Source organism: Stenotrophomonas maltophilia (assembly GCF_023518235.1).
GTDB lineage: Bacteria > Pseudomonadota > Gammaproteobacteria > Xanthomonadales > Xanthomonadaceae > Stenotrophomonas.
This window is the reverse complement of record NZ_CP090423.1, coordinates 453,676-508,909: the sequence shown is the minus strand read 5'-3', so window position 1 is coordinate 508,909 and position 55,234 is coordinate 453,676. Positions and strand designations below refer to the sequence as shown.

Genomic DNA, 55,234 nt, shown 5'->3' with positions numbered 1-55,234 from the left:
CGAGTAGATGTACGGCAGCAGGGTCAGCACCACCGCTGCCGAGGTGATCACGTCGAACTGCGCCGACGCGGTTTCCGAGGTGGAGGTGACCAGCACGGCAAGGGTCATCAGCACCGCCACGATCAGCACGCCCTTGACCGGCACGTCGTCCTTGTTGGTCTTGCTGAAGATGCTCGGGAACAGGCCGTCGTCGGAGGCGGCCTTGGCGCTCTGTGCGGTCAGCAGGATCCAGCCACCCAGCGAGCCGGCCGCACCGATGAAGGCACACAGGCTGACCAGCGCCCCGCCCCAGCCACCCACCGCCTTGGCTGCGGCCAGCGCGAAAGGCGCATCAGAGGTCTGCAGTTCGCCGTTGGGTACCATGCCCATGATCACCGACGAGCTGGCGATGTAGGCCACCGCCGCCAGGAACACACCGGCCAGCGTCGCGCGGGCCACGTTCTTTTCCGGGTTCTCGACCACACCGGCGGTCACCGAGGCTGATTCAACGCCGATGAACGCCCACAGGGTCAGCGCCGCCGCGCTGGAAATCGCCCCGAAGTTGGACTCACCGGACACGTTGTAGGCGCCCTTGAAGATGTCGGCGTCGAAGAAGAACCAGCCGAAGATGGCGATGCCCAGGATCGGCACCAGCGCGAAACTGGTGGTGACCGTCTGCACGCGGCTGACGAAGGCTGGGCCGATCATGTTGGCAAAGCTCAGCGCCCACACCAGCACCAGCACCGCGATGCAGCGCACCAGCGGCTCGGACAGGATCGGGAAGAAGTAACTGAAGTAGCCCACCGCTGCGATCGGAATGGCAACGTTGCCGATCCAATTGGCGAACCAGTAGATGGTATTGGTCTGGAAGCCCATGTACGGCCCGAACCAGTCACGCGCATAGGCATAGGGGCCGCCTGCCTTGGGTGCCAGCTTGCCGAGCTTGGCAAACACGAAGGCCAGCAGCAGTGCTCCGGCGGTGGTGATCAGCCAGCCCCAGATCGAGGCGGTACCGATCTTGGCCAGGCTGGACGGCAACAGGAACACACCGGAACCCATCATGTTGCCGGCGACGAGGAAGGTGGCTCCGACCACCCCGATTTTCTTTGCTTCTGCCATGACAATCTCCTGTACTGGCATGAGCCCGGTACGGCCGGGCGTGGGGACGGGTTGCGCTGGCGTGCAGCCGCTGGCGCCTACTTGATGAAGTTGTATTGCAGGCTGCCCTGCACCCGGACGGTGTCGCCGCGCGCGCCGCCCTGCTGTTCCAGCCGCCCGTACAGCAGTTCCATGCCCATGGTCCACGAGGGGGCCGGGCTCCAGATCAGGTTGAACACCCCGTAGCGGCTCTGCCGGAAGGCGTCGGCGGCCAGCGCCGCGTTACGTTCCAGGGTCAGCTGGCCGACGATCAGGTTCGAGCGCCACAGTGGCGACCAGTAGTGGGTGTAGCCGACAAAGCCCCCGTGCAGGTCCAGGGCATCCAGACGGCCCTCGGCATCCACCACGGCATCCAGGCCCGACCCGGTGAGGTCGGCGGTGTATCGGCTGAGGCCGCGGCCACCCAGCGCACCGCACAGCAGCAGATCACGTTCGCCCACCGAGGCCGAGCCGCTCAGCTGCAGGCCTCCGGCCATGCGCCGGTCACGCTCGCCCTCACCGTCGTAGGCCAGGCTGCGCGCCACCGCGCCCAGCTGCAGGTGGCCCCAGTCGCGCTCCATGCGCGCGGTTACCGTGACATCGGGCAGGCGGTTCACCGCGGTGCGTTCATCACTGGCACCGGCCAGTTCGGTCTCCGGGTCTTCGGCGGCGATAGTCAGGGTGTTGCCCTTGCCCATCGTGAAACTGTGATGGATGCCGGCCACCAACAGGTAGCCAGCGCCACCGGGGCCGGCGAAGTCGAGGGTATCGGGCAGGCTGTCGGCATCCATGAAGCTGGAATAGCCATAGCCGGCATAGGTGTTGCCGAGCTGCCCATAGGCATGGCGCAGGCGGAACTGGTAGCCGTCACTGCTGCCGAAGAAGTCGTTCTCCAGGTAGAAGCGCAGGTTGCCATGTGTGGTCGGGCGCCGCGCCTCGAAGCTGAAGCGGGTCTGCTTGGCGTGGATGTTGAAGTTGGAGACATCGCGGTGGCTGCCACCCACCGGCATCGAAGAAGGAATGAACTGGTCTTCGTCACCAGCCGCGCGCGAATCGACAATCGCATCCAGCTTGGCGTAGCCGCCGATACGGATCACGGTATCGGTGCCCGGAATCGCGAAGAACCCCTTCAGGTCCGGATCGGTCGGACCAGCGGCGCTGTCCGGTCGCGATGCCGCGGTGGACGGATCGGCCACCGAGTCGCGTTGCGGCAGCACCGGCTGCGCCACGCCCGGCACCTGGGTGCGATGGATGGCATCGGAGGGGGCGGCAGTGGCCACGGGCGTCGCCGCCGGTGGCGCAGCCTGCGCTGGTGCAGCATCGCGCTGTTCAAGCCGGTCCAGTCGTTGCTGCATGCCTTCCAGCGCCTGCCGCATGGCAGCGATCTCACGGCGCAACGCCTGTGCATCTTCCGGTTCCCCCTGCTGTGCATACGCTGGCGTGATCGCCAGTGCCGTCAGGCAGGCCAGACTCAGTACCGCCAAGCGCATTGCTTCCTCCCCGGGCGAACAATTGAATCGCGCTGCCCGGCCGCACACAGGTGCCGCCCCGGCCACACGTTGCCGTTGCTGGAAATGCGGGTACTGCGTTGACGACACCGGCGAGCCTGCCCCTCGCAGGCAACAGGACGATGACACTGCCCCATCTCCACCCATGCCATCACCATCAAGGCCGCGCTGCCAGAGAGGTGGCGACCGCAGCGGTCTGGGTAACAAGCAGAGGGTGAGAGTGTCGTGAATGGCTGTACCGTTGCGCCCGGATGAGGGCGGCCGCGGCGCGGCATGCAGGGCGCGTTGACGCTGTATTCCATGCGTCAAAGGCTAGTGCAGTTGTCGTTTTTGGCCTTGATTGGAATCAAGGCGTAATGCTTGATCTCAGTCACGATTCAGACGTGACCCGCAACAGATTGTGCGCAGGCGGTTGCGTCCGTCAGCCGCACCAAACGCAACGGGCCCGCATGTCGCCATGCGGGCCCGCACTTCAGAGGAAAGCGATGGCGCTGCTCAGCGCGGTCCCAGCACCGTCTGCAGATCGCTCCCCTGTGGCAGGCCGGAGCGACGCTGCACCTGACCCTGGGCATCCTGGAACAGGATGCCAGGCGTTCCCTGGAAGCCCATCTCGATCATCAACACCTGGTTGGCATCGAGCTTGCCGGCGATCTCACGACTGATGCTCGGCAGCGCCTTGATGCCACCCCGGTCGAACTGGCGTTCGTTTTCCAGCAACGCCGCGCTCGGGTCGCGTGCGGCGAGGATGGCAGCCGCCTTGGCAGGGCTGTCTTCGCGGATCACCCCCACCATGATGTGGCGCAACTGCACCTTGCCGGCATCGACCCACGGTCGCGCTGCTTCCCAGAACTTGTGGCAGTACGGGCAGTTGGCATCACTGAAGGTATAGACCACACGCGGGGCGTCGGCCTTGCCGTCACGCACCCAGGCACTGGCTTCCAGCTTGGTCCAGATCTTGGCCGACATCGGCGCAGCGACCAGTTTCTCCACCGCCTCGGCCGCCACGTCATTGCCCTCGGCATCGAACAGGCTGCCGACCAGCACATTCTTGCCGTCGGCGGTGACATAGGCCGCAGCGGGCTGCTGCCCGCCCACCACGCCGGCGAAGCCGCGCAGCCCGCCCGGTGCATCGAACTCGGCAACGACTTCGAAACCGTGTTTCTCGATGCCCTTCAGCACCGCAGGGCGGTCGCCCTTGGCGGTGGTGGCCGGCGCACCCGCCGCCGGTGCCGCCGCCGTCTTGCCTGGCGGGGTCTGGGCCTGGCTGCAGGCGGCCAACGCCAGCAGAACCGGCAGCAACAGCACCGCCGGTGCGGTACGCAGGGAAGTGGACAACATGGGAACTCCGTAGTGAGATGCTCGCGCAGGCTACCGCAGCCGGCGCAGTTTGTGTTCAAGACCGGCCGCGGTCAGTTCGCCCAGGTGCAGCTCGCGCAGGCGCCCATCCTTGTCGAAGAACAGCGTGGAAGGATAAGCCTGCACCCCCAGCGCGGTGGATGCCGAAGCGGAGTCGTCCAGCAGCAGGTTGCCCAGCGCCAGCCGCTCTGCGGCGATGAATTCCCGGACCTCGTCCGCGGTTTCACCCTGGTTGAGAAACACGAACTGCACGCCTGTGTGAGCCTGCTGCGCTGCGGCCAGCACCGGCATCTCGCGCCTGCAGGGCCCGCACCAGCTGGCCCACAGATTGAGCACCACCGGTGCGCCCCGGAACTGCTGCAGATCGATCGACCGCCCCTGCAGGTCCACCACCTGCACCGCAGGGAGTGGCATCCGCTGTTGCTGCCAGACCGCCAACAGATGGCTGCCACCTGCCCAGAACGCCACCCCCAGCAACGCACCGGCCAGCACCGGAACACGCAGAACACGCCATGGACGCAGCCGCCAGAGGCCCCACAGAAGGCCCGCGGCCAATACCACGACAAGATGATAGCCACCGTCGGCGATCTGCAGGATGCTCCACGGCGCCTGGCGATAGAGCCCGAAATTCAGTACGACGAAACTGATCCGCCCGCACAGCAGGCCGATCAGCAGCATGTCCAGCACCATGCTTGCCGCCGAAGGCGGCGTCGCTTCGCCCTTGCGGCGCGGCCATAGATGCGCCACCACCATGGCCAGCAATGCACCCAGCAGTATCACCACCACCGGCATCGGTACCGGTCCAATACTCGACATCTGCCACCTGTTCACTCGTGTGCTGACTGCATCGTCGAAGCGCCGTGCCCAGGTTGCAAGTGCAGCGTCCGCTCCACGCCTTCCGCATCAGGCCGCACTGCGTCGCATCTGCGCGCCGGCCGCAGGTTGCAGTCCGCGCAGGCTGCCGGCCACCGAGGGCATCAGCGGACGCTCGCGCCGCTTGTGGTTGACCAGGCGGCGATAGTTGGCCGGTGTCATGCCTACGATGCGAAGGAACAGTCGTCGGAATGCACTCTGATCGGCATAGCCCACACCCCACGCCACTTCATCGATGCCCGCCCCCTGCTGCAGCAGCGTCTGCGCCTTGGCGATGCGGAGGCGTTGGCAGTACTCGATGGGGCGCAGACCGGTGGCCCTGAGGAAGCGCCGCTGCAACGTACGTGGCTCCAGCCCTGACACTTCGCAGATCGCACTCAACGTGGCCCCGCGCGCGGCGGTGGTATGCAGCCAACGCTGCGCCTTCAGCACATCGCGATCGCCATGGGCGAAATTGGCACTGAAGCGCTCCAGGTCCTGCTGGATCCCCGCCGGAACGGTAACCCCCAGCTGCTGGGCCACGGCATTGGCCACCCCCTGGCCGTGCAGACGATAGAGCAGGCGCAGGCCAAGGAACCGCCAGGCCTGACTGCCCGCGACGGTCAGCAGATCGCCATCGTCGACCAGTGCACGCTCGCTCGGCACCCAGCTGGCCGCCTGCCCCTGCAGACCGGCGTGACGGCCGCAATCCAGCGCACAGATGGTGCGGCCGGCCAGCAGCCCGGCGCGCGCCAGCACGCTGACGCCATCGCCTGCGGCGGCCAGCAGGCTGCCGCCGTCGTAATGCGCGCGCAGCCAGTCCAGCAGGATCTCGTCGGCGCGCAGGCAGACCCCCTGGCTGATCTGGCCCGGTACAGCGACCACGCCAGGAATGTCCGCATCGAGGATCTCCGCGCCGGCGATGCGATGCACCCCGGTCTGGCTGGCCGGCACGATCCAGCGCGTCACCACGACGCGCTTGAACGGTCGCCGCTGCTGGTGGGCAAGCCGGTTGGCCACATGGGCCATCTCAGTCAGCACCGAGGCCGCAGAGGGGTCTCCTCCGGGATACTCCACCACCCCCACCTCGACGAATCCTTCGTTCCTGAATCCTTCCACAGCCCCCTCCTCGCTTCGTTGCAGGCCATCGCGCGGCCAGTTCAGGCGCAGGGTAGGAACTGCTCCAGCAGCGGGGCTATGAAGAAAGTTGCAAAGTAGGCTGAATGCGGCGCAGGGACGTCCCTTGACCCTGGAGCGGACTCAAGGCTCCACAATGGGCGTCAGCATCCGCAGGAATCCGCCATGAACATTGGTCAACTGGCACGCCAGGCCGGCGTACCGATCGATACGGTGCGCTATTACGAGCGCCAGCAGCTGCTGCCCCCGGCAGCACGCTCAGCCGGGGGCTATCGCATCTTCGGCGAGCCTGACCTGCGTCGCCTGCGCTTCATCCGCCGCGCCAAGGCGCTGGGCTTCAGCCTGGAGGAGATCGGCGAACTACTGGCCCTCAGCGACCAGCACCGGCATGACATGGGCAGCGTGCGCGACACGGCGCAGGCACGCCTGCGCGACATCGCACAACGGATGGCGGAACTGCAACGCATGCATGCGGCCCTGTCGCAGCTGGTTGAGGCCTGCCCCGGTCATGGCACGCTGGATCAATGCCCGATCCTGGCTGCCCTGACCGATGGCAACGCATGAGCGCAGAGGCATGACATCACCTTCGCGATCGACGTGAAGAAAAGTGCAACAAATGCTTGCCAACCCCCTGGGGCAAGGCTATTATTTCGCTCCTCAGCGACGTGGGGCCATAGCTCAGCTGGGAGAGCGCCTGCATGGCATGCAGGAGGTCAGCGGTTCGATCCCGCTTGGCTCCACCAAACTTTCGGCATTAGGCCGTCGAAAGGTCGCAAAGAACATTGATGAGATCTGCGTCCCCATCGTCTAGAGGCCTAGGACATCACCCTTTCACGGTGGCGACCGGGGTTCGAATCCCCGTGGGGACGCCACTCATCACGAACAACGAGGACCCGGCCGATAACCGGGTCTTTTTTGTTCACCGCCTACCGGCATTCAGGTTGTGGCGTTGCGGTTCCCCTGCCCTCGTGGCCGCGGTTGAACCGAAACGAAAAAAGTTCAAAAAAAGCTTCCACAAACGTGAACACGCAGGTATGATAGGCGGCTCGGTAACACGGGGCCATAGCTCAGCTGGGAGAGCGCCTGCATGGCATGCAGGAGGTCAGCGGTTCGATCCCGCTTGGCTCCACCACTTTCGACATTAGGCCGTCGAAAGTTCTACAACTTGAAGTTTTTCGTGCGTCCCCATCGTCTAGAGGCCTAGGACATCACCCTTTCACGGTGGCGACCGGGGTTCGAATCCCCGTGGGGACGCCAGTTTCAAAACGGACTCTGCTCCCGGCAGATCATCCGTAGTTTCATCGGGGCCATAGCTCAGCTGGGAGAGCGCCTGCATGGCATGCAGGAGGTCAGCGGTTCGATCCCGCTTGGCTCCACCACTTCGACATTAGGCCGTCGAAGTTCTACAACTTGAAGTTTTCGTGCGTCCCCATCGTCTAGAGGCCTAGGACATCACCCTTTCACGGTGGCGACCGGGGTTCGAATCCCCGTGGGGACGCCAATTCTTGAGAACCCCGGTTTCGACCGGGGTTTTTCTTTGTCTGCGATTCATGGGAAGGCGCCATCACGCCTCAGAACCGGCGATACATCCCGATCGAGGCCGGCGCGGTCGGCGCGAAACCAAACTGCGCATACAGCCGGTGCGCCTCACCGTCGGCCAGCAGACTGACGTACGCCGACGGCGGCAGGTTCGCCTGCATCCATGCATCGAGCCGTCGCATCACGTCCTTGCCCAGGCCCTGCCCCTGCAACCGCGGCAGCACCGCGATATCGCAGACCTGCAGATGGCAGCCGCCATCGCCGACGATGCGCCCCATCGCCACCAGTTCACTCCCTTGATAGGCACACACACCGAACAGGGTATTGGGCAGCGCGCGCTCGGCCGCTTCCCGGCTCTTGGCACTGAGGCCGGCAAGCACACGCAGCTGGCAGTAGTCTTCGACCGTGGGCACGGCCTCGCGGAACTGGCAGGCGACAGAATCGTTCATGCACTCTCTCCAAAGGGTCAGGCTATCCTGCCGCATCCGCGTCGCAGCCGCTGCGACCCACGCCGGCAGAGTCCCCATGTGCTATTCCGCCCTGATCCGCGCCGACTACGCCAAGCTGGTGCGTGAATTCGGCGCCGTCCTCTCGCTGGAGGAATTTGCCGAACTGTACGCACACGATCCCGGCAAGAAGCGCCCGAAGACCCCCAAAGCCATGGACGATGGCTTTGCCGCCGCACGCACCGAGCAGGGCCGCGACATCCTCGCCAAGATCCAGCAATGGCATGCGCAGGAGCGACAGCAACTGGAGACCGAGCTGGCCCGCCAGCGCGAGCGCCGCGACATCGCCCATGCCACCCTTGCCACGCGCCCCACCCAGAAGGCGCGCAACGACCTGCGCGTGGCCGGCAATCGCATCGAGCGCGCGCAGGCAAGGCTCGAAGACCTGCACCGGGTGCAGCTGCTGCCGCGCGACAACCGCATCTTTCCCGGCACCTACGCGCCGGTGATGGTCTGCGAGCACGGCCAGCGGGTGATCAAGCCGATGCGCTATCAATGCCGGCTGCCGGACAAGCCCGCGCGCAACGACGTGCTCTATCCCGGCACCTACAACGCCCGCCGCGACAGCCTGGAAGGCTACTGGCGCGGCGCCTTCGGCCTGCGCCACGGTGTCGTGGTGGTCAGCGCGTTCTATGAGCACGTGCCCCGCCACGCGATGGCCGGGCGCACACTGGGCACGGACGAGAAAGAGCAGGATGTGGTGCTGGAGTTCCGTCCCGATCCACCGCGCGACCTGCTGCTGGCCTGCCTGTGGGCGGAATGGGACGGCCCGGAGGGACGCCTGCTCTCATTTGCCACGATCACCGATGCGCCGCCCAGCGATGTCGCCGCTGCCGGCCATGATCGCGGCGTCGTGCCGATCCGCAGGGAACACCTGGATGCCTGGCTCAATCCCGACCCGGATGACCTTACGCGCCAGTACCGCATCCTCGACGACCGCGAGGAGATCCACTACGTCTACGAGGAAGCGGGCTGAGCGCCGCGCAAAGATGAAAAACCCCGCCTGGGCGGGGTTCCTGGATCACGGGTTGCCGCCGCACATCGCCTCTTCGCAGAACGCCTGTTCCTGCAGGCACTGCTCGACCTCACCGCCCCGTGCGATGCAGCTCTTGTAGAGCTGGAAACAGGGCTGGCCACACCACGCGGCCGACGCCGTACCACCAAAGACCGCCATCGAAAGGACACCGGCGGCAACCATGCGCTTGATCCACTTCTTCATGCCACGCTCCTTGTAGGCCTGAGCATTCAGGCCCCGCCAGCATACCTGCCTGGCGAAACGGACGTGTCCGCTCAGGCCTTGACGCTGGAACGACCGACCGCGCGCACCAGTGCCTGGAACAGGTCGGCCGACAGATAGGGCTTGACCAGCAGCACGCCGCTGCGCATCGATTCGGGAATCTGCTCGGCCAGCATGCCGGTGGCCAGCACGAAGGGAACGCCGCATGCCAACAACGCAGCCGCCACCGGTTCGCTGGTTTCGTTGCGGGCCAGACGATAATCGAGCAGGGCCACGTCCGGGCGCGATTCCGACAACAGCTGCAGGGCTTCGGACACGCTTGCCGCCAGCCCGACCACGGTCGCACCAGCATGCACCAGCTGCATCTGCAGCAGGGCCGCACTCATCTCGTCATTCTCGACCACCAGCACCCTCAGGTCCTGCAACGCTGTCATCGGCTACCGCTCCTGGAGGTATTCAAGCCGCCGCAGTATAGCCACCATAGAGCCTATACCGACAGAAAGCGCCCTGATCGGCCTTCCCTCTATGAAAGCCCTGCCGACCTCGGTTACACTCGCACGCTGCCTGCCGGTGTGGCGGAATGGTATACGCAGCTGACTCAAAATCAGCCGGGGGTAACCCCATGAAGGTTCGAGTCCTTTCACCGGCACCACTGCATCAAAGGCCAGGTCCCCGACCTGGCCTTTTGCATATGCAGGGCCCGACGCCGCCCCCGGGCGCGATGCGGATGAACCGAACGCGTCATCCCGCTGAAATACCCGCCTTCTGCTGACAACGTTGCCAGTGAACGAAGTTCACACTTTTCTTGCCAGCCTCACCCGCATCTGCCTATCGTGACCGCAGCCGGAGCTGGGGGCGGGGGAATGCATGACGTTGCGTGCCGCATTGTTGTTCCTGGTTACGCACGCACTTGTCATCGGCCTGATCGGCCCTGAAGACCCGGTCGGCTCCTACCTGATGCTGATGGCCGCTCCGCTGCTGGCGGCGCTGGCCTGCGCCCGGCGCGCGCGACGCAGCCAGGCCGCCTTCAAGTGGCGCCTGCTCGGCGTTGCCGTCAGTCTGTTCTCATTGGCCCTGCTGGCCCTGCTGTACCGCAGGATGGCCGGTCTGGGGCCTGCACAGATGATGCTGTCAACGCTGGTTCTGTACGTGTTCTACCGGGTCCCGCTGACCTATGTGGCGGCCAGCCCGGGTGGCGGCAACCGCTGCATCCGCGCGGTGGACCTTGCGATCATTGCTCTGCTTTGGCTGCTGTACTTCATGCATACGCGGGCGCTGGCGCACCTGAACACCGCGCTGTGGATGCAGAGCCTGAGCACCCTGAGCATGGTGCAGAACAGCCTGGTGTTCTGCTTCGCGCTCATCCGCTTCCTGGCTGAGGACAATCCCGACCGCCGCGACTTCTTCCGGACACTTTCGATCTACGCGCTGGGCTACTTTCTGCTGGCGCTGTACATCAACACGGTGCAGCCCCGGGCACCCGACGGAGGGTGGACCGACCTGCTGATCAGCGGCCTGTTCGTGCTGCTGGCGGTGATGGCCGGCAGCACCCGGCGCTGGCCGGCGGTGGCTGTGCCGCGCGATCTGCGCCGCGTCGTCGATGCCGGGGTCCCGCTGATGCTGCCGCTGCTGCTGATGATGGTGGCCCTGCTGGTCGCCCGCCTGCAGCCGTTCCTGGCGACGGTGGGCTTCATCGGTGCCATGCTCGGTTACGCCCTGCGCAGCGTGCTGACCCAGGTCGAGATCCAGCGCCAGCGCGATGAGCTGGAACTGCTGGCCCGGCGCGATCCCCTGACCGGGCTGGGCAACCGCCGCAGCTTCGATGAGTCACTGGCCGGCGCTCATCGCCGTGCGCGCCGTCAGGGCCTGGGACTGGCGGTGCTGATGATCGACATCGATCACTTCAAACGGCTCAACGACACCTACGGACATCCGGAAGGCGACCGGCGGCTGCGGGCCGTTGCGGCGATCCTCGAGGGCTGCCTGCAGCGTGGCGACGATCTGCTGGCCCGCTACGGCGGCGAGGAATTCGTCGCTGCCCTGCCCTCGCCCGACACTGCCCACGCAGAGCAGACAGGTGAGCGGCTGCGTGCCGCCGTGGCAGCCGCCGCGCTGCCGGCCGCCGAGGACAGCGTGACGATCAGCATCGGCGTGGCCTGGCAGCCCCCTGGCGCGGAGACCGCGCCGGGTGATCTGGTCGACCGCGCCGACCAGGCCCTTTACCGCGCCAAGCACGCTGGCCGCAACTGCGTGCGTACCGCCACGGCGGCCGCTGGCGAACGCTCCGACCGTCGTGCCTAGACCGCGCGCAGGACGGCGCCGCCCTGCGGATGGGCGCTGCTGCCCTGCACGCGGAAACCGGCAACGGTCTGCAGCAGCTGTGCCGACTGCTCCTCCATGCTGCGTGCCGCCGCCGAGGCCTCTTCCACCAGCGCCGCATTCTGCTGGGTACCCTGGTCGATCAGATCGACCGCATGATTCATCTGCTGGATGTCGTCGCTCTGCTGCTGCGAGGCGGTACTGATCTCGCGCATCAGATCACTGACCCGGCGCACGTTGGTCACGATTTCGTCCATGGTGCGGCCAGCGCTTTCGACCTGGGCGGTGCCGGCCCCCACATTGGCGACCGACGCATCGATCAGCTGCTTGATCTCCTTGGCCGCGCTGGCCGAACGCTGCGACAGTTCGCGGATCTCGGTGGCGACCACGGCAAAGCCACGGCCGTGCTCGCCCGCGCGTGCCGCCTCCACTGCGGCATTCAGCGCCAGGATGTTGGTCTGGAAGGCGATGCCGTCGATCACCCCGATGATGTCGACGATGCGCCGCGAGGACGCATTGATCACCGCCATCGTCTCCACCACCTCGTGCACCACGCTGCCACCGCGCGCAGCGACCTCGGCGGCGCCACCGGCCAGCTGGCTGGCCTGGCGTGCGTTGGCGGCGGTGCGCTGCACGGTGTCGGCCAGGCCCTTCATCGACACGGCGGTCTCCTCCAGCGAGGCCGCCTGCTGCTCGGTGCGCTGCGACAGGTCGCTGTTGCCCTGGGCAATTTCGGTCGCGCCCACCGCGATGGTGTCGGCGGCGAACTTGATCTGGCTGATGATCGCGGCCATCGCCTCCACCAGCGAATTCACGCCCTCGCACAGTTCACCGATCGGGCCCTGGGTGCCGGCCGTGGCCACGCGCCGGGTCAGGTCGCCCTGCTTGGCCGCGGCCACCACTTCGCGGGTCTGCGCCACGGCACGCTGCATGGCCTGGTTTTCATGCACCTGCGCGGTGATGTCGGTGGCGTACTTGACGACCTTGAACGGCTTGCCGTTGAGGTCGAGGATCGGGTTGTACGAGGCCTGGATCCAGACTTCGCGACCGCCCTTGCCCAGCCGCCGGTACTGGCCGGCATCGTATTCGCCGCGCCCGAGCTTTTCCCAGAACTGGCGGTACTCGGCGCTGCTGCGAAATTCGGGTTCAACGAACAGCGAATGATGTTGGCCACGCACCTCGTCCAGGCTGTAACCGGTGGTGGCCAGGAAGTTGTCGTTGGCTGACAGGATGCGCCCGTCCAGGCTGAACTCGATCACCGCCTGCGACTTGCCGATCGCGGCCAGCTGCCCTGCCGAATCGGCCGCCTGCAGCTTCTGCGCGGTGATATCGGTAGCGAACTTGACCACCTTGTACGGGCGCCCCTGGCGATCCAGCACCGGGTTGTACGAGGCCTGGATCCAGATTTCGCGTTGGCCCTTGCCGAAGCGGCGGTACTGCCCGGCATCGAACTCGCCACGCCCCAGCCGCGTCCAGAAGTCGCGGTATTCGGCGCTGCGCGCCTGCTCCGGGTCGACAAACAGGGAATGATGCTTGCCCTGGATCTCCTCCAGCCGATAGCCCACCGCCTGCAGGAAATTGTCATTGGCCTGCAGAATGGTGCCGTCGAGCGCGAACTCGATGACCGCCTGCACCCGATGCAGGGCCGCCACCTGGGCTTCCAGTTCGGAGCGATCGTTCGTTGCCGACTCGGTGCTGGCGCGATGCGGCGGGGCCAAGGCGCCCAGCAGCGCGCGCCACGGCGACCAACGGGTATGCAGCTCGGCCGGCGCCTGAGCGCCCGCCGTGAAGCCTGGAATGAGCATTGTCTGATCCTCGGTGTCCGACAAAGGGTTGCGACCCGACGGGCGGGATGCCCGGCGGCAACTTCAGTTGCTAAGGACTACAGGTGCCGGATGGCACCCCTCGAGCGGCTGGCAAGAACATTTGGTGCGGGTGCGATCGGCATCTGGGAGCGGCGGAACACACAGCGCGGGCCGCCCATCGGGGGCAGCCTGGGGTCCTGCAGCGGGCGACTGGAGCGGGATCCAGAGGGGATATCGGCGTTGTTGCGGGTGGCTTTAGCCGAATTAGGCGACGCCGGTCGCATCTTCCGGTGCTGCTGCGGGAATGCGGTAGACAACCGCGACGTACTTCACAGCTTGCTCACGTGCGACCGGGGCGCCGCCGAGGGATTCGGCCAGGCGCCGGCTGCGCGTGTTCTGCTCGGCCACCGGGTAGCGGAACGCAGCACAGTGCAGCCGCCGGGACGCGTGCGCCCACACCGCCGCCACGGCTTCACGGCCGTAGCCCTGCCCATGCATCGCTTCGGCGATCCAGATGCCCAGCTCCGGTTCCGCATCACCGGTACGATGCAGACCCGCCAGGCCGAGAAACGCCTCATCCTCGTGCCGGCGGATCACGAACGTGATGTCGCTCGCGTCGGCGATGGTGGGCAACCACGCCTGCCAGACGGCAGCAAAGGCCTGCTCCGATACCGGCGGTTCGAACGCCATGTAGCGGGTCAGCCCCGGCGTGATCGCGGCAAACGCCTGGTCGGCATCGGCCGGGGTGAACGGCCGAAGGCGCAGCCGCCGGCTGTTGATGATCCAGTCGTCAGTGGGCATGTCCAGCTTCGTCACGGTCAATACCCACAGCCTCGCCTGCAACGCCGATGCAGTTCAAGCACAAAAGGTTTGCATGACCAACGGGAGATTCCCCGGCACACGAAAGTGGCCAGCATGCAGCGGACTGCAGGACGTCCATTGACACGGAGATCGCATGTTCCCACGCCTGGCCAGCTTCCTGATCCTGGGCTTGTGCAGCACCGGCACGTTCGCTGCCGATGCCACCTATCGGCCAGACTTCCACCCCGACCAGCTGAAGGGGCCGCCCGCAGGCCGTCCCAACCAGGTGCTGGTGCTGGGCAGCCCGCATCTGTCCGGCCTGCCGAAAACCTTCACACCGGACATCCTGCAGCCGCTGCTGGAGCCTCTGCTCCAGCGCCTGCAGGCCTGGCAGCCCAATGCCATCGCCGTGGAGAACCTGTCCGGCCTGCAGTGCGATTTCATGCGGCGCAACCCGACCCGTTACGCCGAAAGCGTCGAGACCTACTGCATCGACCCGGCGCCGGCGCGGGCCGCCACCGGGCTGGATGTGCCCACAGCCAATGCTGAAATGGAGCGCCTGCTCGCGCAATGGCCGGATACGCCGACGCCGGCGCAGCGCCGCCGGCTGGCCGCCGTGTGCCTGGCCGCAGGCGAGCACGGGTCGGCGTTGGTGCAATGGCTGCGCCTGCCCCCGCAGGAGCGCCGCGCCGCCGACAGCCTGACCCCGGAACTGGTGCAGTTCCTCGACAAGCGCATGACCCGCCGCGACGAGGCCGGCATGATCGCTGCTGTACTGGCCGCGCGCCTGGGCCTGGAGCGGCTGTGGCAGGTGGATGACCACACCGCCGATACGCCCACGGCCAAGGACAAGGAGAAGGCCTATGGTGCGGCCCTGCAGGCGGCCTGGGACAATCCGGCAACCACGGCACGCTTCGCCGCCGATGAGGTGCTGTACGCCAACCTGGCCAAGCCCGGGGGAATGCTCGCGCTCTATCGCGACTACAACGCCCCGGGAACGGCCATGACCGTCTACCGCAGCGACTTCGGCGCTGCCCTGGTCGAGCCGTCCACCGAAGGGTTCGGCCGCAGCTATGTCGGCTACTGGGAAACCCGCAACCTGCGCATGGTGGCCAACATGCGCGACGTGCTCGGCCAGCACCCCGGCAGCCGCATGCTGACCATCGTCGGCGCCTCGCACAAGGGCTACTACGAGGCCTACCTCAACCAGATGCACGATGTGCAGCTGGTCAGTGCGGACGCAGTATTGCAGTGAGTGGGATAGGTGCCGGCCGCGCGCCGGCACTATCCTGCAGGGCCCGAGCTGCAGGTGCCGACATGCTGAAAGTGATCGCCGAGGATTTCATCCATCCCGATGCCGTGGACACCGTGCTTCCCCTGTACCGCGAGCTGGTTGCGTGCACGCAGCGCGAGCCGCTCTGCCTCGGCTATGAACTGTTCGTCGACCAGAAGGATCCGGGGCACTTCGTCTTCATCGAACAATGGCCGGACCGCGCCGCGCTCGACCTCCACTGCGCCAGCGAACACTTCCTGCGCCTGGTGCCCCGGATCAACGCCTTCCAGCGTGCGCCGTGCCGGTTCGTGCTGATGGATGCCGCGCCGCTGTAGTGCCCGCATCGATGCCGTTGCGATCACGGTGGCCACCTCGCCACAGCAGCACGCTGGCCACCACCGTGCACGCCAGGGTGAGGACCAGCGAGGCCACCACGCCCTTGTGCAGCAGCGGCAGCATCGCCTGGGCGAGGCGATCGTCGCGCAGCTGTTCCAGGCGCAGGCCACTGGCCAGCGCCAGGCACCAGCCGACCATGGCCGGTGCGTAGGCGGCGACGGCATTCCGATTCCAGCTGATCATCCTGTGCTCTCTTGTCCGGGAGGATGCGGCGATTGTTCCGCCCCTCCCTCTCACAGGTTGAGACCGCCTCCGGCGGCTATCGCGACCAGCCACCGCCCAGCGCCGCCATCAGCGCGGCGCTGGCCTGCAGCTGCCGGCTCTGGATGTCCTGCAGTCCGAGTTGGGCCTGGCGCGCATCGGTCTGCGCACTGACCACGTCCAGGTAGCTGACCGCGCCACCGGCGTAGCGGTCACGCGCGATCTGCTCGGCACGCCGCGCCGCACTCACTGCCTCCTGCTCGTGGCCGTGCTGGGCGTCGAGCTGGCGCAACAGGGTCAACTGGTCTTCCACCTGACGGATCGCGGCCAGCACGGTCGCGCGATACTGCGCCGAAGCCGCATCGAACTCCGCATAGGCCTCTGCCTTGGCCGCCTTGCGCCGGCCGCCATCCAACACCGGCAGCGTCGCCAGTGGGCCCAATGCCCAGTAGCGGTTGCCTGCCTCGAGCAACGCGCTGCCACCGGAGGTCTGTCCCCCCAGCAGGCCGCTCAGGCTGAGCTGCGGGAACCACGCCGCACGGGCCACACCGATGCCGGCGTTGGCGGCAAACACCCGGCGTTCGGCGGCGGCGATATCCGGCCGGCGTTGCAGCAGGTGGCTGGGCAGATCGGCCGGCACCGCAGGCAACGCCGGCAGCGCGGCATCGGCCAGCGCGAATCCGCTCGCAGGTGCGCCGACCAGCTCGGCGATGGCGTGCCGCACCAGTTCGTTGCGTGCGTCAAGCGCGTCCAGGTCAGCCTGTGCGCTGGCCAGCTGATGACGCGCCCGGGACACGTCCAGTTCCGAGGCGATCTCGCCGCGGAAGCGATCCTCGGTCAGTGCCAGCGCCTGCCGGTAGTCCTCGATGCTGCCATGCAGGATCCCCTGCTGCGCCTGGGTACCCCTCAGCTGCAGGTACAACCCGGTCAACTGCTGCGAAAGGCTCAGGCGCGCGGCGGCCAGGTCATCGCCACTGGCCTCGGCGCGCGCCTTGCCCGCGGCGGCGGCGTTGCGCAGGCGTCCCCACAGATCGAGATCGAACGACAACGAGAATGTGGCCGTGTTGCTGTCATAGATGGCCGGCTGGGTGGCACTGCGCAGCGGCTTGTCATCGGATTGGCGCTGACGCACCGGCCCGGTGCTGAAGCCGACCTGCGGCAGGCGCGCCGCCGCCACTTCCCCGGCGGCGGCACGCGCCGCGTCGTAGTGCGCAACGGCCAACGCCAGCGTCGGATTGGCCTGCAGCAACTGCTGCTGCAACCGGTCCAGCAGCGGGTCCTGGAACGCTTGCCACCATGTCTGTGGCAGCGGCGCGGCAGCCGCCGGGGCTTGCACCTGCTCGTAGGCCGCCGGCATCGCCACCGAGGGCGGCTGATAGGTCGGCGCCAGCGAACAACCTGCAAGCGCGGCTGCCGCCATCAGCGCCGCTGCGCGCTCAACCGCGGGCATGCGCAGGCTCCGCGTTACCGGCGACCACGCGCACATGATCGCCCTCGCGCAATGCATCCGGCGGGTTGGGAATCACCCGGTCCCCCGCCTTCAGGCCACGGTCCACGCGCAGCGTGCTGCCCAGGTCACTGGCGATGTGGATATCGCGCAGGTGCACGATGTCCTTGCCATCAACCACCGCCACCTGGGTGCCCTTGGCCCGGAAGATCAGCACCTCGGCCGGCACGCTCACGCCGGCACCGCCGCCCTGCAGCGGCAACGATACTTCCGCGTAGCTGCCGGGCAGCAGTGCGCCATCGGTGTTGTCGACCACGAACTGCGCCAGCAGCGTGCCCGAGCTGCGGTCGATCGCGCTGGAATCACCCTGCAGGGTAGCTGTGAAATGCCCCCCGTCCTGGCCCGGCACCTGCAGCGTGGCCTGCAGTCCGGGCCGGATGCTGGCCGCGCTGTTCTGCGGCACCGGCACCATCAGGCGCAGGCGGCGGGTATCGGCGATGGTGAACAGCTCGCGGCCACTGTCATCGGCGCGGATCAACTGGCCGACGTCGGTCTGTCGCGACGTGACCGTGCCGTCGAATGGCGCCCGCAACGTGCGGTAACGGCCCAGCTCCTGCAGCCGCGCATAGTCGGCCTGTGCGGCTTCCACGCTGGCCTGCGCCGCCACCGCATTGGCCTGTTTCTCGTCCGCCTCCTGGCGCGATACCGAATGGCTGCCCAGCATGCCCTGCCAGCGCTCGGCACTGACCTTGGCCAGCGCCGCGTCGGCCTGCACCTGCAGCAGGTGGGCGTGGGCCTGGGCGATCTGCTGATCCAGCTCCGGATTATCGATCACCGCCAGCACCTGGCCAGCCTTCACCGGCTGGCCGATGTCGGCACTCCAGGATTTCAGGTAGCCGCCCACCCGGGCATGGATCGGCGCTTCGGTCCAGGCGCTCAGGTGCGCCGGCAGGGTCAAGGTACCGGCAGCGCCCTGCTCTCCCGCAGTGACCACCTGCACCGAAGGAACCGCCTGGCGCTCGGTCCACTCGACCACCGCGTGTGCCTGCTGTGCACGCAGGGCCAGACCGGCGGCCACCAGCACCAGCGCCACGGCGGCGGCCAGGAGCAAAGGACGGCGCAGCGAACGCTGCGGCAGCGAAGACTCAGACATGCAGGGGTTCTCCGGCAGGAGCAGTACGGGTTTTACGGGAATGGGCCAGCGCGAACACCACGGGCACGAAGATCAGCGTGGCGCAGGTTGCCAGCAGCAGGCCACCGATCACCGCACGACCCAGCGGCGCGTTCTGCTCGGTGGACAGTGCGGTCGGCAACATGCCCAGGATCATCGCCAGCGCCGTCATGCAGACCGGGCGGAAGCGGGTGAAACCTGCCTCCAGTGCGGCCTTGGCGGCATCACCGTGTTCGGCCAGACGCTCACGGCAGAAGCTGACCACCAGGATCGAATTGGCCGTGGCCACGCCCATGCAGAGGATGGCGCCGGTCAGCGCCGGCACCGACAGCGTGGTGTGGGTCAGGAACAGCATCCAGACCACCCCGGCCAGCCCGGCCGGCAGCGCGGTGATGATCACGAACGGGTCGGTCCAGGACTGGAAGTTGATGACGATCAGCAGGTAGATCAGCACGATCGCGGCCAGCAGGCCGTAGCCGAGGCCGGTGAAGGCCACATGCAGCGCGTCGATCTGCCCGTGCAGGCCAACCTCGGTGCCGCGCGGACGCTGGCCGGCCATGCCGTCGATGACCTTCTGCACATCGGCCGCCACCGCGCCCAGGTCGCGGCCCTGCACGCTGGCAAACAGATCCAGCGTGGGCTGCACGTTGTAGTGGGTCACCACCGCCGAGCTGGAACCGCGCTGGATGTCGGCCAGTCCGCCCAGCACCTGCGGCACGCCACCGCTGCCGGTCACCGGCAACGCCTGCAGCGCGGCCAGGCTGTCCATGCGGTACTGCGGCGTCGCCGCGACCACGCCGTAGGAGATGCCGTTCTTCGGGCTCAGCCAGAACGTGGGGGCCACCTGGCCACTGCCGGCCAGCGAGGCCACCATGCTGTTGGTGACGTCGCGTTCGGTGATGCCCAGGCCGTTGGCGCGCAGGCGATCAACGTCCACCTTCAAGGTGGGATAGCCGTCGGGCTGCTGCAGGCGCAGGTCGACCAGCCCCGGCACGTGGCGCAGGCGGCGCTGCAGTTCCTGCGCATAGGCACGGTTGCCGGCTGCGTCCGGCCCGGCAATACGGATATCCAGCGGCGCCGGTGAACCGAAGTTGAGGATCTGGCTGCTGGTGTCGGCCGGCAGGAAGGCGAAGCTGGCACCCGGGAATGCGGCCGGCAGCACTTCGCGAAGGTGCTTCTCGTAGGCTGCCGCATCAGCATGACCCGGCTTCAGCGAGACCTGGATGTCACCATCCTGTGGACCGATGGTGCCACTGGCGCTGTAGGCCATGTTGATGCCGGTCATCGGCAGGCCAAGGTTGTCGACGATGGCATCGATCTCGTGCGGCGGGATCTCCTGGCGGATGCGTGCCTCGATGCGATCGAAGGCCGCAGCGGTTTCCTCGATGCGCGTGCCCAGCGGCAGGCGCACATGCAGCGACAGTGCGCTGGCTTCGGTGGCCGGGAAGAAGTCCTGGCCCAATGTCGGCAGAAGCGCGAAGGACAGCAGCACGCAGGCCATGAAGCCGACCAGGAAGCGCCCACGATGGGCCAGTGCCAGGCCCAGCAGCGCGTGGTACAGGTCACGGGTGGCGGAGAAACCGGCTTCGAAGCGCTGCTGCCAGCGCACCATGGTGGCGGTGAAGCGCGCGCGGCGGGGCTGCGGATGGTCACCTTCGTGATGGTTGAGGAAGGCATCTTCGGGATGATGACCGGCGCCTCGCTCCACCCGATGCGGTTTCAACAGATACAGCGCCATGGTCGGCACCAGCGTGCGCGACAGCACGAACGAACTGGCCATGGCGAAGATCACCGCCAGTGCCATCGGCCGGAACAGGTAGCCGGCAATACCATCGAGCAGGAACATCGGCACGAACACGATGCAGATGCACAGCAGCGACACGAATGCCGGGCCGACGATCTGCGCGGCGCCGTCCAGAATCGCCTCGCGTACGCCCTTGCCCTGCTCCAGGTGCCAGTTGACGTTCTCGATGGTGACCGTGGCATCGTCGACCAGGATGCCCACCGCCAGTGCCAGGCCGCCCAGCGTCATCACGTTGAGCGTCTGCCCGGCGGCCGACAGCAGCGCGATGGCCGACAGCACCGCCAGCGGAATCGACGCGGCGATGATCACTGTCGAGCGCCAGCTGCCGAGGAACACCAGGATCATCACGCTGGTCAGCAGCGCGGCGATGATGCCTTCGCGGGCGACGCTGCTGATCGATTCGCGCACGAAGGTGGAGGCATCCCCCAGCAGCGAGATCTTCAGCGACGGCGGCAGCGTTTCGCCGATCTGCGGCAGCATGCCGCGGATGCGGCTGACCAGGGTGAGCGTGGAGGCATCGCCGTTCTTCAGCGCGGCCATCAGCACCGAGTGCCCGCCGTTGACGCGCACGATGTTGGTCTGCGGCGGCGCGCCATCACGGACGTGGGCCACCTGGCCAATGGTGACAACCGCACCGTTGACGCTGCGGATCGGCAGATCGTTCAGCGCCTCGATCTCACTGGGGCTGTTGTTGAGCAGCACGGTGAACTCGCTGCTGCCCAGCTTGGCAGTGCCGACCGGGGTGATCTGGTTCTGCGCGGCCAGCGCATTGCCCACGTCCTGCGCCGACAATCCCTTGGCCGCCATCGCCTGCGGGTCCAGATCGAGGGTAATCTGGCGCTGCTTGCCGCCGTACGGCGCGGGAATGGCCAGCCCGGGAATCGAGGTGAGCGGCGGCCGCACGGTGTTCTGCGCCAGGTCACGGATCTGCGATTCGCCCAGGGTCGGGCTGGAGAACGCCATCTGCAGCACCGGCACGGTGGAGGCGCTGTAGTTGAGGATCAGCGGCGGCGTCATGCCGGCCGGCATCTGCTTGACGATGGTCTGCGAGATGGCGGTGATCTGCGCATTGGCGGTGCGGATGTCCACACCCGGCTGGAAGAACACCTTGACCACGCCCATGCCGGCCAGTGACTGCGACTCGATGTGCTCGATGTCATTGACGGTGGTGCTCAGCGCGCGCTCGTAAGGGGAGACCACCCGACCGGCCATCGCATCCGGCGACAGGCCGGTGTACTGCCAGACCACCGCGATGACCGGGATGCCGATATCGGGAAACACATCGGTGGGGGTGCGCAGTGCGCTGAGCGGACCGACGATGCAGATGAAAATGGCCATCACCACGAAGGTGTAAGGCTTGTTGAGCGCGGTCCTGACCAACCCGAGCATGCGGCTCTCCAGCGGTGCCACTGCCCACCGCGGGCAGCGCAGGCCGGCAAGTATCGGCGCTGGCAGCTAAAACAATGCTGTGCTACGGATGAAACATATTTCATGAAAGGGGTGGGTTCGGCAGGGTGGCGCCCTGCACCCGCCGAATCAACGTCAACATCAAAAGCCAGGGCGGTTTGCTGGAGGTTGGCGGGGCACTATGGGTTTGCGGGGACGCCGTAAACCCGTCCATGGGGGCTTGGTCGCCGCATCCATGCGGCTCACACCCCGCAAACCCACAGTGCCCCGCCTACCCACAGGAATCCCGGCGTTTGACGTTGACGTTGACGTTGATTGCAGCAGGTGCAGGGCTGCACGCCCTGCAAAAGACCACTCCCTACAGCACCTGCGGCCTGCACAGCAGGCTGAATCGAGCGCCGCCCAGCGTGGACTGCCCCACCTGCAGGCGGAATCCGTGCAGCCCGGCAATCGCTGCCACGATCGACAGCCCCAGCCCGAAGCCACCGCCCTTGCTGGCCTCCGCACGATGGAAACGCTGGAACACCAGGCTGCGCTCGGCCTCGGCAATGCCCGGCCCGGAGTCCTCCACCACGATGCAGGTAGCACCCTGCTCCACCCGCGCCGAAAGCTGCACACGGCCGCCTTCCGGTGCGAACCGGATCGCGTTGTCGAGCAGATTGCCGATCGCTTCGAACAACAGGCCGCGGTCACCGATCACGCCCGGCAGATCGGCGGCCAGCTCGAGCAGCAACAGCTGCCCCTTCTCCTCCGCCAGCGGCGCATAGAAGGCATGGATCTCCTGCAGCAGCGCGTTCGGCGCCAGCGTGCTGAAACCGGAACGGCGCTGATGGTCTTCCAGTTCGGAAATCCTCAGCAGCGCGCGGAAGCGCGCCATCAGGGTGTCGGTCTCCTCCAGCACCTGCTCCAGCGCCAGTGACTGCGGATCACCATCGGCCACCTGCTGGCGCATGCGGTACAGCTGCGCACGAACGCGCGTCAGCGGCGTGCGCAGGTCATGGGCGATGTTGTCACACACGCCCTTGACCTCGGTCATCAGCTGTTCGATGCGGTCGAGCATCGCATTGACGATGGCCGCCAGCATGTCCAGCTCGTCGCGGCGGTTGGACAGCGGCAGACGCCGGCCCAGGTCACCGGCCACGATGCGGGCGGTGGCCTGCTCGATGGCCTGGATGCGCCGCAGCGGCCGCTGTCGCAGCAAGTGCCAGCCCAGCAGGCCGGGCAGCAGGGTCAGCGATACTCCCCACAACAGTGCATCGAGGATCAGATGGTTGACCTGGTTCAACGGCCCGCTGTAGCGCACCAGCACCAGGATGCGGCCGTCGCGGGTCGGCATGGCCACGCCGAAGCCGCGCTTGCCGCGGGCGTAGGCATCGTTGATCGGCAGCCCCGAAACCGGGTGTGCGCTGCCATCCGGCGGCAGCTGTGCGGGCAGCGACTTCAGCATGCCGGCAAGCGGCTTGCCCTCGGGCGTGAACAGCCCGTAGGCATCAATGCCATGCAGGTCGTAGCGTCGGTTCTCGCGCAGCGCCGCGGTCAGCCCGTCACCGGTGAAATGCTCGAACAGGTGTGCGCGCTGCAGCACGGCAGACTGTGCCAGCTCGTCCAGGTACAGCGACACCCGCCAGTACAGCACGCCCAGCAAGGCGCAGGACCAGGCGACGAACAGCAGGCTGTACAGGCCCAGCAGGCGACTGCTGGACGAACGCCAGCCGTCAGACAGTTTCGCTGAGGACATAGCCGCTACCGCGCACGGTACGGATCAGCGCCGGGGCATCGGGGTGGTCCAGCTTGCGCCGCAGGCGACCAATATGGACATCGATCAGGTTGGTGCCGGGGTCGAAGTGATAGCCCCACACTTCCTCGAACAGCATCATCCGGGTCAGCACCTGGCCGGCGTTGCGCATCAGGTACTCCAGCAGCTTGAACTCGGTCGGCAGCAGGCTCAGGCTGCGCCCGCCGCGATGGGCGGTGCGCGCCAGCAGGTCCAGCTGCAGGTCGCCCACCCGCAGCACGGTCTCGTTGCCGGCCGGGCGCTGGCGGCGGCGCAGCAGCACTTCCACCCTCGCCGCCATCTCGTCGGAGGCGAACGGCTTGGTCAGGTAGTCGTCGCCACCGGCGCGCAGACCACGCACGCGTTCGTCGACGTCGGACAGCGCACTGAGCATCAACACCGGCGTATCGATGCCGATCCGGCGCAGCGTGGTGACGATGGCCAGGCCATCCAGGCCGGGCAGCATGCGATCCAGCGTGATCGCGTCATAGTCACCGCTGGCCGCCCGCACCATGCCTTCGCGGCCGTCGGCCACCCAGTCCACCTGCAGGCCATGACTGGCCAGTTCCGCCAGGATTTCCTGGGCGGTGATGGCGTCATCCTCGATGGTCAATACACGCGACATGGGCACTTCGGAAGTCCAGGCTGGCCCATGCTCGCCAAATCGGCCGGTACGGGCAAATGAAACATCCTTCATCCCCACCGGGCGGTGCAGGCCGGTTCAGCCGGCCTCACCGTCCTCGCCCGGCAGGTCGGACAGTTCGCCCTGCACCTGCACGTTGTTGCGGCCCATCGCCTTGGCCCGGTAGCACTGGGCATCGGCGGCGGCCACCGCCTGGTCCACGCTCATGCCGCCGGCCAACGGCGCAATGCCGATGCTGGCACCGACCCGCAGCCGGTGCTGGTCCCAGGGAATGGACAGCGACGCCAGCGTGTGCAGCAGTTCGCCACCGATGCGGGCAGCGCGGCGCGGCGTGCAGCCGGACAGGATCACCGCGAACTCATCGCCGCCCAGGCGTGCCACCACATCCGAATCACGCACGCCGTGCCGCAGCACGCTGGCCACCGCCCACAACACGGCATCGCCGGCCAGGTGCCCCCAGGTGTCGTTCACCGGCTTGAAGCGGTCCAGGTCGATATACATCAGCGATGCGGCCTGCCCGGTCCGTTCAACGCGGGTGATCGCCTGCTGCAGATGCACCTCGAAGCCACGGCGGTTGCTCAGTTCAGTCAGCGGGTCGATCTCGGCCAGGTGGCGGGCCTCGCGCTGGCGTGCGCGCTGCTGGGTGTCATCGCGCAGCACCCACACCGCGCCCCGCACATGGCCTTCATCGTCGCGCAGCCAGGCACGGGTCAGGTCCGCCGGCACCGTGGCGCTGCCCAGGCGCAGCAGCAGATCGGCATGCAGGTCCACGGCGTTGCTTTCCGGGTCCAGCAGTACCGATACATCCAGCACCGAGCCGGGCGCATATTCGGTGGTCAGCGACAGCACGTCCTGCACCTTGTGCCCGGCCAGCGACAAGGCGCCATCGCCGGCCAGGGTGCGCACCGCCGCCGCATTGGCGTAATCGATGCGACCATCAAGGTTGACGCTGAGCACCAGGTCGGCCACCGCATCCAGGGTGATGCGGCTGCGCTGCTCGCTCTCGAACAGGCGCTGCTCGCTGCTGCGCTGGGCGGTGATGTCCTGGATCTGCGAGACGAAATGCAGCGGTTCGCCATGCTCGTTGCGCACCAGCGAGACCGACAGGCGCGCCCAGATGGTGCGGCCATCGCGGTCCAGGTAGCGCTTTTCCAGATGGTAATGGCTGCGCCGGCCCGCCAGCAGGTCCTGCACCAGGGCCAGATCGGCCTGCAGGTCATCGGCATGGGTCAGGCGCTGGAAATCGACCTGCAGCAGTTCCTCGCGCGGATAGCCAAGGATCCGGCACAGCGCGTCGTTGACGTCCAGCCAGCGGCCTTCCAGCGACACCAGCGCCATGCCCAGTGCGGCGGAGGTGAACGCGCCGGCGAACTTCTCCGCCGACAGGCGCGCTTCGGCACGTGCCTGCAGGATCTCGGTGATGTCGATGGCCATGCCGACGTAGCCGATGCGCTGGCCGTCAGCCCCGTCCATGCGGCTGATCGACAGCCGCACCTGGCGCGACTGGCCATCCTTGCGCAGCAGGGTCCATTGTCGTGAATACGTCTGGCCGTCGGCGCGCGCGCTGAGCGCCTCGAACACGCCCGGAAGCGTGCCATCGGCCGCGGCCTGCGGTTGCAGCCAGGCCCTGAGCTCCTGCGGGTCGTGGAAGGCATCGAGCCTGCGCTGGCCGACCACCTCAGCGGCGCTGTAGCCCAGCAACCGCTCTGCGCCGGTATTGAACAGGGTGATGGTGCCATCGGTATCGGTGGCGATCACCGCCACCTCGTCGGAGGCATCGACCACGGCCTGCAGGCGCTGGCGGGTCTCGGCCGCGTCATGCCGGGCCTGCTGCAGTTCGGTCACATCGGCATGCGCGCCGGCCATCCACAGCGGCCGCCCCTGCCCATCCCATTCGAACACCCTGCCCCGGTCCTGGATCCAGATCCATTGGCCATTGCGGTGGCGCATGCGCAGCAGGCAGGCATAGTTGTCGCTGCGCCCTTCGAAGTGGTCTTCCAGCGCCGCATCGGACAACGCGATGTCATCGGGATGGACCAGCTTCAGGAAGGTCTTCTGGCAGACCGGCTCCAGCTCGTCCAGCCGATAACCGACGATTTCGGCCCAGCGCGCGTTGACCCGCATCTGCCCGGTCTGCACGTTCCATTCCCAGGTGCCGGCCGCGGTACCGTCGATGATCATCGCCAGCCGGCGGCGCTCCTCGGCCAGCTCGTGCAGGCGTCGCTCCAGCATCCCGTTGCCGTTGTTGCCCTGGCCCGCCATCAACGGGGCGCCTCGCAGGCGCAGGCAGGCGCGGGCCGCAGCGAAAGGCTGCAGCCGCCAATGAAGACGACGGGTCGTGCTGGCGTCATGGCCCTCCCCAGCGACAGCGGGGTGGCCAAACGCCGCCCCTGTTGCGCAAGTGTGCGCAATCACGGGGAAAACCGACAAGTCCCCCGCCACACATCAAGCGTGACGGGGGCCAGGAACCTCAGCTGCGCTTGGCGCGTGCGAACGCCTCGGCCAGGGCGTTGTTGGCCGGCGGCGCCGCCTGCCCGCCCCGGTTGCCGGTGCCCTGGCCGCGGCCGGGCCCACGGCCCTGTCCCGCCGCATCACGGCGTGCCGGCTGGCCCGGACCGCGTTCCTCGCGGCTGCCGGGACGGCTGGTGGCCTGGCCGGGGGTGTCGTCCAGGCGCCGGGTCAGGGCGATGCGCTTGCGCGCCACGTCCACCTCCAGCACCTTCACCTTGACGATATCGCCGGCCTTGACCACCTCGCGCGGGTCCTTCACGTAGGTGTCGGACAGGGCAGAAATGTGGATCAGGCCGTCCTGGTGCACGCCGATGTCGACGAAGGCACCGAACGCGGCCACGTTGCTGACCACCCCTTCCAGCACCATGCCCTCACGCAGGTCCTTGATGTCCTCCACGCCCTCGGCGAAACGTGCGGCCTTGAATTCCGGACGCGGGTCGCGGCCGGGCTTCTCCAGCTCCTTCAGGATGTCGCGCACGGTCGGCACGCCAAAGGATTCATCGGTGAACTGCTCGGCCTTCAGCCCGCGCAGGAAGCTGCCGTCGCCGATCAGCGCCTTGATCGGGCGTGCGGTGCTGGCCACGATTCGCTCGACCACCGGGTAGGCTTCGGGATGCACCGCCGAGGCATCCAGCGGCTGTTCACCGTCGGCGATGCGCAGGAAGCCGGCGCACTGCTCGAAGGTCTTTTCGCCCAGGCGCGCGACCTTGAGCAGGTCCTTGCGGCGCTTGAACGGGCCATTGTCATCGCGGTGGCGCACGATGTTCTCAGCCACCGTGGCCGACAGGCCGGACACGCGCGACAGCAGTGCGGCCGAGGCCGTGTTCACGTACACGCCCACCGCGTTCACGCAATCCTCCACGCGGGCGTCCAGCGCCCGCGCCAGGCGGTACTGGTCCACATCGTGCTGGTACTGGCCGACGCCAATCGCCTTGGGCTCGATCTTGACCAGCTCGGCCAGGGGATCCTGCAACCGGCGTGCGATCGACACTGCGCCGCGCAGCGACACGTCCAGGCCCGGAAATTCCTTGGCCGCGAACTCGGAGGCCGAGTACACCGAGGCACCGGCCTCGCTGACCACCACCTTCTGCAGCTTCGGGTTGGCCGCGGCCTTGATCGCTTCACCGGCCAGCTTGTCGGTCTCACGGCTGGCGGTGCCGTTGCCGATCGCGATCAGCTCGACGTTGTATTTCGCGCACAACTGCTTGAGGGTCTGCAGCGACTGGTCCCACTGGCGCCGCGGCTCGTGTGGGTAGATGGTATCGGTAGCCACCAGCTTGCCGGTGGCATCGACCACCGCGATCTTGCAGCCGGTGCGGATGCCTGGGTCCAACCCCAGCACGGTCTTCGGGCCCGCCGGCGCGGCCAGCAGCAGGTCCTTCAGGTTGTCGCCGAACACCGCGATGGCCTCGGCTTCGGCCTTTTCGCGGGCCTGGTTGAACAGGTCCAGCAGCAGGTGCGTGTGCAGCTTGGCGCGCCAGGTCAGGCGGCACGCGTCCAGCAGCCAACGGTCGCCCGCGCGGCCCTGGTCGGCGATGCCGGCCCGGCGCGCCACGCGCCCTTCGGCGTACTGGTGGCCGGCCTCGGCATCGCTGCCCGGGTCCAGCTCCAGGAACAGGATCTCCTCGCGGCGCGCGCGGAACAGCGCCAGCAAGCGGTGCGAGGGAATCTTCGCCAGCGATTCGGCATGTTCGAAATAGTCGCGGTACTTGGCGCCTTCGGTTTCCTTGCCCTCGGCCACGCGCGCACGGATCAGGCCGGTCTCGCCCAGCCAGGTGCGCAGTTCACCGACCAGCGCGGCATCTTCGCCCCAGCGCTCCATCAGGATCGCGCGCGCGCCTTCCAGCGCCGCCTTGGTATCGGCCACGCCCTTGTCGCTGTCGATGAAGGTGGCGCCGAAAACCTGCGGGTCCTGCGTCGGGTCGGCCAGCAGGCCATCGGCCAGCGGCTCCAGTCCGGCCTCGCGGGCAATCTGCGCGCGGGTGCGACGCTTGGGCTTGTACGGCAGGTACAGGTCTTCCAGCCGGCTCTTGGTATCGGCGGCCAGGATGTCGGTGCGCAGTTCGTCGCTCAGCTTGCCCTGCTCGCCGATGCTGGCCAGCACCGCCGCACGGCGGTCCTCCAGCTCGCGCAGGTAGGTCAGGCGCACTTCCAGGTTGCGCAGCTGGGTGTCATCCAGGCCACCGGTCACTTCCTTGCGGTAGCGCGCGATGAACGGAACGCTGGCGCCCTCGTCGAGCAGGCCGACGGCGGCACGTACCTGGGCGGACTGGGCACCGATCTCCTCGGCGATGGTCTGGGCGATCTGCTGGGCGAGCGCGCTCTGGGCGTTCTTGGCGTCGTGCATTGCTTCAGGTCTGTGCCGCGTTACGGGAAGGCCCCATTCTGGCAACCCGCGGCGCAGCCGAACAAGGCATTGACAGAGGGCGAGGTTCAGCGGCGCAACCGGTGGGGACGCCGGCATCCTGGCGGAGAGAGGGCTCGGACGGGCCCGGGGCTGGGATGCCGGCGCGGGCGCGCGATGGTGGGCGAGCCCTGCCGCGTGTTGCGAAGGTCAGCGGTAGTGGCGGGCGGCGCGCTGCATGACGATCTCGTCACGCATGCCTTCCAGGGCCATCAGGCGGACCTTGCCGACACCCTGCAGTTCCATGAACCGCTCGGTGTAGAACTCCGGCCCCAGCGCGGTGTCGGCGCGGGATTTGCTGAAGCCGTAGGGCACCACGCCCTTCTCGCCATCCTTGCTACCACCGACATAGAGAACAATTGCCATGTGATGTATTCCTCCAAAATGCTACTGCGTACTGCACTCGATGAGCGATGCTGCGAGCTCATCGAGGGAGAGCTTACCGCGTCGAACCTGACTGGAACGTCACGCAGCCTAATGACGATCGGTTGCATGCAGATGACTGCGAATTCGCAGCAGAATGCTTACGAATCCTTAACTTCCGACTAACGAATCCGCAGGGGATTCCCGCCAACGGCGCAGCCCCGCGTGGGTGGATGGGTTGGTCGCGGAAAGCCGGTTTCCTGTGGACTGGCAGGGAGGGTGGGCAGGCCGGGGACGCCGTGAACCCATCCATGGGGGCTTGGCCGCGGCCTCCATGCCGCGGACACCCCGCCCTACCCACCCTCCCGGCCGCTGACAGATTCCTGATGCCTGCCTCCACCCACGGAGAAGAAAAAAGAAAATCAAAAGCAAAAACTGCCGGACTGGCCGCTTTTTGTAGAGCCGAAGGCAGCAGGAGGAGCCGCTGCCAACGTCGCGCATGGCGACGGCCCGAAGGGTGCCGGTCAGGACGACCGGCATAGCCCACGCTCGGCCGCTTTCAGGCCAGTCCACGAAGCCGAGCGCAGGCTCGGCTCTACACGGGCAAGCGCAGCGCGCGACCCGCTTCTGCTGTTCTTTTTCTTTTCCGTGGCTGGACGCGACCGGAAACTGTCAGCGATCGGGCGGGATGGGTTCGCGGGACCGTTGGCGCCATGGATGGCGCCATCGAGCCCCCATGGACGGGTTTACGGCGTGTCCCGCGAACCCATCCCGCCCGGCCCGATCACATGAAACGCATTCCGAGACCCATCCACGAGGGGCTGCGCCGTTGGCTGGAAACTACGGCCACCAGCCGTGTCCGTACCGGGCGTAATGATCGGCCGCACGCTCGAACGGGTTGCGCGCGCTCACCCCGCCACACAGCAGATACACCGGCAGGTACAACGGCCCCAGCACCAGATACTGGTAGACGTGCGCCCGCTCATGGTCATCCAGGCGGATCAGCGGCTCCACCCCCCACCCTGCCTGGTGGGCGTAAGTCCGGCACGACATGCCGAGGTCGTGCCCGGTGTGCAGGATCACGTTGCCCAGGGTGATCGCACCGCCAGGACCCCATGGCCACCGGTCAAAAACGACGGCACAGTCGGCACCGCTCCAGCGCGGTCTCGCCCCGCCGAGCATGCCCACCAGCCCACCCAGCAGCCCGGCCAGCGTGTTGGGCAGGGTCCAGGCCGCGCCCAGCACCTGCAGCGCGCGCAGCCAGACCGGCCACGGTCGTTGGGAGGCGTTCAATCGGCCTCGTTGGGAATCAACAGCCACAGGATCAGATAGACCAGAATGCCCGGGAACGCGGCCGAGGCCACCGATACCAGCACGTAGATCACCCGCAGCAGCGTGGGGCTCCAGCCGAAGCGGTGCGCGATGCCGCCGATCACGCCGGCAATCATGCGGTCGTTGAGCGATCGCGACAGCGTCCTGGGCGTGGTGTTCATGGCGGCGTCTCCTGGATATCGGAAAGAGCATCGAGCAAGCTCGACTCTACATCGCCCCGATGTCTACGGCGTGCGTTGGCGCAGTGCCTGCAGACGTGCGCCAAACCAGGCCGCTGCCGTCTGTTCAGGCTGCCCGGGGCACTGGATGCGGTAGGGCTTGCCACTCATGCTGCTCTGGCTGGCGGCACGCTCGATGAACTGCTCGGCGCTGTCCACCTGGTTCTTCTTCAGCAGGTAGTCGTACTTTCGCTGCAGGTGCGCGCGCGCATCGCTGCCGTCGTACCAGCTGCCATTGCGCTGGAACCGGCATTGCGAGCCGTCCAGGCTGCCGATCAGCTGGGCGATCTCGCGCTGCGCCTGTGGTCCGGGGGCGGCTTGGGCGAGTGGCGCGGCGAGCAGGATGGCCAGCATCAGGAGAGGGTTTCGGGACATTCTGGGTTCCATGAAGTCGAGCAAGCATGAAGTCGAGCAAGCTCGACTCTACCGGTCCCGGGCCTTCAGCCAGCCATCGATGGTGGCAGGGACTTCGCGCTGCGCGCGGCCTGACACGTAGATGCCGATGTGGCCGCCGCGGAAACTGGACTCGGTGTAGTCCTGCGTGCCCAGTCGACCGCGCATCGCGCGCGAGGCATCGGGCGGCACCAGGTGATCCTGCTCGGCGTAGATGTTCAGTACCGGCAGGGTCACCTGCAACAGATCCACCGTCTCCTCACCGATCCGCACCGTACCCTTCATCAAGCCGTTGCCCTGATAGAACTGCTTGATGAAGTCACGGAACGCCTCGCCTGCCAGGTCCGGTGAATCGAAGATCCACTTTTCCATGCGCAGAAAGTCCTCCAGCGCCGCCTTGTCATCGAGGATGTCGAGCAGGCCGACGTACTTCTGCACGTTCAAACGGAACGGCTTGAGCATCAGGTAGCTGGCGTTCATCAGGTCGGCCGGGATGTTGCCCAGCGTATCCACCAGCAGGTCCACATCCACCTGCTGTGCCCAGTGCGAGAGCATGTTGTCGGCGGTCTGGAAATCGACCGGGGTGACCATGGTGATCAGGTTGCCCAGCTTGTGCCGGCGCAGCGCGGCATAGCACAGCGCGAACACACCGCCCTGGCAGATGCCGAGCAGGTCCGCCGGCCCGCCACTGCGTGCGCACAAGGCGTCCACCGCGCCATCGATGTAGCGCAGCAGGTAGTCCTCCAGGGTCTGGAAACGCTCGGAGCGGTCCGGGTAGCCCCAGTCCAGCACGTAGACATCCTGGCCCAGCACCAGCAGCTTCTGCACCAGCGAACGATCGGCCTGCAGGTCCACCATGTACGGCCGGTTGACCAGCGCGTAGACGATCAGCAGCGGCGTGCGCCGGGTCGGCGCCTGCTCACCGACAAAGCGGTACAGCACCACCTTGCCATCGCGCCAGACTTCCTCGCGGGCGGTCACGCCATAGTCGACGTCCTCCACCTGCGGCAGCAGCTTCAGCCCTTCCATCAGCTTGCGCTGCATGGCCAGGGTTTCCTGCATCAGATCATCGGCGTTGAAGCCCAACGGTCCTTTCATCAATTGCGCGCCCGAGCGGAAGCGCGAGGAGCGGCCGTCTTCGCAGATGTCTTCTTCGCAGGCGGCTTCTTTGCCGGCGCAGCCTTCTTCGCGGCCGTGCGCGCGGCTGGCTTCACCTTCGCCGGCGCCGGCTGCGCGACCGGATCGACCGCAGCGGTTCCGGCCAGCACCGCCACCTGCGCCTGCAGCCGGCGCAGGCTGCGCTCCAGCTCGGCGATGCGGCGATGGGCCGTGTCCATCTCGCTGCGGGTCGGCAGGCCGATGCGTTCACTCATCTGTTCAATCTCGCGCTGCAGGCCGGCGCGCAGGCGCATCTGGGCGTTGCCCAATGCGGCGTAGACCTGCTGGAACGGTTCGGAAAGGGCAACCTTGGCGTAGGCCTCTTCGGCCACCTCGATCCACAGATCGAACATCGCACGGGCGCTGGTCAGTTGGCTGCCGGGCTGCTCGTGCTGGGCCAGGCGCTGTTCGAACAGGGCAAAGGCCTGCTCCAGTACCTGCTTGATCTGTTCGACGTAGGCGCGCGAGTGCTGCTGGTAGTCCTCCTGCGCACGCAGCAGCGCCTGCCAGCGTGCCTGATGCTCGCGGCCGGGGCCGAATGCGGGGCTCTGCAGCCACGGGCCGGCCTGCAGCTGGAACTGCTGCAGCCACGCGGCGAATTCGGGCACGGCGGCAGCGGCCTGGGTACTGCCCCGGGCGCCCTGCAGCATCCACTGCAGCATGCCCTCGCCCTGCCCCTGCACCGCCTCACGCCAGGCCTGCGCCACCTCGGCACTGCTGGCATCGCGGCCGGCGAAGCGCGCGGCCACCTCCTGCATCGTGCCGTACCAGCTGCCGGCCTGCTCACGGAAGCGGCGCACCGCATCTTCCGGTGCGCCCTGCCCCTGTTCCGGCAACAACTGGGCCCAGCCGTCAAACAGCCGCTGCCAGCTGCCGGGGTCGCCGCCGCCCGGCGCGCCGGGGGTGGTCGCATGCCGCAGCGCATCGCCCCAGGCACCGAAATACTGCCGGGCCAGGGTCTCGAAATCGCTGCTGCCGGCGTCGTGGGCCGAGCTGGTCATCGCAGGCCTCCGCAGAGCAGGTTCATGGCTTGGGAATACGCAGGGTCTTGCTGATCATCAGCGACCCGGACAGCGCGAACAGCAGCACCATCGGATGCAGCTGCCACGGCCCGATCTGCCACTGGCCGAACCAGATGTCCTGGCCGATGGCATCGGTACCGGCGGCGATGGCCAGCATGATCACCAGCACCAGGCTGGTCGGAATCGGCGTGCCCTCGAAGTACTTGACCTTGCCCTCCTCGCCGGCCAGTGCCTCGGCCGTGACGTTGTAGCGCGCCAGGCGGCTGACACCGCAGCAGACGAAGTAGCTCAGCACCAGCCAGTCCCAGCCGCCCTGCATACCGCAGGCATAGGCCAGCGCTGCCGGAGCCACACCGAAGGAGATGACATCGGACAGCGAATCCAGCTCCCGCCCGAGGGTGGAACTGGACTTGCGCCAGCGTGCGATGCGCCCGTCCAGTGCATCGAAGATGAAGGCCAGCGGGATCAACGCCATGCCGAACAGCAGGTAGCCGCGCTCCCCGTCCTGCAGGAAGCGCATCGCGGCAAACACCGCACCGGTGCCGCAGAAGGCATTGGCCAGGGTGAACCAGTCCGCCAGCTGGAATTCGCGCAGCATCGAGAAGTGACGTTTCATGGGGTCTCACGGAGCATCAAGGCCCACAGGTTACCGCGAGCGCCGCCGCTGGCGACAGCACCGGCAAGGCGCCGCCTTCACCGCGCCCTCACTCCTCATCACCAGCGGTGAATTTTTCGCCACCCATCTTGACAGCCTAGGGGGGTGGCGCCTGTCGCGGCTTATCCACAAAGTTGCCCACGCGTAATCCACACCCCCTGTGGACAACCAGATCTCACCGACTGCGACTCTGGACATTTCCTGATCACCCGGCAGCGGGGTTTACCTACTTCCCAAGCCGCCGGGACGGCGCTATGGTCGTCGGCGGACCCGCCGCCGCCACGTCCGATTCTTTGTGACGGACGATGATGATGCTGGATGCTTCCACCCTGGCCGCGCAGCTGCGACGGCCCCATGGCGACGCTGCACTGGCAGTGGCCGACTCGATGAACCGCAGCAACGGCGCGCTGAACCAGGCCGCGATCGGGCTGCTGGCGGTGGCGGCCGGCGAACGCATTCTGGAGATCGGCCCCGGCAATGCGGCCTTCGCGCCGCAACTGCTGCAGGCGCCAGCAAGCCAGTACCTGGGCATTGAACTGTCCGCCGCCATGGTCGAGGCCGGCAACCAGCGTCTGGCCAGTGCCGGCCTGGGCGGCCGGGCGGCGATGCGGCTTGGCGACGCCCATGCGCTGCCGGTGGACGAGGCATCCATGGATGCCGCACTGGCGGTCAACACCCTGTACTTCTGGCCCCACCTGGCCCCGGTGCTGGACGAGCTGGCGCGCGTACTTCGCCGGGGAGGCCGGCTGTGCCTGGCGTTCGGCGATGCGGCCTTCATGCGCAGCCTGTCATTTTCCGCCGATTTCCAGTTGCATGAGCTGGATGCGGTGGAGCTGGCACTGCGCGTGTCGGGATTCAACGTCTCGGCCTGGCGCAGCCACCGGGAAACCGCGTCGAGCAATGACGGACAGATGCGCGAGAAGCATTTCCACCTGCTGCTGGCACATCGGCGCTGAACCTGGCGGTGGTAGTGCCGGCCGCTGGCCGGCTGCCCCGGCAAGGCGGCTTTGCCGGCCAGCGGCCGGCACTACCGGTCATACCCTCGCCAGGGATCGTCGCCGCCACCGGGCGAAACAGATCACCTGCATCACCAGCATTGCCATCAGCCCCAGCGGCCACGCCCACCACAGGCCGGTCAGCCCGTACCGCGCCTGCAGCCACATCGCCAGCGGCAGCTCCAGAAGCAACACGGCAACCAAGCCCAGCAATGCCGGCAACAGCACCGTGCCACTGCCCCGCATCACGCCGACCAGCACCGCACTGCCTCCCATCGCCAACACCCCCCACACCACCGTGCGCAACTGCTGCGTGGCCAGTTCGCGCACGTCCGTGGCCGCCAGGATCAGGCCGCTCAGCCAGGGCGCCAGCGCCATAACCAGCAGCAGCACCACCGCCAGCATCGCGCTGCCGAGCAGCACGCCGGTGCGGGCGATGGCCGGCAGCCGTGCCGTACCCCCCGCCCCCATCGCATGCGCAGCGAGGATGGTGGCGGTGATGCCCAGCGACATCGCCGGCAGCTGCACCCAGCTCATCAACTGGTTGACCGCACCGTAGGCCGCCGTGGCGGTATATCCGTAGCGATTGATCCAGCCCAGCAGCACGATCTCGGCCACGGCCAGACTGAGCATCTGCAGCGAAGACGGCACGCCGATACGCAGCATCGAACGGATCAGTACTCCATCGAAGCGGATCGCACGCAGCAGTTCGCGCCCCGGTGCCAACGGGTGCCCCGTCCGCTGCCAGCGCCACATCAGCCAGACCAGGGCCAGCAGGGAGGCCAGCGCCGCCGAGACGGCCGCACTGGCCGGGCCCAGCCGCGGCAGACCGGCCTCGCCCAGGATCAGCAGCGGCGTGCACAGCAGGCCGACCAGCGTCGCCAGCAGCAGCGCATGCAGCGGCGTTTTCGCATCGCCCACCGCACGGCTGACCGCCGTGGCCAACCACAGCAGGAAGAACACCGGTGCCGCCAACAGCAGGACGCGCGCATAGACGACCGATTCGCCAAGGATCGGCGCTGGCGTGCCGAGGGCCGCCAGCAGCTGAGGCGCGAAGCCGCCACCCACGGCCATCACCAGCACCGACAGCGCCAGCACCAGAGCCACCGCACTACCGGCAATGGCGCGCGCCTGGTGCGGGCGGCCCGCACCCCAGGCTTGGCCGATCATCACCATCGCACCGGTCGCCAGCCCCATGACCAGGGCCAGCAGCAGGAAGAAGACCGGGAAGAACGCAGCGGCCGCCGCCACTGCCTGGGTACCCAGCAGATGGCCCAGGTAGATGTTGTCCAGCGTGCCGGCGGCCAGCTGCAATGCATTGGTCAGCAGCATCGGCAGCAGCAGGGTCAGATAGGTGCGCCACAGCGGTGGCGCGGCCGAGGCGGTGGCAGGTGCAGGCGTGTTCATGGGTTTTCTCGGGGCAAGGCGCTGCCCTGCCAGGCGTTTACGCCAGCAAAGCAAGCACAAGGGAAGCGGGCCTTGGCCCGCGATCAGAGCGCGCGGTCGCTCAACGACAGCGTGTTGGCTCAGTCGTCGGCGCTGTCTACAGGTTCGTCGAAGGCCAGACGCAGCGCGTGGCGGCGCACGTCCTCGGGCCAGCGGCGCAACGCCGCTTCCAGGCCTGCGCGGTCATGCGCGAACAGCAGGCGGATGGCCTCCTCGAAGCCCGGCAGGTCACCGGCGATGGTCTGCAGGAAGTGATAGGCACGCTCGGCATCGCGGCGCCGGCGGTCCTTGTCGGCACCGGCCCGGCTGGCCGCCTCGACCAGTTTTCGCAATGCCACCGAAGCCCCGCCGGGCTGCTCGGCCAGCCACGCCCAATGGCGCGGCAGCAAGGTCACTTCACGGGCCACCACGCCCAGCTTCGGGCGGCCACGGCCACGCGGGGCAACAGGCGCGTCTTCCGGAGCGATTCCGGCATCGGCCTCCGCGGCCGTTGCAAAGGTATCGGCCAGCCGCGCCAACAGTTCGGCATCGCTGCCGCGCGTGTCGAAATCACGGGTGCGGCCGGTGGCGTTGTCGAACACCAGCAGCGGACCGGCGGCGTGGTCGGCGCGCAGCTGCTTCAGTGCCAGCGCGGCCACTGCCGGGGTACCGGAGGCGACCAGGCGATGGCCGTCGAAACAGCTGAAGGGGGGAAGTGCGGACGCGGGCATGGCGATGGCATCGGGGGCGATGCGCAAATATTGCCCGGGTAATTTGTTCGCGTCAATATTGTCCGGGTATTAATCTGCCGGAAGAGCGCGCCAACCAAGGTTGGCACCCACCCGTTTCGTCGTTGGCACCCAACCGATTCGTCGGGTCACAGCCGGCTGTAGGACCAGCTGACCATGCGGCCGTCCTTGTACGGCATCACCCCATGGAACGGGCGCGGGTCGGCGTCGAACACCAGCGGCAGGAAGTTGCGATCCCCCTCCCACATCGGCAGCGTGTCCAGCTTGTCCAGGTCCACCCACTCCAGCGTGCCTTCGTGGTTGCCACCGTGCGGGCTGCCCTCGAAGGTGTCGATGACGAACACGAAGCCCAGCCAGTCCTCGCCGTGCTTGCCGAAGCCCGGCCAGCTGAGGGTGCCGCGCAGGCGCATGCCGGTGCAGTCGATCCCGGCTTCTTCCTGGATCTCGCGGCGCATGCTGGCGGCCACGTCCTCGTCCGCTTCGATCTTGCCGCCCAGACCGTTGTACTTGCCCAGGTGATGGTCACCGGGGCGGGTGTTGCGGTGGATCATCAGCACCTGGCGACGATCGGGCGAGAGCACATAGCCCAGGGTGGCGACGATCGGGGTATACGGCATGGGGCAGCATCCAGCAGCAGGTCAGCCGTCGATTATGGCCGATCAGCGCACCAGCGACAGGCGGCGTTCGGCAGGTGTGCCGGCGCCATCAGGGTCACGGCGCAGGGTGGCCACGCCGTGGCCGCGCTCGGCCAGGTATTCCAGCCACTTGCCGAGGAAGGTGTTCATCCGCATGCGGTGGCTGATCAGCTCGGCCGGCGGCGGGTACAGGCCCATGGTGTCCTGCCAGCGGCGGCCCACATAGCAATGGGTGGTCTCGACCTGGCGCGCGTCACGGTACAGCCGCACATAGGCCGAAGGATCCGGCTCGCCGGTGACCGGGTCGGCCAGGTCGTAGGTCAGGCGCAGTTCCACCGTGTAGCGATGGCATTCGATGACGTCCAGGCGCACGTCCAGACCGTCACCGATCGAGGAAATGTAGCTGCCCGCCACCAGTCCGGCCGGTTCGAACAGGCGCACCAGGTGCCGGTAGTTTTCCGCATACAGCCCCATGAGCCAGCTCAACCGGCTCAGGCGGGGAATGCGATTGGTACGGGGCAAGGCTCGGGCCATGGGTCGATCCTACACGTTGGTGCTTCAACGTGGGGGCGCGCATGCGCAAGCCAACCCCGGGGGTAGAGCCGGGCCATGCCCGGCGATCGTGGCGCGCGCCTCAATACAGCTCGCGCTGCAGCCCCAGCGTGGCCAGCACCTTGCTGGAGATCTCCTCGATCGAGGTGTGGGTGGTGCTCAGGGTCGGGATCCGCTCCATCTGGAACATCACCTCGGCCGCGGCCACCTCGCGCTTGCAGGTGTCCAGGTTGGCGTAGCGGGAGTTCGGGCGGCGCTCCTGGCGGATCTGCTGCAGGCGGTCCGGGTCGATGGTCAGGCCGAACAGCTTGCGCCGGTAGTTGCGCAGGCGCGGCGGCAGGCGGTCGCTTTCCAGGTCCTCGTCGGTCAGCGGGTAGTTGGCCGCACGCACCCCGTAATGCAGGGCCAGGTAGATGCAGGTCGGCGTCTTGCCGGCGCGCGACACCGCCACCAGGATCACGTCGGCGTCGTCGTAGTTCACCGCGATGCCGTCATCGTGGGTCAGAGCGAAGTTCATCGCATTGATGCGGCGGTGGTAGGTGTCGAAATCGACCATGCCGTGAGCCTGGCCGACCCGGGCCAGGCGCGGGCTGGCCAGTTCACGCTCCAGCGGCTCGATGAACGGCGCGAACACATCCAGCATCAGCGCCCCGCTGTCGGCCAGGATCAGGCTCAGGCTCTGGTCCACGCAGGAGTTCACCACGATCGGCCGGACCTGGTAGCGCTCCCCCGCCGCCTGGATCCGGGCGCAGGCTTCACGCGCCTTTTCAGGGTCATCGACAAACGACATCCGGTCGGTAATGAAGCTGAACCCGGAGAACTGGGTCAGCAGGCTATGCCCAATGGTTTCAGCGGTGATACCGGTTCCATCGGAAACGTAGAACACCGGACGGATGGTCGACATGCGCGCTTTTACCCCCTACGAAGCTTAAAAAGGCCGCCAGCACAAGCTTGTGCCGACGGTGCTCTGCCCGGCATCATATCGGCTTCTTCCTACGGACGCGGCCACTCAGCCCGCCTCGGGCGATGGCCAAACGGAGCATCGCGCTTGAACGAGAACATCCTGTGGTTGCACGAACTGCGTCTGGCCGATCTGGCCCGCGTAGGCGGCAAGAATTCGTCGCTGGGCGAGATGATCGGCAACCTGGCCGGTCTGGGCGTTTCGGTGCCGGGCGGTTATGCCACCACCGCTGAAGCCTTCAAGGACTTCATCGCGCACAACGACCTGTCCAAGCGCATCTTCGACAAGCTGGCCACGCTGGACGTCGAGGACGTCACCGCGCTGACCGCCGCCGGCAAGGAAATCCGCACCTGGGTGATCGATGCGCCGCTGCAGCCGCAGCTGGACCAGGACATCCGCACCGCCTACGCCAAGCTGAGCGCCGACAACGGCGGCGGCGACGTGGCCGTGGCCGTGCGCTCGTCGGCCACCGCCGAGGATCTGCCGGACGCTTCCTTCGCCGGCCAGCAGGAAACCTTCCTCAATGTCACCGGTGCCGACGACGTCGTGCACAAGGTCAAGGAAGTGTTCGCCTCGCTGTACAACGACCGCGCCATCGCCTACCGCGTGCACCACGGCTTCAAGCATGAAGACGTGTTCCTGTCCGCCGGCGTGCAGCTGATGGTGCGTTCGGGCGTCGGCTCCTCCGGCGTGCTGTTCACCCTGGACACCGAATCCGGCTTCCGCGACGTGGTGTTCGTCACCTCCTCGTTCGGCCTGGGCGAAATGGTCGTGCAGGGTGCGGTGAACCCCGACGAGTACTACGTCTACAAGCCCACCCTGCAGGCCGGCAAGCCGGCGATCCTGCGCCGCTCGCTCGGCAGCAAGGCAATCCGCATGGTGTACTCGGATGTCCCCGGTGAGCGCGTAAAGATCGAGGACACCCCGGCCGAACTGCGCAGCACCTTCTCCATCAGCGACGAGGACGTGCAGGAACTGTCCAAGCAGGCGCTGGTCATCGAAAAGCACTACGGCCGCCCGATGGACATCGAGTGGGCCAAGGACGGTGTCAGCGGCAAGCTGTTCATCGTGCAGGCGCGCCCGGAAACGGTGAAGTCGCGCAGCCACGCCACCCAGATCGAGCGCTTCGCGCTGACCGAAAAGGGCGGCAAGGTGCTGGCCGAAGGCCGCGCCGTCGGCGCCAAGATCGGCTCGGGCGTGGCCCGCGTGGTCAAGACCCTGGACGACATGAACCGCGTGCAGCCGGGCGACGTGCTGATCGCCGACATGACCGACCCGGACTGGGAACCGGTGATGAAGCGCGCCTCGGCCATCGTCACCAACCGTGGTGGCCGCACCTGCCACGCCGCGATCATCGCGCGCGAGCTGGGCGTGCCGGCCGTGGTCGGTTCGGGCAACGCCACCAAGGTCATCGAAGATGGCCAGCTGGTCACCGTCAGCTGCGCTGAAGGCGATACCGGCTTCATCTACGAAGGCAAGCTCGGCTTCGAGCGCACCACCACCGATCTGGGCAACATGCCGCCGGCACCGCTGAAGATCATGATGAACGTGGCCAACCCGGAACGTGCCTTCGACTTCGGCCAGCTGCCCAACGCCGGCATCGGCCTGGCCCGCCTGGAAATGATCATCGCCAGCCACATCGGCATCCACCCGAACGCGCTGCTGGAATACGACCGCCAGGACGCGGCGACCAGGAAGAAGATCGACGAGAAGATCGCCGGCTACGGTGATCCGGTCAGCTTCTACGTGGACCGCCTGGCCGAAGGCATCGCCACCCTCACCGCCTCGGTCGCGCCGAATGCGGTGATCGTGCGCCTGTCGGACTTCAAGTCCAACGAGTACGCCAACCTGATCGGCGGCAGCAACTACGAGCCGCACGAAGAGAACCCGATGATCGGCTTCCGCGGCGCCAGCCGTTACGTCGACCCGAGCTTCTCGGCCGCCTTCGCGCTGGAGTGCAAGGCCGTGCTGCGCGTGCGCAACGAAATGGGCCTGGACAACCTATGGGTCATGATTCCGTTCGTGCGCACCCTGGAAGAAGGCCGCAAGGTCATCGAGGTGCTGGAACAGAACGGCCTGAAGCAGGGCGAGAACGGCCTGAAGATCATCATGATGTGCGAAGTGCCGTCCAACGCACTGCTCGCCGATGAGTTCCTGGAAATCTTCGACGGCTTCTCGATCGGCTCCAACGACCTGACCCAGCTCAGCCTGGGCCTGGATCGCGACTCGTCGATCGTTGCGCACCTGTTCGACGAACGGAACCCGGCAGTGAAGAAGCTGCTGTCGATGGCGATCAAGGCCGCGCGCGCCAAGGGCAAGTACGTTGGCATCTGCGGCCAGGGCCCGTCCGATCACCCGGATCTGGCCGAATGGCTGATGCAGGAAGGCATCGAGTCGGTGTCGCTGAACCCGGACACCGTAGTCGATACCTGGCTGCGCCTGGCCAAGCTGAAGGCCAACGGCTGATGCGCTGAAGGCCGCAGGCTGACGTCGTTTTCATCGGCGTCAGCCCATACTGCTGCTGCACGCAAGCCCCGCCTCTGCGGGGCTTCGTGTTTCTGGCGTCCATGGACGCCCTGCCCTTCGCAGCAAAGGACGTCCGCATGATCGCCGCCGCAGCACCCGCCGCCCCCGCCACAATGCCCTGGTTCCACTCGCTCGACTGGGAGCGCCTGCTGGAAACCTATGGCGTGCCGTTGCTGGCCGCGGTCGTCGTGCTGCTGATCGGCCTGTGGATCGCTCGCCGCATCTCCAATGCAATGCCGCGTGCCACCTCACGCATGGGCGTGGATCCGATGCTGGGCAGTTTCCTGCGCAACGTGGTCTACGCCGCGGCGCTGGTGATCGTGGTGGTGCTGGCGATCGCCACACTCGGCGTGCCGATCTCGCCGCTGCTGGCCGTACTCGGTACCGCCGGCCTCGCCGTTGGCCTGGCCCTGAAGGATTCGCTTTCCAACATCGCCTCGGGCGTGATGCTGGTGACGCTGCGTCCGTTCCGTGTCGGCGACGTGGTCACCATCGCCGGGCAGACCGGCACCGTGCGCGAAGTGCGCATCTTCCAGACGGTGCTTACCGGCGCCGACAACCAGCACACCACCCTTCCGAACACCCTGATCACGGCCGCGCCGATCATCAACCTGACCGCCGAGCCGACCCGCCGCGTCGAACTGGTGATCGGCATCGGCTACGAGGACAACATCCAGCTGGCACGCGATACCGCACTGGCGCTGATGAAGGCCGACCCGCGTGTGCTGCAGACGCCGGTGCCGGACGTGGTGGTGTACGAACTGGGTGCACACGCGATCAACCTCGGCATCCGCTGCTACGTGAAGTCGCCCGACTGGTTCGGCACCAAGGTCACGCTGCTGGAGCAGTTGAAGCTGGGCTTCGACAAGGCCGGCATCAACATTCCGTATCCGCAGCAGGACATGCACCTGTACCTGCACGGCAAGGATGGTGGCGTGGTCGAGGCTAACGCGCTGGTGCGCGACAAGCCCTGAGCCATCCCGGCAGTGCCGACCAACGGTCGGCACCCACCCAACCTGATCCATCCCCGGGATACCGGCCAGCGGCCGGCACTCCCCCTCCTCGTGGACCCTGGTAGTGCCGGCCGCTGGCCGGCATCGCCGTCAGGCCTCAGCAACTTCTTCCAGCACCGGGTAATCGGTGAAGCCCTCGGCGCCACCACCGAAGAACGTGGCACGATCCGGTGGATTCAGTTCTGCACCAGTACGCAGGCGCTCAGGCAGATCCGGGTTGGCGATGAACGGCCGGCCGAACCCGATCAGATCGGCCCAGCCCTCGGCCAATGCCTGCTCGGCGCGCTCGGCGGTGTACTTGCCGGCATAGATCAGCGTGCCCGGGTAGACCATGCGCAGCGCCTGCTTGAACGCCACCGGCATCAGCGGCGCATCCTCCCAGTCGGCTTCGGCAATATGCAGATAGCCCACACCCAGCCCGCCCAGTAGATGCGCAGCGGCCAGATAGGTCGCCTGCGGCGTGTCGTCCACCGCGCCCTGCAGCGTGGTCAGCGGCGCCAGCCGCACACCCACACGTTCCCCCCCCATCACCGCCACCACCGCCTGCACGACCTCACGCAGGAAACGCAGGCGATTCTGCAGCGAGCCGCCATAGCCATCGGTACGCTGGTTGGCCTGCGAGTCGATGAACTGGTTGATCAGGTAGCCATTGGCGCCGTGCAGCTCCACGCCATCGAAGCCCGCCTCCAGCGCGTTGCGCGCAGCCTGCGCGTAATCGGCGACGATGCCCGGAATCTCGTCCTCGCCCAGCGCGCGCGGCATCGAGTGCTGGATCATCTCGCCCACGCCGGCTTCCGGGCCGGCACCGGCCGGGTCGACGAACACCTTCACGCCTTCGGCCAGCAATGCCGAGGACGACACCGGCGCGGCACCACCCGGCTGCAGCGCCACATGCGAGACGCGGCCGACATGCCACAGCTGCGCGTAGATGCGGCCACCGGCGGCGTGCACCGCATCGGTCACCTGGCGCCAGCCCCGCACCTGTTCGGGGCTGTGGATGCCAGGCGTCCAGGCGTAGCCCTGGCCCTGCGCGCTGATCTGGGTACCTTCGCTGACGATCAGGCCGGCGCCGGCACGTTGCGCATAGTAGGTCGCCATTTCGGTCGTGGCGACGTTGCCGGCGGCCGCACGCGAGCGGGTCATCGGCGGCATCACGATGCGGTTGGGCAGGGTCAACCCGCCGAGGCGGTGAGGGGTGAACAGCATGGCGGCACTCTCTTGCGGGGGAAGTGCCGGCAAGAATGGGGATCGCCCAGGACACGCAACAGGCGTGCTGCGGCAAAACAGTTGTGCCCGGCAGGCAAGGATGGCTTGGCCGGGGGGCGGATCCCTTTGCAACGCAAAGGGCTCTGACCCCAAAGCGACCCCAACGCCGGTTACAGCGACGGCTCGATCAACACGCCACCATGTGCCACCCGGTCATAGCAGGTGCGCACCACGTCTTCGCCGTACTTCAGCTCCAGCCGGCGCACGATGAAGTGGCCACGCGCCATGTCCTGGTAGTAGTCGGTGAACATGGTATTGAGCGTTGCACCGGCGGCGGCACCGACGATCGGCACCGCCTGCGCGGCGAACTTCTCGGTGACCACCACGCCGAAGCGCGCCGCCACCTTCTCCACCAGCTTCGCCAGCAGCTTGCCGGCTTCCTTCGGTGCCACGCCCAGGGTCAGGTCGCGGCCGGTCACCACGCGCCCGGCCAGCTCGGCCGACAGATGCCGCATCACGTCGGTGGTGAAGCCACGGGCCAGGTAGTAGCCGGTCTCGCTGGCGTCATCGCGCGGCGAGTTGCCGCCCAGCGCGAACACCTCCAGGCAGGCCTGGCGGGTGCTGAACTCGGACAGATCGAAGCCTTCGCTGCGGGCCACGTCGGCCACCGCGCGCATCATGATGGTGGTCGACACCGGCAGTTCGATGAACAGCGCGGCGAAGCCGAACGCCCCACCCACCGCACCGGAGGTGGCGGCCGCCAGTTTGTGCCAGCGGGTGGAGGCGCCCTTGCCGGGCGTGTTGTCCATGCTCCACAACGCGGCCTGCGCCGATTTGGACAGCGCCGCCTGCACCGCGCCATGGATGCGGCCGGAGACTGCCTTGGGCAGCGCTTTCACCGCGAACTCCAGCGGCGTGCCGACCAGGTTGGCCATGCGCGCGGTCAGGGTCGGCGCTTCCAGCAGCGCCACCGCCCGTTGCAGGTCGGACCAGTCGCGGGCGTCATGGGCGATGTCGCGGGGAAGCAGGATGGGCTCGTTCATGGCGCCGATCTTAGCGCCGGGGAGTTGAACGGGAAGTAGTGCCGGCCGCTGGCCGGCAACCCGATACACCTCACGAAAGCGCCCGGATTGCCGGCCAGCGGCCAGCACTACCCGGTCGTGTGTCACCCGGCGGCGTCGTTCAGGCAGCCGGCAACCCCGACAGCGCCCCCATGAACTGGCGGTAGTGGCGCAGCTCGGCAATCGAGTCATGCACATCGCTCAGCGCGGTGTGGTTGCTGTTCTTGCCGACACCGGCAGCCACAGCCGGTGCCCAGCGCTTGGCCAGTTCCTTCACCGTGGACACGTCCAGGTTGCGGTAGTGGAAGTACTTCTCCAGCCGCGGCATCTGCCGGTGCAGGAAGCGGCGGTCCTGGCAGATCGAGTTGCCGCACATCGGCGACAGGCCTGAGGGAATCCATTGCGCCAGGAAGTTCACCGTCTGCGCCTCGGCCTGGCCCAGGGTGACGGTGCTGTCCACAACGCGCTGCCACAGGCCGGACCGGCGGTGCTGGTTGCGGTTCCACTCGTCCATCGCTTCCAGCGTTTCCAGCGGGTGGTGGATGGCGAACTCCGGCCCCTCGGCCAGCACGTTGAGCTGCGCGTCGGTGACCACCGTGGCGATCTCGATGATCGAATCGTTGTCGGTATCCAACCCGGTCATTTCCAGGTCGATCCAGATCAGTCGCTCGTTGGCCGCGCCGTTTTCCGCCATGGTGTCGCCTCGTTGCTGGGCAGGCGCGCGGCCCACCGGGAAAGGAAAGAGGCGCCCATCATACCCCTTCGCCGTTCAGCCCTCGTCGGCGTGGTCTTCCAGCAGCAACGGCGGCTTGCCACGCTTGGCGCGGAAATAGTTGGTCAGGCGCGTACTGGCGTCCTTGGCCAGCACACCGCCATGGATCTCCACCCGGTGGTTATGGCGCGCGTCACCGAGCAGGTCGAACACGCTGCCGCAGGCGCCGGTCTTGGGGTCGCTGGCGCCGTAGACCAGGCGCGAGACACGCGCATGCACGATGGCCATCGCACACATCGCGCACGGCTCCAGGGTGACGTACAAGGTGCTGCCGAGCAGCCGGTGATTGGCCAGTCGCACACCGCCGGCACGCATCGCCACGATCTCGGCGTGCGCGCTGGGATCGTGCGAAGCGATGTTGAGGTTCCAGCCTTCGCCCAGCAGCTGGCCGTCGGCACCGACCAGCACCGCACCGACCGGGATCTCGTCGAACTCGCGCTGCGCGCGCTCGGCCAGCGCCAGCGCGTGGCGCATCCAGTGTTCATCGGCGTCGTGCACCGGTACACCCAGGGCATCGGTCATGGCGGTTCTCCGGTATCAACAGGGCCAGGCTGGCCGCCGGGGCGGTAGTGTACGCCGGCGGCCGTTCATGCGCTGCTAACGTGCGTCGAAGCGCTCGCGTGCCGCGTCCAGCACCGGAAAGTTGATTTCCGCCCAGCGGTCGAGGCTGGCCAGCGTAGCCACCAAACCCCGCGCGACCTCGGTCAACCGGTACTCCACGTGCAGCGGCTTGCGCCCCGGCTCGCAGCGCTCGACCAGACCGTGACGCTCCAGCTGCCGCAGGGTCTGGGTCAGCACCTTCTGCGAGATGCCCTCGATCTTCCGCAGCAGTGCGCCATTGCGCTGCGGGCCGTCAGCCAGCGCAGGCAACACCAGCATCACCCACTTGCCGGAGATCAGCGCCAGCGCATCGCGCGCCGAGCAGTCCGCCGCATAGACATCGCCGGGATGAGCCATGGTTACCTCAAGGTGCGTAATTGCCGGGGCGATCCGGCGTCGCGAGGATGGTCGCACATCCCCCGCCGAGCCCACCCCATGCGCGCGCTGATCGTGCTTGCCCATCCCGAACCGCGGTCCTTCAACGCCCATCTGGCCACGCAGGCCGCCGAACAGCTGCGTCGCGCCGGCATCAGCGTGGAGGTGGTTGATCTGTACGCGGAGGGCTTCGACCCCTGCGAGGCCGCCCACCACCATCGGCAGCGCCTGCAACCGGAGCGCTTCGATGCCCAGCGCGAGCAGCGGCACAGCGCCGAACTCGGCACCCTGCCTGCCGATATCCAGCGTCACCTGCAACAGCTGCACGCCGCCGATCTGCTGGTCCTGCAGTTTCCGCTGTGGTGGTTCGCCGCGCCCGCCATTCTCAAGGGCTGGCTGGATCGTGTGCTGGTCTATGGACCGATGTACAACAGTCGGCAGCGCCACGAACACGGGGTGATGCGGGGCAAACGTGCACTGCTCAGCGTCACCACCGGCTCGTCGGCTCGGGCCTGCGCGGTCGATGGGCGCGAAGGCGATACCGGGCTGCTGCTGTGGCCGTTGATGTACAGCCTGCGCTACATCGGCTTCGAGGTGATGCAGCCGCATCGGGTGCATGGCGTGCGCTCGGGGCTCGCGGCGCAACGCGTGCAGGCGCACGACGACGCACTCGTCGCCGCCGTCCAGGGTTACCGGGAACGGCTGGCGCACTGGCAGCACTGGCCGACCGTGCCCTTCAACGACAGCCAGGACTTTGAAGACGGCATCGTGCTGCGCGCGCAGGCGGCCGCGCACAGCCCGTTCATCCGCCACCGAAGCGGTGAGTGAAGCCCGGCCTGTACAGACGCGTGCAAGGCCTCATACTTCGCCTTACTCCAAAGCACCTTGGTGACCCCATGACCACCCTGCGCCCCTCGCGCGCCGACGACGGCGCGGCCCTCGTCGATCTCTGGCGCCGCGCTGTCGACGCCACCCACGACTTCCTCAGCGCCGACGACCGCCAGGCCATCGATGCCGAAGTGGCCGGCTTCCTGCCACAGGCTCCCTTGACCGTCGCCGTCGATGCCCAGGACCGTCCGTTGGGCTTCATGCTGATCGATGGCACGCACATGGAAGCGCTGTTCATCGACCCGGATGTGCGTGGCACCGGTATCGGCCGTCGGCTGCTGCAGCACGCACTGGCGCTGCATCCGCAGCTGAGCACCGACGTCAATGTGCAGAATGCGCAGGCAGTGGGGTTCTACCTGCGCATGGGCTTCGTCGAAACCGGCCGCTCAGCGCTGGATTCGCAGGGCCGTGCCTATCCGCTGATCCACCTTCGGCACGCGGGCTGAGCGCCTGCGGTCAGGCGGTCGCATCGAACGCCGGTGAGTAGCGCACCTCTCCCTGCGCCAGCGGCGGTTGCAGGCACAGCGCCTGGAAGTACCCGGCAGGCACGCCCGGCAGTACCAGCCCCGGTTCGGCGCGGAAGCCGAACCGGCCGTAGTACGCCGGCTCGCCCAGCAACACGCAGCCGCGCGCATGCTGCTGGCGAAGGGCGTCGATGGCGGCGCGCATCAACGCGGCCCCGATGCCCTGCCCCTGCCGCGCCGGCAGCACCGAGATCGGTCCCAGGCCATACCAGCCGGTGCTGCCATCGGAAACCGTCACCGGCGACACCGCCACATGACCGAGCAGCAGCCCGTTGTCCACGGCCAGCAGCGAAACCGACAGTTCACCGCGTGCGCGCAGTGCGTCGACGATGAACTGCTCGGTGTGGCTGCTGTGTTCGGCCGTGGCGAAGGCCGCAGCCGTCAGCGCGTGGATGCCGTCGATGTCGGCCGGAGTTTCAGCGCGGATGATGAAATTCAAAAGGCACCTCGTTCAGTGCGGCGGACCCGGCCAGGGGGCCTGCGGGAAGGGAAAAGAGTCGATACGACGTGCATCAGCGATTGTCCAGCTGCGGGCGCACCGCGACCAGCCCGGCGCGGTTGATCCGGTAGGGTCGACCGTCCTGCGAACTGATCAGGCGCTTGTTCTTCAGCTTCTTGAAGACGGCCAGCGTGCAATCGCTCAGCAACAGGCCTTCACGGTTGAAGCATTCAACACTGCGGACACGGCCTGAGCCGTCACAGCTGAACGCAATGCAGCCGCCCTGGGCGAGGACGTGCAGCGTCCTCTGCTCCGCTCGGGAGATATTCATGGAAAAAGAGATCCTGCGTAATCGGAAATGCGGACGACGCGGGCGGCCAGCGGCGCCCGGTCACGGAACCACGCATTTGATAACCGCTCCCGGCAGACACACGGGAAGGGTTATCCGATGACGACAATCTCCAACATGAAAAACCACACTCGGCAGGCGCCTGCGTGCTGCAGGCACGCGCACGTTACCCAGCCCCCTGCGGCGGGTCAACCTCGGCAGCGCTGTGATTGGGCGATAATTTATCTTCCAGCAGCAGGAGGCAACGATGGACTGGGTCGTACAGGCACGCACATTGGCAAACCAGGCCCATGCCGGACAACAGGACAAGGCCGGACAGCCCTACATCGAACATGTCGCGCGCGTGGCGGCCGCGATCGATGACGATGACACCGCCAAAGCGGCGGCGTGGCTGCATGATGTCGTGGAGGATTGCCCGCAGTACGCGCCGCAGCTGGCGGCCTTTCCGGCGCCGATCCGCGACATCGTGACCCTGCTCAACCGGCACAGCGCCGCCGATGCCCCGCATTACTACGCGGCGATCCGTCAGCATCCACGGGCATTGAAGGTGAAGCTGGCCGACATCGCCGACAACGCTCATCCACGCCGCTTGCTGCAGCTGCCGCCGGAGGTGGCCGACCGCCTGCGTGGCAAGTACGCCGCCGCATTGGCCGCCCTCGGCACCCGCAGCGCATCCACCACCGTGCCCGATCCGGCATCCACCCGCCTGCGGTCGCTGATGGAGGCGGCACGTACCCTGGTTCAGCTGGCCGACGAGGCCGGTGCACACGCCTCTGCCCGTGGCGAGGATCCCTCCACGCATGCGCAGGCGCTGATCAGGGTGCGTGACATCGTGCTGGCCGAACTCGAAGCGCAGATGACGCCGGAAGCGTTCCTTCTCTGGAGCGACATGTACACGCTGGCCTGATCCGCCCTGGGCGCGGTCGGCACCACCTGCCAAACGCTGATTCTTGGCAGCGGGCGCTGATCGTTGCTGCGCTGCAGCAGTACAATAGGCGGCTCCCCGCCCCATCGCGCCCCCGCATGAGCCCCAACTCTTTCCTGGCTGCGCGGCTGACGCCCCGCCAGCGCACCCTGATCATCCTCGCCCTGTCGCTGGGTGGCTTTGCCATCGGCACCAGTGAATTTGCCAGCATGGGTCTGATGCTGGAGATCAGCCGTGGCCTGGCGATCTCTGAGACCCAGGTCGGCCACCTGATCAGCGCCTATGCCATCGGCGTGGTGGTCGGCGCACCGGTCCTGGCCTTCGTCGGTGCCAGCTTCCCACGCCGCAAGCTGCTGCTGGCGCTGATGGGCTTCTATGCGGTGGGCAACCTGGCCAGCGCGCTGGCGCCGAACTACGCCACCATGCTGGCCGCGCGCTTCGTCGCTGGCCTGCCGCACGGTGCCTACTTCGGTGTGGCGATGCTGGTGGCCGCGGCGATCAGCCCGGCCGGGCAGCGTGGCCAGGCGATGTCGCGCGTACTGCTGGGCCTGTCGATCGCCATCCTGATCGGCAACCCGTTGACCACCTGGCTGGGCCAGCAGCTGAGCTGGCGCACCGCCTTCGCGCTGGTCAGCGTGCTGGCCATCGCCACCGTGGCGATGATCGCCCGCTTCCTGCTGCCCGACCCGGACGAGGTGCGTACCTCGCCGATGCGCGAACTGCGTGCCTTCAACACCACCCAGGTATGGCTGGCACTGGCGATCGGCGCAGTCGGTTTTGCCGGCATGTTCTGCGTGTTCACCTATCTGGCGCCGACCCTGGTGCAGGTCACCGGCGTGGCCGAATCGTGGATGCCGCTGGCGGTGGGCGTGTTCGGCATCGGCGCGATCATCGGCAACATCGCCGGCGGCTGGCTGGTGGACAAGTTCCACTTCAAGGCCGCCGCCGTGGTGCTGCTGTGGTCGATCGTGATGCTGCTGCTGTATCCGCTGGCCGCGCAGTCGGTGTGGACCATCGGCCCGATGATCATCACCGTGGGCACCATGGGCGCACTGGCGGCGGTGCTGCAGACGCGCCTGATGGACGTTGCCGGTGAAGCACAGACGCTGGCGGCAGCCTCAAACCATGCGGCCTTCAATACCGCCAATGCGCTTGGCCCGTGGCTGGGCGGCATGGCCATCAGCGCCGGTTTCAGCCCGGCCAGCACCGGCTATGTGGGTGCCGCCACTGCCGTCGGCGGCCTGCTGCTGTGGGGTCTGGCGGTGATGCTGGACAGCAGGCGCAAGGGCGGCGTCGCCGGCAGCCGCTGAGCCTCGCGTCGGGGCATCAGCCATTGCCGGTGCGACGGCGATGCAGGGATCGGCAGCTACCGCGCGGGCAGGCTTCTCTTCGCCGCAGTGTTGGCCCACCATCTGCATGATCGGCGGCAGCCCGCCGCCGATTGCAGCATGCAGAAGGAACCGACGTGGCAGCCGTACCGACCCGAAACCGTGAAAAGCTGCTCGATGACCTGCTCTCGCTGGGCCGCAACTGGGCGCTGGCGATCGCCATCGCCGGTGCGGGAGCGGCCGTCCACTACAGTGAATCGGTGTATGAAGCCGGTCTCTGGCGTGGCCTGCTGCCCACGCTGTGCTTCCTGGTCGCGATCATCTGGATCGTGCTCAGCATCATCCGCTTCGACCTGACCATCCAGCAGCACTTCGCGCGCAAGCGGTCACGCTGGCTCAGCCGCCTGTTGTATGTAGTGCTGCTTGGTACCGGCGTCACGGCCGTGTTCTTCGTCACCGAGCTGGCTGCCAGCAACCATATTGCGCGGATGTGCGACTCGGTGGCCAACGAGACGTCCAGCCGTATCCACCGATCGGCCGAATGCCAGCGGCTGTACCAGCATCGGGCGGCCTACCGGCAGCGGCTGGAGTCGGCCGAGGGTGAGTTCGACTGAATCATCGTCGTCGCCGGGGCATCCCGTCGATGAACACATTCCGTGGATATGGCGTTGGGCACAGTGTGGGTGACATCCCACGACCGGCCAGCACGGAGCCGCCATGCATCACCCCTCCGCCCCCACCCGCCACGACGCCATCGCCCTGCAGGCGGGCGTGCTCGGTAGCGTGCTGGGTCTGGGGCTGTTCAAGGCCATTGCATTGTCGGCGCTTGCGAGTGGGTCGCTGCTGGTGATCGGCATTTGGCTGCTGACCTGCGCCCTGCTGGCGGCGTGGGCCTTTGCGGCGTGCCTGGCCTGCCTGGCGCTGAGCCGGCGCGTATTCGTGCTGATGCTGGTGCTGTGCAGCCTGCTGCTGATCTGCGTCGCCTGATGCGGGGCGCCGCAACAGTCGTCTTTGCTTGATCCGCTGCATGCACGCAGCTGACTGCGCCATCACCGCCCATGGGCAACGATGCGGCATTGTTTCCTGCCGAGCTGTCCATGCCTGACGCGATCCACCCTGTCATCAGCGCCTTTGAGGCCGTGTTCAACCTGTCCGGTGGAATCGAGCGCATTACCGCGCTGACCATCACCTGCCGCCATTGCGCGGAAACCACTTCTGCCGGCGAAGACAGCCTGCTGCATCTGCCCGGCGGCGCCCTGTTCCGCTGCGAGCGGTGTGGTTGCCATCAACAGGTAAGCCATGCACGGGTGGCCGATTGGCCTTTGCCCACGTTGCTGGGCGTGTGATGCACTGAGGCCGCGTACGAGTGTGCAGGCCGTGCTGACATCCGCTCAGCTATGCTGCGTGACCTCCCCGCGCTGTCGGCCATGCATCCTTTTCCCCTTTCCGTCTCCACGCCCGACCAGCTGGCCTACCGCCTGCTGCAGGACAGCGACTGGGCGCGCTCTGCCGCCGCAGCCAGCGCCCCGCCCGAACTGCGTACGCTGCTGGCGATGATTCTCGACTCTCCCGAGCCGCTGTGGATTGCCTGGGGCCACCAGGACAAGACGTTCTTTTTCAACGATGCCTACCTGCCGATGCTGGGCGGCAAGCTGCACGGGGCCATGGGCAATGGCCTGGAACAGGTGTGGGCCGATGTCTGGCAGGTGGTGGCACCGGCGATTGACGATGCGTTTGCCGGCACCAGCCGCAGCTTCAACAATCTGCCCCTGATGATGGACCGCGACGGCACGCTGCGGGAAACCTTCTGGACGTTTTCCTATTCGCCGCTGCGCGTTGGCAGTGGCGCAGTGGCCGGCATCATCTGCGTGGTCAGCGAACAGACCGAGCGGGTGATCGAGCGCGACCGGCACAGCCGCCAGGTCGCGGCCATCACCGAACAGGCACGCGAGGCGCATCTGGAGCTGGTACGCGCGCGCGAACAGCTGCGGCAGTCGCAGAAGCTGGAGGCCATCGGCCAGCTCACCGGCGGCGTCGCCCACGACTTCAACAACCTGCTGCAGGTCATCACCGGTTCGGTGGACATGCTGCTGCACACCTGGCCTGGCGACGATCCGCGCCTGCGCTACATCCAGGCCATCGGCAGCGCCTCGGACAGGGCCACGCGGCTTACCGCGCAGCTGCTGGCATTCTCGCGCCGGCAGAGCCTGTCCCCGGAGGTTTTCGATCTGTGCGAGAGCGTGCAGGCACTATCGGACATCATCACCACCGTGCTCGGTGCGCGCATCACGATGCGGGTGAACCTGCCTGACACGCCGTTGCCGGTGCTGCTGGACCGCACGCAGCTGGATACCGCCCTGATCAACATCGCAGTCAACGCACGCGATGCCATCGATGGCCAGGGCAGCGTGACGATCCAGGTCGAACAGGTCACCGCAGTGCCATCGATCCGCTTTGCCGCACCAATGAAGGGCGTGTTCGCCGCCATCAGCGTGACCGACACCGGTAAGGGCATCGATCCCACCGTGGTCGACCGCATCTTCGAGCCGTTCTTCACCACCAAGGATGTCGGTGCAGGAACCGGGCTCGGCCTCAGCCAGGTGTTCGGCTTCGTCAAGCAGTCCGAGGGCGAGGTGGATGTGAGCAGCGAACCCGGCACCGGGACGCGTTTTACGCTCTACCTGCCGCTGGCCCAGTCCAGCGGCGCACTCCCGCGCCCGCTGTCACAGCCAGGCCTGGTGCATGGCCATGGGCTGTGCGTGCTGGTGGTGGAGGACAACGTGGACGTGGCCGAGTTCGCGGTCGGTGCGCTGCGCGAACTCGACTACACCGTGGTGCTGGCGCGCAATGCAGACCAAGCGCTGGCTGCGCTGGAACAGGATGCTGCGCGCTTCCATGTGATGTTCAGTGACGTGGTGATGCCCGGCACCAACGGACTGGACCTGGCCCGCAACGTCCGCAGCCGGTTCCCGGATCTGCCGATCATCCTCACCAGCGGCTACAGCGAACTGCTGGCGCGTGACCCGGGGCATGGCTTCACCCTGCTGCGCAAACCCTATTCGCTCAAGCAGCTGGCGGCGGTGATGACCGAGGCCGGGCGACAGCGTTCGCCTGTGCCGGTGCGGGTGTAGCGCCGCCTCTGCCGGGCACACCGAACCAGCGTTGCAGCGCCTCGGACAGCCCCGTCGCATCGCCACCGGCATCGCAGGCCCAGGCCACGATGCCGTCGGGCCGGACCAGCACCGCGCCCAGACCAAGTGTGTCGTGCACCGGCGAAGCCATGCAGGTGAGGCGATGCAACGCGCCGTCAATGCCCTCGCAGAGCGCGGAATCGGCGTCCAACACCAGCAGCACCCCGCTACCGGCGCGCAGCAGTTCGCCCATGCGACGGCCATCGCCCAACTGCAAGTCCGGCACGCTGCGGCCGACCAGCGGATGCCCTTCACCCAGGTCCAGCTGCTGCGCAACACCCCAGACCCGTTCGGCCAGGTAGGTCGCGCCATCGCCGGTGTCGGCCAGGTCGGCCATGACCGCCGCCAGCGCACGCGAGCCCGCACCGGGTC

At 67.2% G+C, this 55,234-nt stretch carries 54 protein-coding genes and 7 tRNA genes (2 of these 61 running past the window's edge); 23 read left to right on the top strand and 38 right to left on the bottom strand.

Annotated features, from left to right (window positions below; all coding sequences use genetic code 11):
* The 5 genes from adiC to LZ605_RS02645 form a co-directional block, all read right to left on the bottom strand.
* Positions 1-1,098 carry the 5' portion of an arginine/agmatine antiporter gene (gene adiC / locus LZ605_RS02665; RefSeq protein WP_107233177.1) on the bottom strand. 255 nt of this gene lie to the left of the window's left edge, so the window shows 1,098 of its 1,353 coding nt (coding positions 1-1,098); its start codon is at positions 1,096-1,098; its stop codon lies beyond the left edge, outside the window.
* 77 nt (positions 1,099-1,175) lie between these two features.
* Positions 1,176-2,606 carry a DcaP family trimeric outer membrane transporter gene (locus LZ605_RS02660; RefSeq protein WP_249843672.1) on the bottom strand — a complete coding sequence of 477 codons (1,431 nt, stop codon included), beginning with the start codon at positions 2,604-2,606 and terminating at the stop codon, positions 1,176-1,178.
* Between the two features lie 513 nt (positions 2,607-3,119).
* On the bottom strand, positions 3,120-3,962 hold the full coding sequence (gene dsbG, locus LZ605_RS02655; protein ID WP_249843671.1) for a thiol:disulfide interchange protein DsbG: 843 nt from the start codon (positions 3,960-3,962) through the stop codon (positions 3,120-3,122).
* A 30-nt stretch (positions 3,963-3,992) separates the two neighbouring features.
* A complete protein-coding gene (locus LZ605_RS02650; protein WP_249843670.1) occupies positions 3,993-4,796 on the bottom strand; it encodes a TlpA disulfide reductase family protein in 804 nt (267 codons plus the stop codon).
* A gap of 87 nt (positions 4,797-4,883) precedes the next feature.
* Positions 4,884-5,951: a GlxA family transcriptional regulator gene (locus LZ605_RS02645; protein ID WP_249843669.1), complete on the bottom strand. Its 1,068-nt coding sequence runs from the start codon at positions 5,949-5,951 to the stop codon at positions 4,884-4,886.
* Between the two features lie 183 nt (positions 5,952-6,134).
* Between LZ605_RS02645 and LZ605_RS02640 the strand changes: the two genes are divergently transcribed.
* From LZ605_RS02640 to LZ605_RS02610, 7 genes are all read left to right on the top strand, one after another.
* Positions 6,135-6,533, top strand: a complete 399-nt coding sequence (locus LZ605_RS02640) for a heavy metal-responsive transcriptional regulator (protein ID WP_249843668.1) — start codon at positions 6,135-6,137, stop codon at positions 6,531-6,533.
* 103 nt (positions 6,534-6,636) lie between these two features.
* Positions 6,637-6,712 (top strand) — tRNA-Ala (locus tag LZ605_RS02635).
* Positions 6,713-6,765: 53 nt separating this feature from the next.
* A tRNA-Glu gene (locus LZ605_RS02630) sits at positions 6,766-6,841 on the top strand.
* 184 nt (positions 6,842-7,025) lie between these two features.
* Positions 7,026-7,101, top strand: a tRNA-Ala gene (locus tag LZ605_RS02625).
* A gap of 49 nt (positions 7,102-7,150) precedes the next feature.
* Positions 7,151-7,226 (top strand) — tRNA-Glu (locus tag LZ605_RS02620).
* A gap of 46 nt (positions 7,227-7,272) precedes the next feature.
* A tRNA-Ala gene (locus tag LZ605_RS02615) sits at positions 7,273-7,348 on the top strand.
* A gap of 46 nt (positions 7,349-7,394) precedes the next feature.
* Positions 7,395-7,470 (top strand) — tRNA-Glu (locus LZ605_RS02610).
* Positions 7,471-7,540: 70 nt separating this feature from the next.
* Here LZ605_RS02610 and LZ605_RS02605 read toward each other — a convergent pair.
* Entirely contained in the window at positions 7,541-7,957 is a 417-nt protein-coding gene (locus tag LZ605_RS02605) for a GNAT family N-acetyltransferase (RefSeq protein WP_249843667.1), read from the bottom strand.
* Between the two features lie 76 nt (positions 7,958-8,033).
* Between LZ605_RS02605 and LZ605_RS02600 the strand changes: the two genes are divergently transcribed.
* Positions 8,034-8,990: an SOS response-associated peptidase family protein gene (locus LZ605_RS02600; protein WP_249843666.1), complete on the top strand. Its 957-nt coding sequence runs from the start codon at positions 8,034-8,036 to the stop codon at positions 8,988-8,990.
* Positions 8,991-9,035: 45 nt separating this feature from the next.
* Here LZ605_RS02600 and LZ605_RS02595 read toward each other — a convergent pair whose 3' ends face one another.
* Entirely contained in the window at positions 9,036-9,233 is a 198-nt protein-coding gene (locus LZ605_RS02595) for a hypothetical protein (RefSeq protein ID WP_010484956.1), read from the bottom strand.
* Positions 9,234-9,304: 71 nt separating this feature from the next.
* Complete coding sequence (locus tag LZ605_RS02590; protein WP_249843665.1) at positions 9,305-9,685, bottom strand: response regulator; 381 nt, start codon at positions 9,683-9,685, stop codon at positions 9,305-9,307.
* 132 nt (positions 9,686-9,817) lie between these two features.
* Between LZ605_RS02590 and LZ605_RS02585 the strand changes: the two genes are divergently transcribed.
* Both LZ605_RS02585 and LZ605_RS02580 read left to right on the top strand, forming a co-directional pair.
* A tRNA-Leu gene (locus LZ605_RS02585) sits at positions 9,818-9,903 on the top strand.
* Between the two features lie 215 nt (positions 9,904-10,118).
* Positions 10,119-11,552, top strand: a complete 1,434-nt coding sequence (locus LZ605_RS02580) for a GGDEF domain-containing protein (RefSeq protein WP_249843664.1) — start codon at positions 10,119-10,121, stop codon at positions 11,550-11,552.
* On the opposite strand, the gene LZ605_RS02575 is transcribed toward LZ605_RS02580, so the two are convergent.
* On the bottom strand, positions 11,549-13,375 hold the full coding sequence (locus LZ605_RS02575) for a methyl-accepting chemotaxis protein (protein ID WP_249843663.1): 1,827 nt from the start codon (positions 13,373-13,375) through the stop codon (positions 11,549-11,551). The two genes, LZ605_RS02580 and LZ605_RS02575, sit on opposite strands and share 4 nt — an antisense overlap.
* Positions 13,376-13,639: 264 nt before the next feature.
* The gene (locus LZ605_RS02570) at positions 13,640-14,176 is read right to left on the bottom strand and encodes a GNAT family N-acetyltransferase (RefSeq protein WP_249843662.1); all 537 of its coding nucleotides are present in this window, start codon (positions 14,174-14,176) and stop codon (positions 13,640-13,642) included.
* Positions 14,177-14,330: 154 nt separating this feature from the next.
* Here LZ605_RS02570 and LZ605_RS02565 point away from each other — a divergent pair, with 154 nt between their 5' ends.
* Positions 14,331-15,431 (top strand): DUF5694 domain-containing protein, encoded by a 1,101-nt coding sequence (locus tag LZ605_RS02565; RefSeq protein WP_249843661.1) that lies wholly within the window; start codon positions 14,331-14,333, stop codon positions 15,429-15,431.
* A gap of 62 nt (positions 15,432-15,493) precedes the next feature.
* A complete protein-coding gene (locus LZ605_RS02560) occupies positions 15,494-15,784 on the top strand; it encodes a putative quinol monooxygenase (protein ID WP_249843660.1) in 291 nt (96 codons plus the stop codon).
* Here LZ605_RS02560 and LZ605_RS02555 read toward each other — a convergent pair.
* The 15 genes from LZ605_RS02555 to LZ605_RS02485 form a co-directional block, all read right to left on the bottom strand.
* The gene (locus LZ605_RS02555) at positions 15,726-16,028 is read right to left on the bottom strand and encodes a hypothetical protein (protein ID WP_249843659.1); all 303 of its coding nucleotides are present in this window, start codon (positions 16,026-16,028) and stop codon (positions 15,726-15,728) included. The genes LZ605_RS02560 and LZ605_RS02555 overlap by 59 nt on opposite strands.
* Before the next feature lie 76 nt (positions 16,029-16,104).
* Entirely contained in the window at positions 16,105-17,496 is a 1,392-nt protein-coding gene (locus LZ605_RS02550) for an efflux transporter outer membrane subunit (RefSeq protein WP_249843658.1), read from the bottom strand.
* Entirely contained in the window at positions 17,483-18,646 is a 1,164-nt protein-coding gene (locus tag LZ605_RS02545) for an efflux RND transporter periplasmic adaptor subunit (RefSeq protein WP_249843657.1), read from the bottom strand. Before LZ605_RS02545 ends, LZ605_RS02550 begins: the two co-directional genes overlap by 14 nt.
* Positions 18,639-21,857, bottom strand: coding sequence for an efflux RND transporter permease subunit (locus tag LZ605_RS02540; RefSeq protein ID WP_249843656.1), 3,219 nt, complete (start codon positions 21,855-21,857; stop codon positions 18,639-18,641). Before LZ605_RS02540 ends, LZ605_RS02545 begins: the two co-directional genes overlap by 8 nt.
* A 376-nt stretch (positions 21,858-22,233) precedes the next feature.
* The gene (locus LZ605_RS02535) at positions 22,234-23,613 is read right to left on the bottom strand and encodes a sensor histidine kinase (protein ID WP_249843655.1); all 1,380 of its coding nucleotides are present in this window, start codon (positions 23,611-23,613) and stop codon (positions 22,234-22,236) included.
* Positions 23,591-24,274, bottom strand: coding sequence for a response regulator transcription factor (locus LZ605_RS02530; protein ID WP_249843654.1), 684 nt, complete (start codon positions 24,272-24,274; stop codon positions 23,591-23,593). The genes LZ605_RS02535 and LZ605_RS02530 overlap by 23 nt, the downstream gene beginning before the upstream one ends.
* A 96-nt stretch (positions 24,275-24,370) precedes the next feature.
* A complete protein-coding gene (locus LZ605_RS02525; protein ID WP_249843653.1) occupies positions 24,371-26,554 on the bottom strand; it encodes a PAS domain S-box protein in 2,184 nt (727 codons plus the stop codon).
* A gap of 208 nt (positions 26,555-26,762) precedes the next feature.
* Positions 26,763-29,150: a Tex family protein gene (locus LZ605_RS02520; protein WP_249843652.1), complete on the bottom strand. Its 2,388-nt coding sequence runs from the start codon at positions 29,148-29,150 to the stop codon at positions 26,763-26,765.
* Positions 29,151-29,357: 207 nt separating this feature from the next.
* Entirely contained in the window at positions 29,358-29,573 is a 216-nt protein-coding gene (locus tag LZ605_RS02515) for a hypothetical protein (RefSeq protein ID WP_005410085.1), read from the bottom strand.
* Positions 29,574-30,410: 837 nt separating this feature from the next.
* Positions 30,411-30,863 carry a hypothetical protein gene (locus LZ605_RS02510; protein WP_249843651.1) on the bottom strand — a complete coding sequence of 151 codons (453 nt, stop codon included), beginning with the start codon at positions 30,861-30,863 and terminating at the stop codon, positions 30,411-30,413.
* Positions 30,860-31,063, bottom strand: coding sequence for a PspC domain-containing protein (locus LZ605_RS02505; protein WP_107233155.1), 204 nt, complete (start codon positions 31,061-31,063; stop codon positions 30,860-30,862). The genes LZ605_RS02510 and LZ605_RS02505 overlap by 4 nt, the downstream gene beginning before the upstream one ends.
* Before the next feature lie 63 nt (positions 31,064-31,126).
* Positions 31,127-31,495, bottom strand: a complete 369-nt coding sequence (locus LZ605_RS02500; RefSeq protein ID WP_249843650.1) for a YfeK family protein — start codon at positions 31,493-31,495, stop codon at positions 31,127-31,129.
* Positions 31,496-31,543: 48 nt separating this feature from the next.
* On the bottom strand, positions 31,544-32,611 hold the full coding sequence (gene phaC / locus LZ605_RS02495; RefSeq protein WP_249843649.1) for a class III poly(R)-hydroxyalkanoic acid synthase subunit PhaC: 1,068 nt from the start codon (positions 32,609-32,611) through the stop codon (positions 31,544-31,546).
* The gene (phaE, locus tag LZ605_RS02490; protein ID WP_249843648.1) at positions 32,611-33,672 is read right to left on the bottom strand and encodes a class III poly(R)-hydroxyalkanoic acid synthase subunit PhaE; all 1,062 of its coding nucleotides are present in this window, start codon (positions 33,670-33,672) and stop codon (positions 32,611-32,613) included. The genes phaC and phaE overlap by 1 nt, the downstream gene beginning before the upstream one ends.
* A gap of 22 nt (positions 33,673-33,694) precedes the next feature.
* Positions 33,695-34,309, bottom strand: a complete 615-nt coding sequence (locus tag LZ605_RS02485) for a CDP-alcohol phosphatidyltransferase family protein (RefSeq protein WP_249843647.1) — start codon at positions 34,307-34,309, stop codon at positions 33,695-33,697.
* Between the two features lie 344 nt (positions 34,310-34,653).
* Here LZ605_RS02485 and LZ605_RS02480 point away from each other — a divergent pair, with 344 nt between their 5' ends.
* On the top strand, positions 34,654-35,304 hold the full coding sequence (locus tag LZ605_RS02480; RefSeq protein ID WP_249843646.1) for a class I SAM-dependent methyltransferase: 651 nt from the start codon (positions 34,654-34,656) through the stop codon (positions 35,302-35,304).
* Positions 35,305-35,382: 78 nt separating this feature from the next.
* Here LZ605_RS02480 and LZ605_RS02475 read toward each other — a convergent pair whose 3' ends face one another.
* The 5 genes from LZ605_RS02475 to ppsR form a co-directional block, all read right to left on the bottom strand.
* Positions 35,383-36,750 carry an MATE family efflux transporter gene (locus LZ605_RS02475; protein WP_249843645.1) on the bottom strand — a complete coding sequence of 456 codons (1,368 nt, stop codon included), beginning with the start codon at positions 36,748-36,750 and terminating at the stop codon, positions 35,383-35,385.
* A 119-nt stretch (positions 36,751-36,869) separates the two neighbouring features.
* A complete protein-coding gene (locus tag LZ605_RS02470) occupies positions 36,870-37,499 on the bottom strand; it encodes a DUF2239 family protein (RefSeq protein ID WP_249843644.1) in 630 nt (209 codons plus the stop codon).
* A gap of 146 nt (positions 37,500-37,645) precedes the next feature.
* Positions 37,646-38,134: an NUDIX hydrolase gene (locus LZ605_RS02465; RefSeq protein ID WP_107233147.1), complete on the bottom strand. Its 489-nt coding sequence runs from the start codon at positions 38,132-38,134 to the stop codon at positions 37,646-37,648.
* A gap of 42 nt (positions 38,135-38,176) precedes the next feature.
* Positions 38,177-38,686: a DUF1249 domain-containing protein gene (locus LZ605_RS02460; RefSeq protein ID WP_249843643.1), complete on the bottom strand. Its 510-nt coding sequence runs from the start codon at positions 38,684-38,686 to the stop codon at positions 38,177-38,179.
* Positions 38,687-38,786: 100 nt separating this feature from the next.
* The gene (gene ppsR, locus LZ605_RS02455; RefSeq protein WP_006452040.1) at positions 38,787-39,608 is read right to left on the bottom strand and encodes a posphoenolpyruvate synthetase regulatory kinase/phosphorylase PpsR; all 822 of its coding nucleotides are present in this window, start codon (positions 39,606-39,608) and stop codon (positions 38,787-38,789) included.
* Between the two features lie 144 nt (positions 39,609-39,752).
* Here ppsR and ppsA point away from each other — a divergent pair, with 144 nt between their 5' ends.
* A complete protein-coding gene (ppsA, locus tag LZ605_RS02450) occupies positions 39,753-42,131 on the top strand; it encodes a phosphoenolpyruvate synthase (protein WP_249843642.1) in 2,379 nt (792 codons plus the stop codon).
* 137 nt (positions 42,132-42,268) lie between these two features.
* On the top strand, positions 42,269-43,165 hold the full coding sequence (locus LZ605_RS02445) for a mechanosensitive ion channel family protein (RefSeq protein ID WP_249843641.1): 897 nt from the start codon (positions 42,269-42,271) through the stop codon (positions 43,163-43,165).
* Positions 43,166-43,294: 129 nt separating this feature from the next.
* Here LZ605_RS02445 and LZ605_RS02440 read toward each other — a convergent pair whose 3' ends face one another.
* From LZ605_RS02440 to LZ605_RS02420, 5 genes are all read right to left on the bottom strand, one after another.
* Positions 43,295-44,410, bottom strand: a complete 1,116-nt coding sequence (locus LZ605_RS02440; RefSeq protein WP_249843640.1) for an alkene reductase — start codon at positions 44,408-44,410, stop codon at positions 43,295-43,297.
* A 170-nt stretch (positions 44,411-44,580) separates the two neighbouring features.
* On the bottom strand, positions 44,581-45,453 hold the full coding sequence (locus LZ605_RS02435; protein WP_249843639.1) for an EcsC family protein: 873 nt from the start codon (positions 45,451-45,453) through the stop codon (positions 44,581-44,583).
* Positions 45,454-45,592: 139 nt separating this feature from the next.
* Positions 45,593-46,165 (bottom strand): oligoribonuclease, encoded by a 573-nt coding sequence (orn, locus tag LZ605_RS02430; protein ID WP_249843638.1) that lies wholly within the window; start codon positions 46,163-46,165, stop codon positions 45,593-45,595.
* 75 nt (positions 46,166-46,240) lie between these two features.
* A complete protein-coding gene (gene tadA, locus LZ605_RS02425) occupies positions 46,241-46,765 on the bottom strand; it encodes a tRNA adenosine(34) deaminase TadA (protein ID WP_249843637.1) in 525 nt (174 codons plus the stop codon).
* Between the two features lie 75 nt (positions 46,766-46,840).
* Complete coding sequence (locus tag LZ605_RS02420) at positions 46,841-47,200, bottom strand: winged helix-turn-helix transcriptional regulator (protein WP_249843636.1); 360 nt, start codon at positions 47,198-47,200, stop codon at positions 46,841-46,843.
* A 78-nt stretch (positions 47,201-47,278) separates the two neighbouring features.
* On the opposite strand from LZ605_RS02420, the gene LZ605_RS02415 reads away from it, so the two are divergent.
* Together LZ605_RS02415 and LZ605_RS02410 are read left to right on the top strand one after the other, a co-directional pair.
* Positions 47,279-48,046: an NAD(P)H-dependent oxidoreductase gene (locus LZ605_RS02415; protein WP_249843635.1), complete on the top strand. Its 768-nt coding sequence runs from the start codon at positions 47,279-47,281 to the stop codon at positions 48,044-48,046.
* Between the two features lie 68 nt (positions 48,047-48,114).
* Positions 48,115-48,552 (top strand): acetyltransferase, encoded by a 438-nt coding sequence (locus LZ605_RS02410; protein WP_249843634.1) that lies wholly within the window; start codon positions 48,115-48,117, stop codon positions 48,550-48,552.
* A gap of 10 nt (positions 48,553-48,562) precedes the next feature.
* On the opposite strand, the gene LZ605_RS02405 is transcribed toward LZ605_RS02410, so the two are convergent.
* Positions 48,563-49,069 (bottom strand): GNAT family N-acetyltransferase, encoded by a 507-nt coding sequence (locus tag LZ605_RS02405; protein WP_249843633.1) that lies wholly within the window; start codon positions 49,067-49,069, stop codon positions 48,563-48,565.
* A 73-nt stretch (positions 49,070-49,142) separates the two neighbouring features.
* Positions 49,143-49,400, bottom strand: coding sequence for a YjhX family toxin (locus tag LZ605_RS02400; protein WP_249843632.1), 258 nt, complete (start codon positions 49,398-49,400; stop codon positions 49,143-49,145).
* A 265-nt stretch (positions 49,401-49,665) separates the two neighbouring features.
* Here LZ605_RS02400 and LZ605_RS02395 point away from each other — a divergent pair, with 265 nt between their 5' ends.
* The 6 genes from LZ605_RS02395 (at position 49,666) to LZ605_RS02370 (ending at position 54,802) form a co-directional block, all read left to right on the top strand.
* Positions 49,666-50,325 (top strand): HD domain-containing protein, encoded by a 660-nt coding sequence (locus tag LZ605_RS02395; RefSeq protein WP_249843631.1) that lies wholly within the window; start codon positions 49,666-49,668, stop codon positions 50,323-50,325.
* A gap of 116 nt (positions 50,326-50,441) precedes the next feature.
* Complete coding sequence (locus LZ605_RS02390) at positions 50,442-51,653, top strand: MFS transporter (RefSeq protein WP_249843630.1); 1,212 nt, start codon at positions 50,442-50,444, stop codon at positions 51,651-51,653.
* Between the two features lie 155 nt (positions 51,654-51,808).
* Complete coding sequence (locus tag LZ605_RS02385) at positions 51,809-52,285, top strand: hypothetical protein (RefSeq protein ID WP_249843629.1); 477 nt, start codon at positions 51,809-51,811, stop codon at positions 52,283-52,285.
* 103 nt (positions 52,286-52,388) lie between these two features.
* Positions 52,389-52,658, top strand: coding sequence for a hypothetical protein (locus LZ605_RS02380; protein WP_249843628.1), 270 nt, complete (start codon positions 52,389-52,391; stop codon positions 52,656-52,658).
* 71 nt (positions 52,659-52,729) lie between these two features.
* A complete protein-coding gene (locus tag LZ605_RS02375) occupies positions 52,730-53,017 on the top strand; it encodes a hypothetical protein (protein WP_249843627.1) in 288 nt (95 codons plus the stop codon).
* Positions 53,018-53,098: 81 nt separating this feature from the next.
* Positions 53,099-54,802 (top strand): hybrid sensor histidine kinase/response regulator, encoded by a 1,704-nt coding sequence (locus LZ605_RS02370; protein ID WP_249843626.1) that lies wholly within the window; start codon positions 53,099-53,101, stop codon positions 54,800-54,802.
* On the opposite strand, the gene LZ605_RS02365 is transcribed toward LZ605_RS02370, so the two are convergent.
* A protein-coding gene (locus LZ605_RS02365) for an FAD-dependent monooxygenase (RefSeq protein ID WP_249843625.1) crosses the window boundary here: on the bottom strand, positions 54,735-55,234 show its end. The gene runs 1,099 nt beyond the window's last position; 500 of the gene's 1,599 nt are visible here — the last part of the coding sequence; its start codon lies beyond the right edge, outside the window; the stop codon is at positions 54,735-54,737. The two genes, LZ605_RS02370 and LZ605_RS02365, sit on opposite strands and share 68 nt — an antisense overlap.

What these genes read in the sequence shown, in the direction of transcription:
- LZ605_RS02590 (WP_249843665.1), bottom strand. Translation starts at nt 9,685, where the DNA reads ATGACAGCGTTGCAGGACCTGAGGGTGCTGGTGGTCGAGAATGACGAG.
- LZ605_RS02370 (WP_249843626.1), top strand. Translation starts at nt 53,099, where the DNA reads ATGCATCCTTTTCCCCTTTCCGTCTCCACGCCCGACCAGCTGGCCTAC.
- LZ605_RS02570 (WP_249843662.1), bottom strand. Translation starts at nt 14,176, where the DNA reads ATGCCCACTGACGACTGGATCATCAACAGCCGGCGGCTGCGCCTTCGG.
- ppsR (WP_006452040.1), bottom strand. Translation starts at nt 39,608, where the DNA reads ATGTCGACCATCCGTCCGGTGTTCTACGTTTCCGATGGAACCGGTATC.
- LZ605_RS02595 (WP_010484956.1), bottom strand. Translation starts at nt 9,233, where the DNA reads ATGAAGAAGTGGATCAAGCGCATGGTTGCCGCCGGTGTCCTTTCGATG.
- LZ605_RS02580 (WP_249843664.1), top strand. Translation starts at nt 10,119, where the DNA reads ATGACGTTGCGTGCCGCATTGTTGTTCCTGGTTACGCACGCACTTGTC.
- LZ605_RS02525 (WP_249843653.1), bottom strand. Translation starts at nt 26,554, where the DNA reads ATGGCGGGCCAGGGCAACAACGGCAACGGGATGCTGGAGCGACGCCTG.
- LZ605_RS02395 (WP_249843631.1), top strand. Translation starts at nt 49,666, where the DNA reads ATGGACTGGGTCGTACAGGCACGCACATTGGCAAACCAGGCCCATGCC.
- LZ605_RS02640 (WP_249843668.1), top strand. Translation starts at nt 6,135, where the DNA reads ATGAACATTGGTCAACTGGCACGCCAGGCCGGCGTACCGATCGATACG.
- LZ605_RS02465 (WP_107233147.1), bottom strand. Translation starts at nt 38,134, where the DNA reads ATGCCGTATACCCCGATCGTCGCCACCCTGGGCTATGTGCTCTCGCCC.
- LZ605_RS02485 (WP_249843647.1), bottom strand. Translation starts at nt 34,309, where the DNA reads ATGAAACGTCACTTCTCGATGCTGCGCGAATTCCAGCTGGCGGACTGG.
- LZ605_RS02575 (WP_249843663.1), bottom strand. Translation starts at nt 13,375, where the DNA reads ATGCTCATTCCAGGCTTCACGGCGGGCGCTCAGGCGCCGGCCGAGCTG.
- LZ605_RS02530 (WP_249843654.1), bottom strand. Translation starts at nt 24,274, where the DNA reads ATGTCGCGTGTATTGACCATCGAGGATGACGCCATCACCGCCCAGGAA.
- LZ605_RS02380 (WP_249843628.1), top strand. Translation starts at nt 52,389, where the DNA reads ATGCATCACCCCTCCGCCCCCACCCGCCACGACGCCATCGCCCTGCAG.
- LZ605_RS02545 (WP_249843657.1), bottom strand. Translation starts at nt 18,646, where the DNA reads ATGTCTGAGTCTTCGCTGCCGCAGCGTTCGCTGCGCCGTCCTTTGCTC.
- LZ605_RS02375 (WP_249843627.1), top strand. Translation starts at nt 52,730, where the DNA reads ATGGGCAACGATGCGGCATTGTTTCCTGCCGAGCTGTCCATGCCTGAC.
- LZ605_RS02470 (WP_249843644.1), bottom strand. Translation starts at nt 37,499, where the DNA reads ATGCCCGCGTCCGCACTTCCCCCCTTCAGCTGTTTCGACGGCCATCGC.
- LZ605_RS02535 (WP_249843655.1), bottom strand. Translation starts at nt 23,613, where the DNA reads ATGTCCTCAGCGAAACTGTCTGACGGCTGGCGTTCGTCCAGCAGTCGC.
- LZ605_RS02415 (WP_249843635.1), top strand. Translation starts at nt 47,279, where the DNA reads ATGCGCGCGCTGATCGTGCTTGCCCATCCCGAACCGCGGTCCTTCAAC.
- phaE (WP_249843648.1), bottom strand. Translation starts at nt 33,672, where the DNA reads ATGACCAGCTCGGCCCACGACGCCGGCAGCAGCGATTTCGAGACCCTG.
- LZ605_RS02435 (WP_249843639.1), bottom strand. Translation starts at nt 45,453, where the DNA reads ATGAACGAGCCCATCCTGCTTCCCCGCGACATCGCCCATGACGCCCGC.
- LZ605_RS02600 (WP_249843666.1), top strand. Translation starts at nt 8,034, where the DNA reads ATGTGCTATTCCGCCCTGATCCGCGCCGACTACGCCAAGCTGGTGCGT.
- LZ605_RS02540 (WP_249843656.1), bottom strand. Translation starts at nt 21,857, where the DNA reads ATGCTCGGGTTGGTCAGGACCGCGCTCAACAAGCCTTACACCTTCGTG.
- orn (WP_249843638.1), bottom strand. Translation starts at nt 46,165, where the DNA reads ATGGCGGAAAACGGCGCGGCCAACGAGCGACTGATCTGGATCGACCTG.
- LZ605_RS02500 (WP_249843650.1), bottom strand. Translation starts at nt 31,495, where the DNA reads ATGTCCCGAAACCCTCTCCTGATGCTGGCCATCCTGCTCGCCGCGCCA.
- LZ605_RS02390 (WP_249843630.1), top strand. Translation starts at nt 50,442, where the DNA reads ATGAGCCCCAACTCTTTCCTGGCTGCGCGGCTGACGCCCCGCCAGCGC.
- LZ605_RS02410 (WP_249843634.1), top strand. Translation starts at nt 48,115, where the DNA reads ATGACCACCCTGCGCCCCTCGCGCGCCGACGACGGCGCGGCCCTCGTC.
- LZ605_RS02520 (WP_249843652.1), bottom strand. Translation starts at nt 29,150, where the DNA reads ATGCACGACGCCAAGAACGCCCAGAGCGCGCTCGCCCAGCAGATCGCC.
- LZ605_RS02565 (WP_249843661.1), top strand. Translation starts at nt 14,331, where the DNA reads ATGTTCCCACGCCTGGCCAGCTTCCTGATCCTGGGCTTGTGCAGCACC.
- LZ605_RS02605 (WP_249843667.1), bottom strand. Translation starts at nt 7,957, where the DNA reads ATGAACGATTCTGTCGCCTGCCAGTTCCGCGAGGCCGTGCCCACGGTC.
- LZ605_RS02445 (WP_249843641.1), top strand. Translation starts at nt 42,269, where the DNA reads ATGATCGCCGCCGCAGCACCCGCCGCCCCCGCCACAATGCCCTGGTTC.
- phaC (WP_249843649.1), bottom strand. Translation starts at nt 32,611, where the DNA reads ATGAAAGGACCGTTGGGCTTCAACGCCGATGATCTGATGCAGGAAACC.
- LZ605_RS02505 (WP_107233155.1), bottom strand. Translation starts at nt 31,063, where the DNA reads ATGAACACCACGCCCAGGACGCTGTCGCGATCGCTCAACGACCGCATG.
- LZ605_RS02440 (WP_249843640.1), bottom strand. Translation starts at nt 44,410, where the DNA reads ATGCTGTTCACCCCTCACCGCCTCGGCGGGTTGACCCTGCCCAACCGC.
- LZ605_RS02460 (WP_249843643.1), bottom strand. Translation starts at nt 38,686, where the DNA reads ATGGCCCGAGCCTTGCCCCGTACCAATCGCATTCCCCGCCTGAGCCGG.
- LZ605_RS02560 (WP_249843660.1), top strand. Translation starts at nt 15,494, where the DNA reads ATGCTGAAAGTGATCGCCGAGGATTTCATCCATCCCGATGCCGTGGAC.
- LZ605_RS02550 (WP_249843658.1), bottom strand. Translation starts at nt 17,496, where the DNA reads ATGCCCGCGGTTGAGCGCGCAGCGGCGCTGATGGCGGCAGCCGCGCTT.
- LZ605_RS02515 (WP_005410085.1), bottom strand. Translation starts at nt 29,573, where the DNA reads ATGGCAATTGTTCTCTATGTCGGTGGTAGCAAGGATGGCGAGAAGGGC.
- tadA (WP_249843637.1), bottom strand. Translation starts at nt 46,765, where the DNA reads ATGACCGATGCCCTGGGTGTACCGGTGCACGACGCCGATGAACACTGG.
- LZ605_RS02555 (WP_249843659.1), bottom strand. Translation starts at nt 16,028, where the DNA reads ATGATCAGCTGGAATCGGAATGCCGTCGCCGCCTACGCACCGGCCATG.
- LZ605_RS02650 (WP_249843670.1), bottom strand. Translation starts at nt 4,796, where the DNA reads ATGTCGAGTATTGGACCGGTACCGATGCCGGTGGTGGTGATACTGCTG.
- LZ605_RS02660 (WP_249843672.1), bottom strand. Translation starts at nt 2,606, where the DNA reads ATGCGCTTGGCGGTACTGAGTCTGGCCTGCCTGACGGCACTGGCGATC.
- dsbG (WP_249843671.1), bottom strand. Translation starts at nt 3,962, where the DNA reads ATGTTGTCCACTTCCCTGCGTACCGCACCGGCGGTGCTGTTGCTGCCG.
- LZ605_RS02400 (WP_249843632.1), bottom strand. Translation starts at nt 49,400, where the DNA reads ATGAATATCTCCCGAGCGGAGCAGAGGACGCTGCACGTCCTCGCCCAG.
- LZ605_RS02420 (WP_249843636.1), bottom strand. Translation starts at nt 47,200, where the DNA reads ATGGCTCATCCCGGCGATGTCTATGCGGCGGACTGCTCGGCGCGCGAT.
- LZ605_RS02475 (WP_249843645.1), bottom strand. Translation starts at nt 36,750, where the DNA reads ATGAACACGCCTGCACCTGCCACCGCCTCGGCCGCGCCACCGCTGTGG.
- LZ605_RS02480 (WP_249843646.1), top strand. Translation starts at nt 34,654, where the DNA reads ATGATGATGCTGGATGCTTCCACCCTGGCCGCGCAGCTGCGACGGCCC.